Origin of the sequence: Pseudomonas sp. NFR16 (assembly GCF_900108875.1) — a bacterium.
Classification (GTDB): Bacteria; Pseudomonadota; Gammaproteobacteria; order Pseudomonadales; family Pseudomonadaceae; genus Aquipseudomonas.
This window is the reverse complement of record NZ_FNYJ01000002.1, coordinates 784,702-842,372: the sequence shown is the minus strand read 5'-3', so window position 1 is coordinate 842,372 and position 57,671 is coordinate 784,702. Positions and strand designations below refer to the sequence as shown.

The 57,671-nt window shown below is 59.9% G+C and carries 47 protein-coding genes and 1 pseudogene (2 of these 48 only partly in view); 25 read left to right on the top strand and 23 right to left on the bottom strand.

What is annotated here, in order from left to right; all coding sequences use genetic code 11:
• Together BMZ10_RS12505 and BMZ10_RS12500 are read left to right on the top strand one after the other, a co-directional pair.
• On the top strand, window positions 1-933 hold the 3' portion of the coding sequence (locus BMZ10_RS12505) for an alpha-ketoacid dehydrogenase subunit beta (protein ID WP_093462597.1). 66 nt of this gene lie to the left of the window's left edge; the window shows 933 of its 999 coding nt (coding positions 67-999); its start codon lies off the left edge, out of view; the stop codon is at window positions 931-933.
• 18 nt (window positions 934-951) lie between these two features.
• A complete protein-coding gene (locus BMZ10_RS12500) occupies window positions 952-2,058 on the top strand; it encodes a dihydrolipoamide acetyltransferase family protein (RefSeq protein WP_093462188.1) in 1,107 nt (368 codons plus the stop codon).
• A 95-nt stretch (window positions 2,059-2,153) separates the two neighbouring features.
• Here BMZ10_RS12500 and BMZ10_RS12495 read toward each other — a convergent pair whose 3' ends face one another.
• Window positions 2,154-2,429, bottom strand: a complete 276-nt coding sequence (locus BMZ10_RS12495) for a YebG family protein (protein WP_093462185.1) — start codon at window positions 2,427-2,429, stop codon at window positions 2,154-2,156.
• Between the two features lie 393 nt (window positions 2,430-2,822).
• Between BMZ10_RS12495 and BMZ10_RS12490 the strand changes: the two genes are divergently transcribed.
• On the top strand, window positions 2,823-3,311 hold the full coding sequence (locus BMZ10_RS12490) for a phosphate-starvation-inducible protein PsiE (protein ID WP_081565590.1): 489 nt from the start codon (window positions 2,823-2,825) through the stop codon (window positions 3,309-3,311).
• Window positions 3,312-3,408: 97 nt separating this feature from the next.
• Here BMZ10_RS12490 and BMZ10_RS12485 read toward each other — a convergent pair whose 3' ends face one another.
• Both BMZ10_RS12485 and BMZ10_RS12480 read right to left on the bottom strand, forming a co-directional pair.
• The gene (locus BMZ10_RS12485; protein ID WP_093462182.1) at window positions 3,409-3,738 is read right to left on the bottom strand and encodes a DUF3509 domain-containing protein; all 330 of its coding nucleotides are present in this window, start codon (window positions 3,736-3,738) and stop codon (window positions 3,409-3,411) included.
• Between the two features lie 510 nt (window positions 3,739-4,248).
• Window positions 4,249-4,665 (bottom strand): HPF/RaiA family ribosome-associated protein, encoded by a 417-nt coding sequence (locus BMZ10_RS12480; protein WP_093462179.1) that lies wholly within the window; start codon window positions 4,663-4,665, stop codon window positions 4,249-4,251.
• 560 nt (window positions 4,666-5,225) lie between these two features.
• On the opposite strand from BMZ10_RS12480, the gene BMZ10_RS12475 reads away from it, so the two are divergent.
• The 6 genes from BMZ10_RS12475 to BMZ10_RS12450 all read left to right on the top strand — a co-directional run bounded on the left by BMZ10_RS12475 (window position 5,226) and on the right by BMZ10_RS12450 (window position 11,637).
• Entirely contained in the window at window positions 5,226-5,570 is a 345-nt protein-coding gene (locus tag BMZ10_RS12475; RefSeq protein WP_093462176.1) for a DUF3649 domain-containing protein, read from the top strand.
• A complete protein-coding gene (locus BMZ10_RS12470; protein ID WP_093462173.1) occupies window positions 5,567-7,198 on the top strand; it encodes a PepSY-associated TM helix domain-containing protein in 1,632 nt (543 codons plus the stop codon). Before BMZ10_RS12475 ends, BMZ10_RS12470 begins: the two co-directional genes overlap by 4 nt.
• Window positions 7,198-7,530, top strand: coding sequence for a DUF3325 domain-containing protein (locus tag BMZ10_RS12465; RefSeq protein ID WP_093462170.1), 333 nt, complete (start codon window positions 7,198-7,200; stop codon window positions 7,528-7,530). The genes BMZ10_RS12470 and BMZ10_RS12465 overlap by 1 nt, the downstream gene beginning before the upstream one ends.
• Before the next feature lie 7 nt (window positions 7,531-7,537).
• Complete coding sequence (locus tag BMZ10_RS12460) at window positions 7,538-8,143, top strand: RNA polymerase sigma factor (RefSeq protein ID WP_093462167.1); 606 nt, start codon at window positions 7,538-7,540, stop codon at window positions 8,141-8,143.
• On the top strand, window positions 8,143-9,141 hold the full coding sequence (locus tag BMZ10_RS12455; protein WP_093462164.1) for a FecR family protein: 999 nt from the start codon (window positions 8,143-8,145) through the stop codon (window positions 9,139-9,141). The genes BMZ10_RS12460 and BMZ10_RS12455 overlap by 1 nt, the downstream gene beginning before the upstream one ends.
• Before the next feature lie 138 nt (window positions 9,142-9,279).
• Window positions 9,280-11,637, top strand: coding sequence for a TonB-dependent siderophore receptor (locus tag BMZ10_RS12450; protein WP_093462594.1), 2,358 nt, complete (start codon window positions 9,280-9,282; stop codon window positions 11,635-11,637).
• 998 nt (window positions 11,638-12,635) lie between these two features.
• Here the strand turns inward: BMZ10_RS12450 and BMZ10_RS12445 are convergent.
• Window positions 12,636-13,511 carry a helix-turn-helix domain-containing protein gene (locus tag BMZ10_RS12445; protein WP_093462161.1) on the bottom strand — a complete coding sequence of 292 codons (876 nt, stop codon included), beginning with the start codon at window positions 13,509-13,511 and terminating at the stop codon, window positions 12,636-12,638.
• 301 nt (window positions 13,512-13,812) lie between these two features.
• On the opposite strand from BMZ10_RS12445, the gene BMZ10_RS12440 reads away from it, so the two are divergent.
• Entirely contained in the window at window positions 13,813-14,712 is a 900-nt protein-coding gene (locus tag BMZ10_RS12440; RefSeq protein WP_093462158.1) for a DMT family transporter, read from the top strand.
• Window positions 14,713-15,031: 319 nt separating this feature from the next.
• Here BMZ10_RS12440 and BMZ10_RS12435 read toward each other — a convergent pair whose 3' ends face one another.
• Both BMZ10_RS12435 and BMZ10_RS12430 read right to left on the bottom strand, forming a co-directional pair.
• Complete coding sequence (locus BMZ10_RS12435; RefSeq protein WP_093462155.1) at window positions 15,032-16,006, bottom strand: 2-hydroxyacid dehydrogenase; 975 nt, start codon at window positions 16,004-16,006, stop codon at window positions 15,032-15,034.
• 288 nt (window positions 16,007-16,294) lie between these two features.
• A complete protein-coding gene (locus BMZ10_RS12430) occupies window positions 16,295-17,242 on the bottom strand; it encodes a LysR family transcriptional regulator (protein WP_093462153.1) in 948 nt (315 codons plus the stop codon).
• A 182-nt stretch (window positions 17,243-17,424) separates the two neighbouring features.
• Between BMZ10_RS12430 and BMZ10_RS12425 the strand changes: the two genes are divergently transcribed.
• The 4 genes from BMZ10_RS12425 (at window position 17,425) to BMZ10_RS12410 (ending at window position 22,336) form a co-directional block, all read left to right on the top strand.
• A complete protein-coding gene (locus BMZ10_RS12425) occupies window positions 17,425-18,936 on the top strand; it encodes an efflux transporter outer membrane subunit (RefSeq protein WP_093462150.1) in 1,512 nt (503 codons plus the stop codon).
• A gap of 132 nt (window positions 18,937-19,068) precedes the next feature.
• Window positions 19,069-21,267 (top strand): FUSC family protein, encoded by a 2,199-nt coding sequence (locus tag BMZ10_RS12420; protein ID WP_093462147.1) that lies wholly within the window; start codon window positions 19,069-19,071, stop codon window positions 21,265-21,267.
• Window positions 21,257-21,457: a DUF1656 domain-containing protein gene (locus BMZ10_RS12415; RefSeq protein WP_093462144.1), complete on the top strand. Its 201-nt coding sequence runs from the start codon at window positions 21,257-21,259 to the stop codon at window positions 21,455-21,457. Before BMZ10_RS12420 ends, BMZ10_RS12415 begins: the two co-directional genes overlap by 11 nt.
• Before the next feature lie 15 nt (window positions 21,458-21,472).
• Window positions 21,473-22,336, top strand: a complete 864-nt coding sequence (locus BMZ10_RS12410; RefSeq protein WP_093462142.1) for an efflux RND transporter periplasmic adaptor subunit — start codon at window positions 21,473-21,475, stop codon at window positions 22,334-22,336.
• Between the two features lie 60 nt (window positions 22,337-22,396).
• Here the strand turns inward: BMZ10_RS12410 and BMZ10_RS12405 are convergent, their stop codons facing one another.
• Complete coding sequence (locus tag BMZ10_RS12405) at window positions 22,397-23,221, bottom strand: SDR family oxidoreductase (RefSeq protein WP_093462139.1); 825 nt, start codon at window positions 23,219-23,221, stop codon at window positions 22,397-22,399.
• A 26-nt stretch (window positions 23,222-23,247) separates the two neighbouring features.
• Window positions 23,248-23,712, bottom strand: coding sequence for a multidrug transporter (locus BMZ10_RS12400; RefSeq protein WP_093462136.1), 465 nt, complete (start codon window positions 23,710-23,712; stop codon window positions 23,248-23,250).
• 151 nt (window positions 23,713-23,863) lie between these two features.
• Between BMZ10_RS12400 and BMZ10_RS12395 the strand changes: the two genes are divergently transcribed.
• Entirely contained in the window at window positions 23,864-26,728 is a 2,865-nt protein-coding gene (locus BMZ10_RS12395; RefSeq protein ID WP_093462133.1) for an RHS repeat domain-containing protein, read from the top strand.
• Window positions 26,729-26,851: 123 nt separating this feature from the next.
• On the opposite strand, the gene BMZ10_RS12390 is transcribed toward BMZ10_RS12395, so the two are convergent.
• From BMZ10_RS12390 to yaaA, 13 genes are all read right to left on the bottom strand, one after another.
• A complete protein-coding gene (locus BMZ10_RS12390) occupies window positions 26,852-28,306 on the bottom strand; it encodes a mannose-1-phosphate guanylyltransferase/mannose-6-phosphate isomerase (protein ID WP_093462130.1) in 1,455 nt (484 codons plus the stop codon).
• A gap of 283 nt (window positions 28,307-28,589) precedes the next feature.
• Entirely contained in the window at window positions 28,590-29,246 is a 657-nt protein-coding gene (locus tag BMZ10_RS12385; RefSeq protein ID WP_093462591.1) for an alginate O-acetyltransferase AlgF, read from the bottom strand.
• A 38-nt stretch (window positions 29,247-29,284) separates the two neighbouring features.
• The gene (locus BMZ10_RS12380) at window positions 29,285-30,466 is read right to left on the bottom strand and encodes an alginate O-acetyltransferase (protein WP_093462127.1); all 1,182 of its coding nucleotides are present in this window, start codon (window positions 30,464-30,466) and stop codon (window positions 29,285-29,287) included.
• 10 nt (window positions 30,467-30,476) lie between these two features.
• Window positions 30,477-32,057 carry an MBOAT family O-acyltransferase gene (locus BMZ10_RS12375; protein WP_093462124.1) on the bottom strand — a complete coding sequence of 527 codons (1,581 nt, stop codon included), beginning with the start codon at window positions 32,055-32,057 and terminating at the stop codon, window positions 30,477-30,479.
• Between the two features lie 150 nt (window positions 32,058-32,207).
• Window positions 32,208-33,344, bottom strand: a complete 1,137-nt coding sequence (locus BMZ10_RS12370; RefSeq protein WP_093462121.1) for a mannuronate-specific alginate lyase — start codon at window positions 33,342-33,344, stop codon at window positions 32,208-32,210.
• Between the two features lie 7 nt (window positions 33,345-33,351).
• A complete protein-coding gene (locus BMZ10_RS12365) occupies window positions 33,352-34,791 on the bottom strand; it encodes an alginate O-acetyltransferase (protein ID WP_093462118.1) in 1,440 nt (479 codons plus the stop codon).
• Window positions 34,792-34,804: 13 nt separating this feature from the next.
• Window positions 34,805-36,436 carry a mannuronan 5-epimerase AlgG gene (gene algG / locus BMZ10_RS12360; protein WP_093462115.1) on the bottom strand — a complete coding sequence of 544 codons (1,632 nt, stop codon included), beginning with the start codon at window positions 36,434-36,436 and terminating at the stop codon, window positions 34,805-34,807.
• Between the two features lie 153 nt (window positions 36,437-36,589).
• Complete coding sequence (locus BMZ10_RS12355) at window positions 36,590-38,095, bottom strand: alginate export family protein (protein WP_093462112.1); 1,506 nt, start codon at window positions 38,093-38,095, stop codon at window positions 36,590-36,592.
• Window positions 38,092-39,504: an alginate biosynthesis TPR repeat lipoprotein AlgK gene (gene algK / locus BMZ10_RS12350; protein WP_093462109.1), complete on the bottom strand. Its 1,413-nt coding sequence runs from the start codon at window positions 39,502-39,504 to the stop codon at window positions 38,092-38,094. Before algK ends, BMZ10_RS12355 begins: the two co-directional genes overlap by 4 nt.
• A 2-nt stretch (window positions 39,505-39,506) precedes the next feature.
• Window positions 39,507-40,679, bottom strand: coding sequence for a PilZ domain-containing protein (locus BMZ10_RS12345; RefSeq protein ID WP_093462106.1), 1,173 nt, complete (start codon window positions 40,677-40,679; stop codon window positions 39,507-39,509).
• Window positions 40,680-40,733: 54 nt separating this feature from the next.
• Window positions 40,734-42,215 (bottom strand): mannuronan synthase, encoded by a 1,482-nt coding sequence (gene alg8 / locus BMZ10_RS12340; RefSeq protein ID WP_093462103.1) that lies wholly within the window; start codon window positions 42,213-42,215, stop codon window positions 40,734-40,736.
• Between the two features lie 134 nt (window positions 42,216-42,349).
• Entirely contained in the window at window positions 42,350-43,666 is a 1,317-nt protein-coding gene (locus tag BMZ10_RS12335; RefSeq protein ID WP_093462100.1) for a nucleotide sugar dehydrogenase, read from the bottom strand.
• A 951-nt stretch (window positions 43,667-44,617) separates the two neighbouring features.
• The gene (gene yaaA, locus BMZ10_RS12330; protein WP_093462097.1) at window positions 44,618-45,397 is read right to left on the bottom strand and encodes a peroxide stress protein YaaA; all 780 of its coding nucleotides are present in this window, start codon (window positions 45,395-45,397) and stop codon (window positions 44,618-44,620) included.
• Between the two features lie 183 nt (window positions 45,398-45,580).
• Here yaaA and BMZ10_RS12325 point away from each other — a divergent pair.
• From BMZ10_RS12325 to moaE, 5 genes and pseudogenes are all read left to right on the top strand, one after another.
• Window positions 45,581-46,741: pseudogene (locus tag BMZ10_RS12325) on the top strand (polysaccharide deacetylase family protein); the annotation flags it as partial.
• Window positions 46,742-47,146: 405 nt separating this feature from the next.
• Window positions 47,147-48,541 carry a PhoH family protein gene (locus tag BMZ10_RS12320; RefSeq protein WP_093462094.1) on the top strand — a complete coding sequence of 465 codons (1,395 nt, stop codon included), beginning with the start codon at window positions 47,147-47,149 and terminating at the stop codon, window positions 48,539-48,541.
• A gap of 235 nt (window positions 48,542-48,776) precedes the next feature.
• A complete protein-coding gene (gene moaC, locus BMZ10_RS12315) occupies window positions 48,777-49,262 on the top strand; it encodes a cyclic pyranopterin monophosphate synthase MoaC (protein WP_093462091.1) in 486 nt (161 codons plus the stop codon).
• Window positions 49,259-49,510: a MoaD/ThiS family protein gene (locus tag BMZ10_RS12310; protein WP_093462088.1), complete on the top strand. Its 252-nt coding sequence runs from the start codon at window positions 49,259-49,261 to the stop codon at window positions 49,508-49,510. The genes moaC and BMZ10_RS12310 overlap by 4 nt, the downstream gene beginning before the upstream one ends.
• Before the next feature lie 2 nt (window positions 49,511-49,512).
• Window positions 49,513-49,962: a molybdopterin synthase catalytic subunit MoaE gene (moaE, locus tag BMZ10_RS12305; protein WP_093462085.1), complete on the top strand. Its 450-nt coding sequence runs from the start codon at window positions 49,513-49,515 to the stop codon at window positions 49,960-49,962.
• Window positions 49,963-50,098: 136 nt separating this feature from the next.
• Here the strand turns inward: moaE and rhlB are convergent, their stop codons facing one another.
• Both rhlB and BMZ10_RS12295 read right to left on the bottom strand, forming a co-directional pair.
• Window positions 50,099-51,559: an ATP-dependent RNA helicase RhlB gene (rhlB, locus tag BMZ10_RS12300; RefSeq protein WP_177182104.1), complete on the bottom strand. Its 1,461-nt coding sequence runs from the start codon at window positions 51,557-51,559 to the stop codon at window positions 50,099-50,101.
• Between the two features lie 108 nt (window positions 51,560-51,667).
• Window positions 51,668-52,324 (bottom strand): alpha/beta hydrolase, encoded by a 657-nt coding sequence (locus BMZ10_RS12295; RefSeq protein WP_093462082.1) that lies wholly within the window; start codon window positions 52,322-52,324, stop codon window positions 51,668-51,670.
• Window positions 52,325-52,812: 488 nt separating this feature from the next.
• Here BMZ10_RS12295 and BMZ10_RS12290 point away from each other — a divergent pair, with 488 nt between their 5' ends.
• The 5 genes from BMZ10_RS12290 to BMZ10_RS12270 form a co-directional block, all read left to right on the top strand.
• Window positions 52,813-53,844: an amino acid ABC transporter substrate-binding protein gene (locus BMZ10_RS12290; RefSeq protein WP_093462079.1), complete on the top strand. Its 1,032-nt coding sequence runs from the start codon at window positions 52,813-52,815 to the stop codon at window positions 53,842-53,844.
• 65 nt (window positions 53,845-53,909) lie between these two features.
• Entirely contained in the window at window positions 53,910-55,091 is a 1,182-nt protein-coding gene (locus tag BMZ10_RS12285) for an amino acid ABC transporter permease (RefSeq protein WP_093462075.1), read from the top strand.
• A gap of 10 nt (window positions 55,092-55,101) precedes the next feature.
• Window positions 55,102-56,199 carry an amino acid ABC transporter permease gene (locus tag BMZ10_RS12280; RefSeq protein ID WP_093462072.1) on the top strand — a complete coding sequence of 366 codons (1,098 nt, stop codon included), beginning with the start codon at window positions 55,102-55,104 and terminating at the stop codon, window positions 56,197-56,199.
• A 10-nt stretch (window positions 56,200-56,209) separates the two neighbouring features.
• Window positions 56,210-56,974, top strand: coding sequence for an amino acid ABC transporter ATP-binding protein (locus BMZ10_RS12275; protein ID WP_093462069.1), 765 nt, complete (start codon window positions 56,210-56,212; stop codon window positions 56,972-56,974).
• Window positions 56,975-57,332: 358 nt separating this feature from the next.
• On the top strand, window positions 57,333-57,671 hold the 5' portion of the coding sequence (locus BMZ10_RS12270) for a CynX/NimT family MFS transporter (protein ID WP_093462066.1). It continues 969 nt past the right edge of the window; only the first 339 of its 1,308 coding nucleotides appear in the window; it begins with the start codon at window positions 57,333-57,335; the stop codon falls past the right edge of the window.

The following is a 57,671-nucleotide window of genomic DNA, read 5'->3' as shown; positions in this document are numbered from 1 at the left end:
GCCATGGATGAGGACGAGAACGTTGTCGTGCTCGGCGAGGATGTCGGAGTCAACGGCGGCGTGTTCCGTGCCACGCAGGGGCTGCGCGAGCGCTTCGGATTCAAGCGCGTGATCGATTCACCGCTCGCTGAAACCATGCTGGGCGGATTGGCGGTCGGCATGTCGGCACAAGGGCTCAAACCGGTGGTCGAGATCCAATTCATGGGGTTTATCTATGCTGCCATGGAGCATCTTGTGTCCCACGCCGCGCGCATGCGCAATCGCACGCGCGGTCGACTCAATTGCCCGATGGTGATGCGCTCGCCCATGGGTGCGGGCATTCGCGCGCCCGAACATCACAGCGAAAGTACCGAAGCGATGTTCGCCCATGTGCCGGGCTTGCGGGTGGTCATTCCGTCCTCTCCGGCACGAGCCTACGGCCTGCTGCTGGCGGCCATCGACGATCCTGACCCGGTGATTTTCCTGGAGCCGACAAGGCTCTACCGCATGAACCCGCAAACGCTGGTCGACGACGGTAAACGCCTGCCACTGGACACGTGCTTCACCCTGCGGGAAGGCGGCGACATCACGTTGATCAGTTGGGGCGCAAGCGTCCATGAAACCCTGCAGGCCGCCAGCGCCTTGGCTGAGCAAGGCATCGGCGCCGAGGTGATCGATGTGGCATGCGTGAAGCCGCTGGATCTGGACACACTCGAAGCGTCGGTGCGGAAAACCGGGCGCTGCGTGATCGTCCACGAAGCGTCGCGCTCCGGCGGGCTGGGCGCAGACATCGCAGCAGGGCTCTACGAGCGGGTATTTCTCGACCTGCAAGCGCCAATTCAACGGGTCACCGCGCCTGACATTCCGCCGCCGTTGTATCGCCTGGAGCAGCTGTATATCCCCAGCGTCGAGGACATTCTCATGGCATGCGACAGCGCGCTGAACTTCGCCTGACAGCCCAGGAGGCTTGCGATGAAATATTTCAAATTGCCCGATCTGGGCGAAGGTCTTCAGGAAGCGGAAATCGTCGAATGGCACGTCAAGGCAGGAGACACCGTCAAAGCCGATCAATTGGTGGTTTCCGTGGAAACGGCCAAGGCCATAGTCGATATTCCCGCGCCATATGACGGTGTCGTGGCAAAAGTGTACGGCGGTGATGGCGATATCCTTCATGTCGGTGAGCCGTTGATGGCTTTCGAGGGCGAAGGTGATGCGGGCACGGTGGTCGGGCGGCTGGAAGGCGGTGGCAACAGTCATGAAGACGCGTTTTACGTAGGCGCTGCGCCCTCTACCCGTGAGCACATGTCCACCCGCGCGACGCCTGCCGTTCGCCAGCTGGCGCGGCAACTGGGCGTGGACCTTGCCGCATTGAGCGGGTCGGGCAGCGATGGGCTGATTACCCGCGCGGATGTCGAAAGTGCTTCGCAGGCGGAGCGGGACAAATTCGGCGGCGAAAAGCTGCGTGGCGTGCGTCGCAGCATGGCGCTGAACATGGCCAGATCCCACGCGCAGGTCGTGCCGGTCACGATCTTCGGCGATGCCGATCTGCATCGCTGGGGCTCGGCGCGTGATCCATTGATCCGCATTGGCAAGGCGATGGCGGCGGCCTGCAAGGTTGAGCCGGTATTAAACAGTTGGTTCGACGGCAAGTCGCTGTCGATCAAACACCACGACAACCTTGATCTGGGTATCGCCGTGGACACGCCCGATGGCTTGTTCGTGCCGGTGTTGCGCGATGTCGGTAATCGTCAGCCGGCGGATCTGAAGGAGGGCATGAGTAGACTGCGAGCAGACGTCAAGGCTCGTTCGATTCCTGCGAAAGAGATGATGGGGGCGACCATCACGCTGTCGAACTTCGGCACGTTGTTTGGACGCTACGCGAACCCGGTCGTAGTGCCGCCGCAAGTGGCGATCATTGGCGCTGGCGGGATTCGTGAGGAACCGGTGGCCGTGCAAGGGCAGGTTGTCGTGCATCCGGTGCTGCCGTTGTCATTGACCTTCGATCATCGCGCGGTGACCGGCGGTGAAGCGGCGCGATTCTTCAAGGCGCTGGTCGAAGCGCTGGAACAACCGGAGTAAAACTCGACAGAGCGGCGCGTCGGCACTGGGCGGCGTAGATCCGCCAGTGCCGGCTGACCGGATGACCGAGGAAATGGCTGGCGCCTGTTTTCCCGTCAGTCTTCACTTGCTTCGGTTGCCGGCGCTTCACCCAGCTCGCTCAAAGCGCTCGCATTGTTCTTGAATGCCGCTGCAAAAATCGCTCGGTTTTTCGCCATATAGATGCTCGCATCTTCCGCATGCTTCTCAGAAAGCCCCGGCACGTTCTTCATCAGAACGTCGGTCAGCAGCTCTGCAAGCTCCAGCATTTGATCATGGGCATCAGCGAGTTTGCGGTCCACGAACGTAGTCTCCAAATCGCGGGTACTGCGGTAAAGGGTTTCAACAGCCATTTTGGCCTCGTCGTTTGTCCAGTGTTGTAAAAGGAAGCATGTGCTCGGCGCTTCATGCTGGCCAACAGGTACAGCGCAACCGCTGCCATCAAGCCCTTGTATGGCGTGCCAGGCGGGTTTGGCACATCGCGAAAGGCTCTCAGGCTCCGCTACGGACCTGTGCCCTCACGAATTCGGCCTGTCTCGGATACTGTGTTTTTATACAGTGTGCAGCATAAGGCAATCGACGCGGCTTGGGTAGTGGCAATTCATACGTAATTTCCGGTCCATCGATGTGCCTTGCGACATCCGGTCACGTTCTCAACCATAGCCGATGGCCTCTTTAATGCTTGGCAATCTACGCGTCACGCACGCGCGGCATCATCCGTTCCGGATCACTCAAGGAAGTTCATCGTGAAAATCAACTGGGCCGAATCTCTCCGTCAGCACGTACACAGCTGCGCCGAGTCACTGGGCAATCTGTTCGTCGAGACCTTCCATTATCTGGCGTTGTTCGCCATCGGGGCAGTGACTGCCTGGGCGGCGGTCATGGCATTTCTGGGGATGCTGGAAAAAGGCCACATCACAGTCGATGACATCCTGCTGCTGTTCATCTACCTGGAATTGGGTGCGATGGTGGGGATCTATTTCAAGACCAACCACATGCCCGTCCGCTTCCTGATCTATGTCGCGATCACGGCGCTGACTCGGCTGTTGATTTCTGATGTGTCGCACCATGCGCCGCCGGATCTGGGCGTCGTGTACCTGAGCGGGGCAATCCTGCTGCTGGCGTTTGCGATTCTGGTGGTGCGCTATGCGTCGTCGCAATTTCCGTCGGTGAAAGTGCCGGACCCACATGGCAAGACCAAAGGTGCGGTGATCGAGGAAAAGGGCGAGATATGATGCCGTCACGGCGGACAGCGGTCTGAAGTCTGCGAAGCAGGAGGCGGGGCATGAAGACCGCCTCCGTCAGATTCGCATCATGCTGGTGAGACCCGGATCAGATACCCGCATTCAACTGAGGGCGGTTGAGGAAATGATTGCGTGACGGCGGCGGCGCCAGTTGCTTGAGGTCGCCGTCGGTCATGGCAGCCAGGATCTTGATCGCGCTGTGGCCCTGTTCGATCGCGATGCCGAACTGCACGCTCTCGATCAAGCGGCGTAGACGCTTGGGGGAATTTCGTTGTTCGGCGCTGATCAAGCGTTTGGCGACCACACCGGACTCATTCGAGAGCGTCAGCATGATGGTGCCGTCGAGGCCTTGGATACTCAGATTGACCCGGTATTCCGGGTGGAATGCATCAGTGATCTGTTGAAACGGATTGTCCATGGCCTGTTACCTGTTTATCGATCTGCATAAATTGACTGGGGGGCTGTCCCTTTAGTTCTCGAAGCCGATCAACGGTAGAAAATTCCTGCCTTGGCCGTTATCGCTGGAGTAACGGTTTTTTCCAGAAGTAATCCGCTGAAGCGCCCTCGGTTTGAGCGAGTGAGCTGCCCGTCGAGCCCATAGGGCAAGGGTTGCAGTGATGTGTAAGCTCGACGATACGAAGCTTGCATGGTTTGGGCCAGTTACTTGAAACGGCGCAAGGCACGCGTAATGAACCCATTCAGCGTCGACAGTGGGCATCGGGCTGTCGCTTTTAATTAATGATCAAGTAATAGCCCAATGCCTGCTGATAACTTTTCAAGCACCATTTATGCACGGTGCGCCTGTTTTGTGTGCGCGATCGCCGAATTCGACTGGTTATCTTTTTTGTAATAAAAAAGCGGACCTGCTTTCACAGGTCCGCCTTTTCAGTTTGATACCTGATCGTCCGTCGATGGACGGACGATTCGGTCAACCGTGCAATGCCTCGTCTTTCTCCAGAAATTCTTCCTGCAGCAAGGCGTCTGGGTTATCCGACTCTTCGTTGCGCGCAGCGCCTGTGGAAGCACCGCCTCGTTTGCTGCGTAATTTGCCGAACAGATGCTCCAGCGCGTGATCGAGTTTCACTGCTGCGCCGTCCACGGCCTGATCCAGCGAATCGGCCTTGTGGGTCACGGAAATAGGTTGGTGTCCTTTGGGCCGGGCCTCCATCTGACAGCGAATGTCGTGGGGGCCGGGCTTGTCGCCGTTCTCATCGCGGATGTGAACTTCAACGCGAGTGAGATCTTCATCGTAGCGGTCGAGCGTGCTTTCAACGGTGGTTCGTACCCACTCCTCCAGTCGGATGCTGCTTTCGATGTGGTTATCGCTGTTGACCTGGATTTGCATAGTTCTTCCCTTACTTTGGCTTGCTCGGGAGAGTCTCGACGAAGGTGGATTTTCGTCTGCCCTCACTCACAGTGTTGGCGCCTGTGGATGAACAATTCAACCCCCCAAACGAAAGAAATATTTCATTGCAAAAACGACTTTTCAGATGTCGCGCGGAGCTGGCCGCTGTGTAGAGGCTGCTTTCGCGGTGCTCAGGATCGGGGGCATCCATCCTGCGATTTCCCTGAACCTGGCTGCTGACCAGGCACCAATCCGTTTTCGACTTTTAACCACGGATTCAACGTTTATTGGCGGAGATTGCCAACTATCGCGTCAGATAGGTGTAGCAACTTGCCTGTTTGTATCGACGAGTGTCTTGCATCTCCGGTCCACTCGTTTGGATGGGTTGATGGCTGCTGAACGGGACGGGTGTCGCAGAGTCTTTTGCGTATGAGAATATTTATCATTAATATTGCGTTCTTTTCCCGATGTCCGATGATCATGACCTTCTTTCGTCTTGTTTGCGCTTCGCGCTGGCCGATGCCGTTGCGCAGTGACTGTTTCGTGGCAGGCGCTTGTCGATGAGTGCCGGGCAGGCAGGCGCGCCTACCGCAGACGCACGCGCACGCAAGCGGTCGCGGGCCGGCGTGTCGGTGCGCTGGCGAATGTCGGTGGCGTCTCGCGTTGTCGCAGCGTTGATGGGTGGCTACCTGCTGACCGCGCTGGCGAGTATCTGTCTGGCGCGGTTTCTTCCGCTGGTTCGCGCTGAAGCCGTGGTGCTGGCAATGACCGTGTCTTTCCTGGTTTATCTGCCCGCCGTGCTCTGGTGCTTTGCGTGCCGCTCTGCCTGGCGAGCATGGTTTGGCCTGCTGTTGCCGAGCGCCGCGCTGGCAGCGCTGTACGCGGTCTCAAGGTGGCTGTTGTGAAGGAAGGCTTCCGGCAGGCAATGGCCTGGCTGCACACTTGGGCGGGACTGACGTTCGGCTGGTTGCTCTTCGCCATTTTCCTGACCGGCACGCTGTCGTATTTCAAAGAGGAAATCACCCAGTGGACGCAGCCTGAAATCGTGCCTCATCAGGTTTCCGCTGCCGCCAGCGTCGATCGAGCGCAGCAATGGCTGCAACAGAATGCCGGCGATGCGCGTCGCTGGTTCATCAATCTGCCGGACAAGCGCACGCCGGAACTCGCCGTGAGCTGGACCAACGCCAAGGGCCGGTTCGAGCGCAAGTCGCTCGATGCGCTGAGCGGCGTGCCGGTGCAGGCGCGCGAAAGCAGCGGCGGCGAGTTTTTCTATCGCTTCCACTTCCAGCTGCAAATGCCCTATCCGTGGGGGCGCTGGCTGGCCTCGCTGGCGGCGATGGTGATGTTCGTCGCCTTGGTCAGCGGGATCATCACCCACAAGAAAATCTTCAAGGAGTTCTTCACGTTTCGGCCCCGCAAAGGTCAGCGCACCTGGCTTGACGGTCATAATGCGGTTGCGGTGCTGGTGCTGCCTTTTCACCTGATGATCACCTACAGCAGTCTGGTCATCTTCATGACCATGATCATGCCGCTGAGTATTCTCACGACCTACGGCAAGGACACTCAGACGTTCTTCAACGATCTGTTTCCGGCTTTCCGATCCGCGCCTGCAGCGGGGACTCAGGCCACGCTCGCACCGCTGAGCCCGATGCTCGAAGTCGCACGCGAAAAGTGGCCAAACCAGCAGGTGGGGCTGGTGACCGTGAACAATCCGGGGGACGCCGGCGCATCGGTGACCCTCACGGCCAGTGGCGCTGATCACATTGCGCATCAGCCGGGAACAGCATTGACCTTCGACGGCGTGACCGGCGAATTGAATAATGAGACCCGCATGAGCGCTGCTTCGCTGTTGCTGGCGGGCGGGCTTTACGGGCTGCACATGGGGCACTTTGCCGGACCGTTTTTGCGCTGGCTGTATTTCCTCTGTGGCATCGGCGGCACAGCGATGATCGGCACCGGGCTGGTGATCTGGCTGGGCAAACGGCGGCTCAAACACGCAAGGTCTGATGTTATCCCGTTCGAACTGCGATTGGTCGAGATGCTCAACATCGCCAGTATGTCCGGCCTGATGCTGGCGATCGTGAGTTTCTTCTGGGCGAACCGGCTATTGCCGGTGTGGCTTGCCGGGCGCAGCGACTGGGAAGTGAAAACGTTCTTCTGCGTCTGGGGACTGGCGTTGCTGCACGCCCTGGCGCGCGTCTTTTTGCGCGACGGCCGGACGGCATGGCGCGAACAACTGACCCTGGCGGCGCTGCTGTTCTGCAGCCTGCCGGTGCTGGACGCGGTGACCGCCGGCAGCTATCTGCGGATCTCGTTGGAGCAAGGCCGTTGGGTGTTGCCGGGCGTGGACCTGACAGCGCTGGCCACCGGACTGTTCATGGCATGGGGCGCCCTCAGGTTTCGAGGGGACGGCAAGGCCGCGCTCGCTGTCCGGCCCGGCCCGGCGCCCTCCACCGGCGAGCCGTTATCGCCCGACGCACCGGGTGATCGCGTCCTCGCGAACCGCACACCCATCGTGCAGGAGCCGCACTGATGGTGCTGGTGACGCTGCTCTGTTATGTCGGCTTTGCGGCCTTGTCCCTTTCCATGCCGCGCCATTACGCCGACCTGGCAGGCGGTACGCTGTCGACCGCGCGCGGCAGGTCGCTCAAAGTGCTCGGCGGATGCGCGTTGTGGGTGTCTCTCATCGTGGCGCTGGGGCTGCAGAGCACGGGCTTTGCTCTGGTGCATTGGTTCGCCGCGCTGATGGGCAGCGCGGTTTCACTGGTTTTCCTGATGTCCTACTGGCCAAGGCAGGCCTTGTGGCTGGCGGGGATCGTGGCGTTTGTCAGCCCGATCGTTGCCTTCATCCAACTGCTGGCCTGAGTCCATCATGATCGACCTTACCCCGCCGAATCCGGATCCGGCCTCGCCTGACAATGATCAGGACGCGCCGAAGACCGCACGCGCGCATTTTCTCAAAGTGTTTTTGTCCCAGCGCCCGCAGATGGAAGCGCTGGTCAGTCGGCGTGTCGGCTGCCGGGCGACGGCGGCGGATCTGGTACAGGACCTGTTCGTGCGGTTCTGGCGCAGGCCGCTGGTGCAGGTCGAGGAACTCAACACGTATCTGCTGCGATGCGCAGGCAACATCGCCATCGACCATCTGCGCAACGAAGGCACGCGGGCGCGGTTGAGCGAAGAGCTGATGCCGGACGCACAGGAGGCCCGCGCCGACGAGCCGCAGGCAGCGCTGGAAGCCAGCAATGACCTGCGTCATATCGAAGCGGCGCTGCGCGGATTGCCCGAAAGGACCCGGCAGATTTTCCTGCTCAATCGCATTCACGGGCGCAAGTACGGCGAGATCGCTAAAGCCATGGGGCTTTCGCAAAGTGCAGTGGAAAAACATATGATGCGCGCCTTGCAAGCCTGCAAGGCAAGCCTGGATCTGGACGCCGGACGGGCTGCTCCCGCTCGTGCGAAGTCCGAGGACGCACGTTGATGAAAGCGCCTGTGGATTCGATCCGGATGATGACCCCTGAACAACACGCTGCCGCGCTGAACTGGCTGAGTCTGCTGCACGATGAGCCGACGGCTGACGACCAGGCGCGTTTCAGCCGCTGGCTGCAAGCTGATCCGGCCCATGCCGAGGCCTACGCGCAGGCTCAGGTGCTGTGGGAATTGAGCGAAGAACCGGCGGCTCGTGTGGCGGCTGAAGACGCTGTCGCGCTCGATGCGCTGCTCAAGGCCATGGATGATGCGCCGCGCGAACGCACGCTGCCGCGCTGGAGCGCAGCCTTGGCGATGGCGGCGTCTCTGGTGCTCATGGTGGGCGTTGGCCTGGGCTGGAAACCGCAGCGATGGGTCGATGATTTCGGCGCCGATTACGTGTCTGCTCCCGGTCAGGTGCGCACGGTGACGCTGGCGGATCAATCGCAGGTGACGCTGGAGGCCGACAGCGCGATTGCCGTGCATTTCAGCCACGGGGAGCGGCATGTCGAGCTGCGCCGTGGTGCGGCGTTCTTTCAGGTCACGCACACCGGAGAGCCGTTCGTGGTCGAGGGCGGTCAGGGTGAAACCCGAGTGCTCGGCACGCAATTCGAAGTGCGCCTGCAGCCGGTGGGCGCTCAGGTCACGGTGCTGTCAGGGCGGGTGGGTGTGAAAGCGGGCGCGCAGTTGCCGCAGCAGATTCTCACGGCCGGTCAACAGGTCGATTATGACCTTGCCCGCACCAGTGAGCCCCGAGCGGTGGACAGTGAAAATCAGCTGGCGTGGCGTCAGGGCTGGCTCAACTACTACCGCACGCCGCTGGCCGATGTCATCGATGATTTGAGTCGCTATTACCCGGGACGCATCGTCGTGCTCAACGATGAGCTGGCAGCGAAGACAGTCAGCGGCAGTTTCCCCAGCAAAGACCCGCAAGCCGTGCTGGCCGCGCTGAAATCGGTCATCGGTTTCGAGCAGTACGAAGCGTTGGGACGGGTGATCGTGATCCGCTGATCAGCAAGGGTCGGTCCAGTCGGGACGTCTGACAAATCATGCTCGCCCGCCATCAGGCGGCGAACGTGATCGTGGCCGACCACAGGTTCGTGGTGCATTCGGAGGGGCTTCAACTTGAAAGTCTGGCTCGGCATTTCCATGCTGACGGTCGGGAGCGCATGCGTTCAAGCGGCGGAGCCGGCCTACACGTTTTCCATCGCCGCGAAGCCCTTGCCTCAGGCACTCAGCGATTTCAGCCGAGTGACAGGGCAGGGCATCATCTATACGCAGGAAACGCCCTACCGCATCGAAGCGCCAGCACTCAGCGGATCGTTCAGTGCCGAGCAGGCGTTGCGCATCCTGTTGGGCAAGTCCGGCCTGACGTTCCGGCGCGCGACGCCCACGACCTTTACCCTGGAACCTGTTGCCGTCGATGGCGCGATCACCCTCGGCCTGACGCAGATCGATTCGCGGCGTAACGCGACGTCGAGTTATCAGCCGCCCGTCAGCACCTCGGTGATGCGCACGTCAACGCCGCCGTTGGAAAACCCTCAGGCTGTGAGTGTGGTGCCGGCGCAAGTGCTCAGCGATCAGGCGCCGCGTAATCTCGACGACGCGCTGAACAATGTCAGCGGCGTGACCCAGGGCAACACGCTGGGCAGCACTCAGGACACTCTGATGAAGCGCGGATTCGGCGACAATCGCGATGGCTCGATCATGCGCGACGGCATGCCCGTGGTGCAGGGGCGCAGCCTCAACGCAACGGCTGAGCGGATTGAAGTGCTCAAGGGCCCGGCGTCCGTGCTGTACGGGATTCAGGATCCTGGCGGCGTCATCAATGTGGTCAGCAAGCGCCCGCAGTTGCAGCCCTATACCGCCTTGACGGCGCGGGGCTCCAGCTATGGATCGGGCAAGAACGGCAGCGGCGGCACGCTCGACAGTACCGGCGCCTTGGGCGATGCTGACGAGCAAGGGCAGGGCCTGGCCTACCGGATGATCGTCGATCATGAAGATGAAGATTACTGGCGCAATTTCGGCGTTCATCGCGAGACGCTGATCGCGCCTTCGCTGGCCTGGTACGGTGACGACACGCAACTGTTGGCCGCCTACGAGCACCGAGAGTTTCTGTCGCCTTTCGATCGGGGCACGGCCATTGACCCGCGCACCAGCCGACCGCTGGATATTCCGGCCGGACGCCGCCTTGATGAGCCGTTCAACAGCATGGAAGGTCGCTCGGATCTGTATCGGGTCGAGGTCGATCAAGGATTAGACGACAACTGGAAAGCGCATCTGGGATTCAGTTACAACCGCGAAACGTACGATGCCAGCCAGGTCCGCGTCACGGCGGTGAGTCCGGTCGACGGCACACTCACGCGCTCGATGGATGGAACAGGGAATGCCCTGAGCGTCGATCGCTTCACCACCCTCAGCCTTGCCGGCACGACAGATCTGGCGGGCATGCAGCATGAGGTGCTGTTCGGCGTCGACGATGAATACCGCAAGATATATCGCGGCGAACTGATCCGCCAAAAAAGCCGCACGACGTTCAGCTACGCCGATCCGGTCTATGGCCAGGAGGTCGAGGGCACGCAGGTCAGCGCGTCGGACAGCAATCAGAAGGACATCCTGCGCACTGACTCACTGTTCTTTCAGGATTCCGTTCACCTGAGCGACCGCTGGATTTTCGTGGCCGGTGCGCGCTATGAAATGTTCGATCAGCAGGCCGGCAAAGGCACGCCCTTTACCCGCAACACTGACCTCAACGGTGACAAATGGATTCCCCGGGCCGGCCTCGTGTATCGCTACAACGATGAGCTGTCGCTTTATGGCAGCTACACCGAGTCGTTCAAACCCAACTCCAGCATTGCGACGCTCGCAGACAACACGGTGCTGGGCTCGGACACGCCACCGGAGCGAGCGAAGTCGTGGGAGTTGGGCGCGAAATGGGATGTGGACAATCGCATGAGCGCAACGCTGGCGCTGTTCGACATCCGCAAGCGCGATGTGCTGGTGGCCAATTTCGACTCGCAGACGACCCAGACGGTCTACACCACGGCGGGCGAAGTGCATTCGCGGGGGATGGAGCTCGATGTGAGCGGGGAGCTGTCCGATCGCTGGAGCCTGATCGGCGGCTACGCGTTCACTGACGCCTGGGTGGTCGACGATCCGACGCTCAAGGGCAATCGCTTGCAGAACGTGCCGAGACACAGCGGCTCGCTTTCGGCGGTTTACGATTTCGGTCAGGTACTGGGGTCCGATCGATTGCGCGCTGGTGCCGGGGCGCACTGGGTGAGCAAACGCGCCGGCAACCCGGACAACGATTTCAATTTGCCGGGCTACGCCGTTGCCGACGCGTTCGCGACCTATGAAACAAGGCTGGACGGCCAGAAAGTGAAGTTGCAGCTCAATGTGAAGAACCTCTTCGACCGCACCTATTACAGCTCGGCAGTCAGCCGCTACTTCGTCTCGATGGGCGATGCCCGTCAGGTGATCCTCGCGACCACACTGGAATTCTGAGTCGGCAATACAGCGCCGTTTGCCTGACATAACGCGCCAGCCGGTTGTACTGCCGGTGCCCGGCAGTTCGCGAGCACGCTCGCTCCAACAGGATGGGTGTTGGCGCGGGCGGACAGTGAATGACCGCAGCAGCGCGCTTGCCCGCGAAAAGTGGCTCCGGGCTGCTGCATCGCCACAGCCGGCACTGGCCTCTTCCCGGCTAAAGCCGGTCCTACAGGGGCAGCCTGCACCGGCCTTTTCCCGGTTCAAGCCGGTCCTACAGGGGCGCATGCACCGGCCTCTTCCCGGTTCAAGCCGGTCCTACAGGGGCAGCCTGCACTGGCCTTTGCCCGGCTAAAGCCGGTCCTACATGGGCAGCATGCACCGGCCTTTTCCCGGCTAAAGCCGGTCCTACAGGGGCGCATGCACCGGCCTCTTCCCGGTTCAAGCCGGTCCTACAGGGGCAGCCTGCACTGGCCTTTGCCCGGCTAAAGCCGGTCCTACAGGGGCAGCATGCACTGGCCTTTTCCCGGCTGAGGCCGGTCCTACAGGGGCCACCTGCACTGGCCTTTTCCCGGCTAAAGCCGGTCCTACAGGGGCAGCCTGCACTGGCCTTTGCCCGGCTAAAGCCGGTCCTACAGGGGCAGCATGCACTGGCCTTTTCCCGGCTGAGGCCGGTCCTACAGGGGCCACCTGCACTGGCCTTTTCCCGGCTAAAGCCGGTCCTACAGGGGCAGCCTGCACTGGCCTTTGCCCGGCTAAAGCCGGTCCTACAGGGGCGCATGCACCGGCCTCTTCCCGGCTGAAGGCGGTCCTATAGGCGCTGCAAGTTTTTCGTAGGACCGGCTTTAGCCGGGAAGGCGTCGGGCGTTACGCTGTTGATCGAAGGGGGCGTATCCACAGATTCTCGGGTGTTGGCGAGCAAGCACTCCCACAGAATCCGGCGCATTGGCGAGTATTTGATCAGCCAAAAGCAATGCATCACCCAGGGCGCAAGCTCAGGTCTTCTCGGGTTTGGATCAGGACTGGAACGCCATCCGGTATTCACCGGCCGTGGCGCCCATCGCCTGTTTGAACCTGTTGCTGAAATGACTGGCGCTGGCGAATCCGCATTCCACTGCAATTTCGCCAAACGCCATGCGCGTGCTGCGCAGCAGGTCGCGGGCGCGGCTGATTCGGCGGGCAAGCAGATATTGATGAGGCGGCAGGCCAAAGCTCTCGCGGAACATCCGTGCGAAATGGTATTCCGACAGCGAGCACGTGCCCGCCAACTGACCCAGGCTCAGCGGTTCTGCGAGGTTCAGCTCGATGAACTCCACCAGTTGACGGCGCAAATGTGGGGCGAGACCGCCCTTCAGGCGAAGCCCTTCACGCAGCCCCACCTGGCTGAGGATCATGTGGTCGAGCAGTTCATGCGCCAGGCTGCTGGTGAGCAGGCGTTCGCCTGGCTCCTTCCAGTTCATGCCGATCAATCGGTGAAAACGCTCAGCCTGCTGCGGATCGGCCAGAAAGGTCTTTTCCTGCAACGCCAGCTCGCGCGGCTCTCGGTCGAGCAGGGTGACGCAGTTCAGGGAAAACTGCTCGGGACTGATATACAAATGCGCCAGGCGAATCTCCCCGTTCACCACCCAAGACGACTGATGCCCGGCCGGCAGTGTGCAGATTTTGTCGGGGGAACCCTTTTTATCGGGCTGATCGCGGCGAAAGGTCCCCGTGCCGCCGGCGATGTAACAGGACAGCGTGTGATGGCTGGGTGCGTGATAATCCTGCGAGTCATGCCGGTTGTTCCACAAGGCCGCCACTACGCCATCGCCCAGAAACGCGCTCTGCTCCAGCCGCGCATGGGGCGAGCTGTTCAGGGACTGGAAGACTTGGATGGTGTCCAGTGACGACATAGGCATCTCGTGAAATAGAGGTTGGCGGTGTCGGGTCGGCGGAAAATAACCTGTGGGGTAGAGCGTGCTCACGAACGCTCGGGTGAAGCCGCGACCTCGCTATCGGCATGCGTCAGCCTTCGCGCTCCCACAGGCAACTTCGTCACCGGCCGCACAGCGTGGTGTCAACTGCATCGTCCATGTGCCGAATCCTACTCCGCCCATGCGCCGCTGCCATCCTCCCGGCGATCAAATGCGCAAGATTATGCAAATGACGACCAGACGGAGCGCTCAGACTGGCATCTCATTGAGGGAGCCAGTCATGAACATCTCGCTGTATCTGCTGACCGTTTTGATCTGGGGCACCACCTGGATCGCCCTGAAAATGCAATTGGGCGAGGTGGCCATTCCCGTCTCGATCGTCTACCGATTCGGTCTGGCAGCGCTGATCCTGTTCGCAATGCTGCTGATCAGCGGCAAGCTGCAGCGGGTCAATCGGCGTGGACAACTGATTTGCCTGGCCCAGGGGGTGTGTCTGTTCTGCGTGAACTTCATGTGCTTCCTGCATGCCAGCCAGTGGGTACCGAGCGGTTTGGTCGCCGTGGTGTTTTCCACATCGACGCTATGGAACGCGCTCAATGCGCGGGTGTTCTTCAAACAGAAGATTGCACGCAACGTGCTGACCGGCGGAGCGCTGGGACTGCTCGGCCTGGGCTGCCTGTTCTGGCCCGAGCTGTCGGGACACAGTGCCAGTCGCGAAACGTTGATCGGCCTTGGCCTGGCGTTGCTCGGCACGCTGTGCTTCTCGGCAGGCAACATGCTCTCAAGCCTGCAGCAGAAAGCCGGTCTTCGGCCTCTGACCACCAATGCCTACGGCATGTTGTATGGCGCAACGATGCTGTGCCTCTACTGCCTGCTCAGCGGAACGCCGTTCAGTTTTGAATGGAATACGCGTTACGTCGGCTCGCTGCTGTATCTGGTCATCCCGGGTTCGGTGATTGGATTCACGGCTTATCTGACGCTGGTCGGACGCATGGGGCCGGAGCGCGCGGCGTACTGCACGGTGCTGTTTCCGGTGGTGGCACTGAACGTCTCGGCGCTTGCCGAAGGTTACCAATGGACGTTACCCGCGTTGATAGGGCTGGTCCTGGTGATGATGGGCAACGTGTTGGTGTTCAGGAAGCCGAAACCCGCGGTGCCCGTGGCGGCGAAGCTGGCCTGAAAATCGCGTCAGTCATTGTCCTCATCGCGAGCAAGCTACCGCTCCAGGGACTCGCCATTTGCCTGACGTTCCGGCTGTGCACACGTGCTCGGGGCCGCCATGGGACGAGTCTGATTTCTGCCTTCCCAACATGCACCGGCCTCTTCCCGGCTAAAGCCGGTCCTACAGACGTTGCAAGCTTTTCGGAGGACCAACTGAAGCCGGTCCTACAGACGTTGCAAGCTTTTCGGAGGACCGGCTGAAGCCGGTCCTACAGACACTGCAAGCTTTTCGTAGGACCGGCTTTAGCCGGGAAAGCATCCGGTCAGGCGCTTGATCTTCAGCCTTTCCACACCTGTGCGTTCACCAGATCCTGTGGCTTCTCACCGAGCAAGGCCGCACGCAGGTTGGCGTAGGCGCGGTCGGCCATGGCCTGACGGGTTTCGTCAGTGGCTGAGCCGATGTGGGGCAGCGTCACCGCGTTGCTCAGATGGAACAGCGGCGATTCGGCCAGCGGTTCCTTTTCGTAGACATCCAGGCCCGCACCGCGAATGGTGCCGTTCTTCAGTGCCTCGATCAGCGCGGGCTCGTCGACGATCGGCCCGCGGGCGATGTTCACCAGAATGGCGCTCTTTTTCATCAGCGACAGCTCGCGCGTACTGATCAAGTGCTTGGTCTTCTCGCTCAGCGGCACGACCAGGCAGACGAAATCCGACTCGGCCAGCAGTTGATCCAGCGTACGGAATTGCGCGCCCAGCTCCTGCTCAATCGCCGTTTTACGGCTGTTGCCGCTGTACAGGATGGGCATGTTGAAACCCAGACGACCGCGACGAGCGACGGCAGCGCCGATGTTGCCCATGCCGACGATCCCCAATGTCTTCCCGTAAACATCAGTGCCGAAATGCGGCGCTTCGATGCTGCGGGTCCACTTTCCGGCCTTGGTGTAGGCGTCCAGTTCGGCCACGCGACGAGCGCTGCTCATGATCAGCGAGAAGCCCAGGTCCGCGGTGCTTTCGGTCAACACGTCCGGGGTGTTGGTGAGCATGATTCCGCGTTCGGTGAGGTAGGAAACGTCGTAGTTGTCATAGCCAACGGAAATGCTCGACACAACTTCCAGCTGACGGGCACTTTCCAACTGTTCACGCCCCAGCTTGCGACCGGCGCCGATCATGCCGTGGCTGTGTGGCAGGGCTTCGTTGAACTGCTCGTTCAGATCCCCCTTTTTCGGGTCCGGAATGATCACGTTGAAGTCTTGCTGCAAGCGCTCGGCCATTTCCGGGGACACGCGGCTGAAGGCAAGGACAGTCTTTTTCATCGGATAGCTTCTCTCGTGCAGTTCAGATGGGAAGTGCGTAGCACGCTAACATTCTTGTTGTTGGATTGGCGAGATTGGTGAGAAAGATACCCAAAGCGTGTAGGAGCGTGGCTTGTCCCGCGACCGGCTGCGCGGCAGCCGTGAAATCAGCGGCCGCGATACACCTGAAATACCGAGGCGTCAGGGGTTACGACGACTTCGTCGCCGTTCGCGGGACAAGCCACGCTCCTAAATTCGGGTGCGTATCAGGCTTCACACCGCCTTCGGCAAGTGGATGCGTGTCAGGGCTTAGCCCACCTCCGGCAATACATGAGTCTGCAAATCTGCCTCATGCGCCGCCATGATTTCCGGCAGGGACCCGCGCAGGTATTCCACCCAGGTCTTGATCTTCGCATCCAGATACTGACGTGACGGGTAGATCGCGTACAGATTCAGCTCGTGCGAGCGGTATTGCGGCAACACGCGAACGAGCGAGCCGTTGCGCAGACCTTCGATGGCGGAGTAGATCGGCAGAATCCCGATGCCCATGCCGCTGCTGATCGCCGCTTTCATGGCGTCTGCCGAGTTCACAAGGAACGGCGAGCTGGCGATGGTCACGGTTTCCTGACCTTCCGGGCCGTCGAACGCCCATTTTTCCAGTGGAAACACCGGGCTGACCAGACGCAGGCACGCGTGATTGAGCAGGTCCGCGGGCTTGTGCGCCATGCCGAACGCTTTGACGTAGGCGGGCGACGCACAGACGATGCTGTAGGTAATGCCCAGGCGCTGCGACACGAACCCTGAGTCCGGCAACTCGCTGGCCAGCACGATGGACACGTCGTATCCCTCTTCGAGCAAGTCCGGCACGCGGTTGGTCATGGTCAAGTCGAAGGACACGTCAGGATGATTCCGGCGATAGCGGGCAATGGCATCGATCACGTAATGCTGGCCGACGCCTGTCATCGAATGGACCTTCAGCTGTCCGGCCGGACGCGCATGGGCGTCGCTGGCTTCGGCTTCGGCTTCTTCGACGTATCCCAGAATCTGCTCGCAACGCAGCAGGTAACGCTTGCCCGCTTCGGTCAGGGCAATGCGTCGCGTGGTGCGGTTGAGGAGACGGGTTTGCAGGTGAGCTTCGAGATTGGAGACGGCGCGCGAAACGTTGGCGGTGGTGGTGTCCAGCTGAGCCGCAGCAGCGGTAAAGCTGCCCGCCTGTGCCACGCAACTGAAGGCGCGCATGTTTTGCAGAGTGTCCATTGGCCGTTCTCTGGTGAGATAGCAAATTGTGACATGAAGTAACTGATCCATGTCAGCCATACCAAAGGATTATCTTCCGTTCAGTAACAAAGATTCACAGAAGTCCCGGCTTATCGCCGTTCGAGGCGCATCCTAGAATCTCGGCTCGATTCTTCCTCCTCTTCATTCGGGTAATTGCAGCTGTGCCGCGTCGCATTCTCAGAGGGCTCAAGCCCCTCAGTGTCTGGGCTTTAACGTTACTCATCAGCGGCTGCATCGGCACTGGCGGAATCGCCCCAAAGGGCACTTCATTGCCGGCGAACGAGTTGGCGACCGACGACGCGATCAAAGAAGCTGCCAAAGACGCTCACTGGCCCGACGGTCAATGGTGGCGGGCGTATGGCGATGATCAGCTCAATCACTGGATCGAACTGGCCGCGCTGGGCAGCCCGACGCTGGCCATTGCCGCCGCGCGAGTGCGTCAGGCCAAGGCCATGGCCGGTATTGCCGAATCTGCCGAATCGCTGCACATCAATGGCGACAGCACGCTCAAACGTCACAACTGGCCGACCGACCAGTTTTACGGGCCGGGCGAGCTGTCGAACACCAGCACGTGGGACAACAATGCGTCCATCGGGCTGAGTTACTCGCTCGACCTCTGGGGCCGGGAAAGCAACAACACCGAACAGGCGCTGGACATGGCGCACATGAGCGCCGCCGAAGAGCGTCAGGCGCAGCTCGAGCTGCAAGACAACATCGTGCGCGCCTACATTCAGCTGTCGCTCAATTACGCTCAGCGTGACATCGCCGAGGCGACGCTGGCTCAGCAACAGCAGATTCTCGACCTGGCGCAACGGCGTCTGAAGGGCGGCATCGGCACGCATTTCGAGGTCAGTCAGGCCGAGACGCCGCTGCCTGAAACCCATCGGCAGATCGATTCGCTGGACGAGGCGATCGCCCTGAGTCGCAATCAGATCGCCGCACTGGCGGGCAAGGGGCCGGGCGAGGGTGCGAGCCTCAAGCGCCCGACCTTGTCGCTCAATGCCGCGCTGAAGCTGCCGTCGGCGTTGCCGGCCCAATTGCTTGGTCAGCGTCCAGATGTCGTTGCCAGTCGCTGGCGGGTGGCGGCTCAGGCGCGGGGCATCGATGTCGCGCATGCCGGGTTTTATCCTAACGTCGACCTGATGGGCAGCCTGGGTTACATGGCCACCGGCGGCGGCATGCTGGAGTTTCTCACCGGCAAGAAATTCAACTACAGCTTCGGGCCGGCGATCAGCCTGCCGATCTTCGACGGCGGCCGTCTGCGCTCCGAACTGGGCGTGGCGTCGGCCGGCTATGACACCGCTGTGGCGCAGTACAACCAGACCCTGGTGACGGCGCTCAAGAGCATTTCCGATCAGTTGATCCGCCGCGAGTCGATGAACAAGCAACTGGTGTTCGCCGACCAGTCGGTGGCGGCTGCGCAGAAAACCTACGATATCGCGATGGTCGCTTATCAACGCGGTCTGACCGATTACCTCAATGTGCTCAATGCCCAGACGTTGCTGTTTCATCAGCAACAGGTGCAACAGCAGGTGCAGGCTGCGCGTCTTACCGTGCATGCCGAACTGGTGGTCGCGCTGGGCGGTGGCCTGATGGCGGGCAATGATTCGCCGTCCGCCGACAAGACCGTCGCGCCGAAGACGCCGGCGTCATTGACCATGCTTGGGCGGTGAGGCAAGTGAATAGGTGTCGGCCATACCGGCTTTTTCGCGGGCAAGCGCGCTCCTGCAGTGGATCGCGATTTTCTGTAGGCGCGCGCTTGCCCGCGATTGCTATGGACCCTGCCACGCGGGGAGTGATTTGAAATGAATCAAGCCCTGAGCTGGCTCAAATCCCTGGAATGGCGGCGCGAACTCAATGGCTGGGCGCGCAGCGACGGCGTGACGTGGATCTACATCTTCAAGGTGCTGATCGCCGCTTTCCTGACGTACTGGATCGCGATGCGTCTGGAGCTGCCGCAGCCGCGCACGGCCATGATTACTGTGTTCATCGTCATGCAGCCGCAGAGCGGGCATGTATTCGCCAAGAGCTTTTACCGCCTGCTCGGCACGCTGGCAGGTTCGGTGGTGATGGTTACGCTCATGGCGCTGTTTGCCCAGAACAGTGAATTGTTCCTTGGCAGTCTGGCCATCTGGGTCGGCTTTTGCTGCGCCGGTGCTGCGCGGTATCGTAACTTCCGTGCCTACGGTTTCGTGCTGGCCGGCTACACCGCCGCGATGACCGGCCTGCCCGCGCTGGCCCACCCTGAAACTTCGTTCATGGCCGCAGTCTGGCGGTTGCTGGAGATTTCTCTGGGCATCGTCTGTTCGACCCTGGTCACCGCTGCGATCCTGCCGCAAAGCTCGGGCGCCGCCATGCGCAATACCTTGTATCAGCGCTTTGGCACCTTCGCTCAATTCGTCATCAGTGGCCTGCGCGGTGCCAGCGATCCGGCGGCGTTCGAGGCCAGCAACGTGCGCTTCATTGCCGATGCCGTGGGGCTCGAAGGCCTTCGCGCCGTGACGGTTTTCGAAGACCCGCACATGCGTCGGCGCAACGGTCGGCTCAATCGCCTGAACAGCGAATTCATGACCATCACCACCCGTTTCAACGCGCTGCACCAGTTGCTTGAGCGCTTACGCAACCGAGGCGTTACGGCGGCGGTGCAAGCCATTGAACCGGGTCTGCGAGCGCTCACGCAGTTGCTCGAACCCTTCGCCGGACGCCCGCTGACCGACTCAGATGCGGCATTGCTGGCCGATCGTCTGAGCGTCTACAAGGCTGACCTGCCTGACCGCGTGCGCAATCTGCGGGCCGAGTTCGTCAAGACAAACCCCAGCGACGACGACCTTCTGGATTTCCACACCGCCTACGAACTGCTGTATCGCTTCGTCGACGACATGCACGATTACGCCCAGACGCACGCGTCTCTGGCTGACCACAGCCATGCGCGTGAGAAATGGGTCGAGCCCTTCGTCTCCACCACCAACTGGATGGCGTCGGTCGCCTCCGGCGTGCGGGCGACGTTCATCCTGGGCATGATGTCAGTGTATTGGGTGGCGACCGCCTGGCCGAGCGGCGCTTCAATGACACTGGTCTCGGCGGCGACGGTCGCATTGTCGGCGACGACGCCCAATCCGCGACGCATGTCTTTCCAGATGGCGTGCGGCACCTTTCTCGGCGCGCTGCTGGGCTTTTTCATCACCTTTTTCGTCCTGCCCCGCATCGATGGCTTCCCTTTGCTGTGCATGGTGCTGGCGCCGGTTTTCGTGTTCGGCGTGTTCCTCACCACGCGGCCGCAGTGGGTCGGTTACGGTCTGGGCTTGCTGATCTTCTTCAGCATCGGCTCCGCCCCGGACAACCTGACGGTCTACAACCCATATGCCTTCATCAACGATTACATCGCCATGGTTTTGGGCATGTTGCTGTGTGCGGCGGCGGGGGGGATCATTCTGCCGCCCAACAGCCGCTGGCTCTGGCAGCGGCTGGAAGGCGATCTGCGTCAGCAAGTGAGTTTTGCCATCAGTGCGCCGTTGCGCGGCATTCGTTCGAATTTCGAGAGCCGCACCCGCGACCTGATGCATCAGGCGTATGGCCTGGCGGCGGGCAAACCGGAAGTGCAGCGCAATCTGCTGCGCTGGATGTTCGTGGTGCTGGAGATCGGCCACGCAATTATCGAGCTGCGTCGCGAGCAGGATGTCCTGCCCGTGCACCCCAGTTATGCCGAGTCGCAGCCGTGGCGGCAGGCGATCCGGGCCATGGGCCGTTCACTGATTCGTCTGTTCCTTCAGCCGGACCGGCACAACCTGGCGCGCGGCCTGTACGCCGTGGATCACGCAATCTTCTGCGTGCAGAACACCGACGAACCCTTCGCCCCGCATTTCGACACGTCGGCGCTGCGACGAGTCAAGAGCTATCTGCACTTCATCCGCACCTGTCTGCTGGACCCGCAGTCACCGTTGGCGGCCTATGCGCCAGCACAACCGCCCGCTCTGGAGCCTCAAGGACTTCCCCATGCCACGTGAAATTGCCTTTCACGGCGTTTACATGCCGAGCGTGACCGTGATGTTTCTGGTCGCGATGGTGCTTTCCTGGGCGCTGGATCGCTTCATGTCCGGGCTCGATCTGTACCGTTTTTTCTGGCATCCGGCGCTGCTGCGCCTGAGCCTGTTCAGCTGCATTTTCGGCGCGATGGCGCTCACTGTTTACCGTTGAGGCACGTTGGTTGACATGAAAAAGGTCTTTAGTCTGATCGCCACTTTACTGATTCTGGCGCTGGCCATCTGGATCGGTCGGTTGCTGTGGATTCATTACATGGACACGCCCTGGACGCGTGACGGGCGCGTGCGCGCGGATGTGATCAACGTTGCCGCCGACGTCAGCGGCATGGTCATCGACGTCCCGGTCAAGGATAACCAGCCGGTGAAAAAAGGTGACCTGCTGATGCAGATCGACCCTGATCACTACCAGCTGGCGGTCAAGCAGGCTGAAGCGCTGGTGGCCTCGCGCAAAGCAACCTGGGAGATGCGCAAGGTCAACGCCAATCGTCGCAAGGACATGGACGCGCTGGTGATCTCCGCAGAAAACCGCGAAGACGCCTCCAACGTCGCCAACTCGGCACAGGCCGATTACCAGCTGGCCGTCGCACAATTGGAAGCGGCGCAACTGAACCTGCAACGCACCAAAGTTCTGGCGGCGGTGGATGGCTACGTCACCAACCTCAATGTGCATCGCGGCGATTACGCGCGCATCGGCGAGGCGAAAATGGCAGTCGTCGACAAGAACTCGTTCTGGGTCTACGGCTTCTTCGAAGAAACCAAACTGCCGCACGTCAGGATCGGTGACCCGGCCGACATGCAATTGATGAGCGGCGAAGTGATGAAGGGCCACGTCGAAAGCATCGCCCGCGCCATCTACGACCGCGACAACCCTGAAAGCCGCGAGCTGATCGCCGACGTTAACCCGACCTTCAACTGGGTGCGTCTGGCCCAGCGTGTCCCGGTCCGCATTCACCTGGACCACGTGCCGGAAAGCGTCGTGCTGGCGGCGGGCATCACCTGTACCGTGATCGTCAATCCTGAGGTTGAGCAGTAAGCGAGACCGACGCAGTCGATGCTGCGCGTGCCCATGCGGCCTGGCAACCCTGAATGCCGGTCACAGCGGTTGATTGAGCTTGAAGCGCCTGCTCAGGATTCTCTCCAGCAGGGCTGTCGGCAACAGCCGCTCCATGAGGGGCAGGGCGCGGCTGCCGTTGCCGGAGCGCAGCAAGCGCGGTGGTTTGTCTTTCTGAACCGCGTTGAGGACATCGCGGGCAAAGTCCTTGGCCGGGGTCGGATTGCCCTGGGACGCGTTGGCCCTCGCGCGGATGCCTTCGCGCAGCGGCCACCACGGGGAGCTTTCATGGATGACCTGCTCGGCTGCCTGGCTGGCATTGCTCGCAAATCGCGTGTCGATGGCGCCGGGCTGCACCTCCATCACGCGCATGCCGAACGGCGCCAGTTCCATGCGCAGTGCTTCGCTCATCGCATGAACGGCCGCTTTCGAGGCGCAATAAGCGCCGCCGAATGGCGTGACCAACACCCCTGAAACGCTGCCGATGTTCACCACCAGCCCTTTATTTCGACGCAGCAGGGGGAACAGCGCGCGCGTCACGCCGACGATAGAGAACACGTTGGTTTCGAACTGTCTGCGCATACCTTCCACACCGCCGTCGAGAAGCGGTCCGATGCCGCCGTAACCGGCATTGTTGATCAGCACATCGAGTCCCTTACCGTGGCGATCGAGCGCAGCGGCCAGTTTCTCCAGCGCAGCGCTGTCGTTGACGTCCAGCTCCATCGCCTGAAAGCCTGCCGCAGCCAGTGCCTGAACATCCGCAGCCTTGCGCGCGGTGGCCCAGACCTCGTGCCCGGACGCTTTGAATGCGTCTGCCATGGCGCGGCCGATGCCGCTGGAACAACCGGTGATCAGGACGACAGGCATAGGGTTCATTCCTTGAGTCGAGAGGGTCAGTCCGAGAACGTGCCTTGCAGGCGCTCGGCGCGGAAATTCAGCGTCTGCGGCCGGTAACCCGGGCGAAGGGGCGGCAGCGGCAGGCAATCCTGCCATTGATTGCCCGGCAGCAGTTCGCCCGGACCACGATAGCGCGGCGCCGTGTAGGTATCTTCTGCGAGGTTGACCGTGTCGCCGGGCGCGTAGGCCGCCACCTTCCAGCGCAGCTCCGTGAGGGCAACATTGTTACCGTTATCGATCAGAACCAGCAGCGGCCGACCGGTCGGGCACTGCTGCGGTGCGAAATCCAGGCGCAACTGCAGACGCTCCAGACGCTGGGTTTCTCGACTGTCCTGCCACATCACCACCGCCGCGACGATACCCAGGCCGACCGCCGCCGCCAGCGAAACCGGCAGGGCTCTGGCGGGGTAACGCAGCAGAAGGACCAGCCAGGTGAGGATCAGTACGGCGCCGATAAGCATGTCTTCGGACTCGTGAATGCGAATGCTGGCATCGTACCGAAAGGCAGCAGCGAGACCAATGCGCCTTTGCGTGGAGTGTCGGATCAGTGGTCGTGTCTGTGAGGCGTGAAGCACTAGTCTTCAACTATCTGCCGCAAAGGACTGCACGGATATGGCGCCTCTCTCCGCTCTGCACGCCCATACACCCGGGCTGACCGTGGTTGAGCCACGTGGCCTGCCGGTTCGTGCCGTGTCTTTTCATCGACGGCAGATCGATGAACCCTTGTCGGAGCGTATCGATCGTTCGGTCTACGATGGTGCAGGCCGGCGTACCGCTGTGTGGGACCCCAGATTGTGGGCAGCCAACGCGCCGCCGAATGTCGCCAGGGTCTTCTCACTCTCCGGCCAGACGCTGCTGAATGACAGCGTGGACGCCGGCTGGACCGTGCAGCTGCTTGGGGAAAACGGTCTTGCGCGTTGCCGTTGGGATGCGAACGGGCATTCGCAGCGGGTGGATCATGACGAGCTGTCACGGCCCGTGGCGGTCTTTGAAAGCGACGGCACTTACGAGATGTGTGTGGAGCGAATGACCTACGCAGGTCCCGAAGCTCACCCCGCCAATCAAGCCGGGCGGTTGATTCGTCACGATGATCCGGCTGGAACGCTGCTCAATGCCACTTTCGATCTTCGAGGTAATCTGACCCGGCAGATGCGCCGGTTCGTGAGCGGGGAGGACCCCCCCGACTGGCCAGAACCGCCAGAAGCCCGTGACTTGTTTATTGAGCCTGGCGACGGCGCGCAGACCGCCTGGCGATTTGCGCCGACAGGTGAAGTCATCGAGCAGTTCGATGCCGTGGGTAACAGGCGGCTGTCACGTCAAACGGTCGCCGGTCTGCTCAAGCAGTCGAGCGTGCAATTGCCCGGCAAACCGTCACTGACGCTGGTCAGCGATATTCGTTACGACGCACACAGCCGGGTGGTTTCAGAGGCAGCCGGTAATGGCGTCGTCAGTTGGGCACTCTACGCCGAGGACGACGGCCGGCTGTTGCAGCTCAAAGCCTCGCGCCCACATGGCGAGAGGTTGCAGGATCTGCAATACGGCTATGACCCTGTGGGCAACGTGGTCAGTGTCGAAGATGCCTCGGTGGCCGTCACCCACTTCATTAATCGACGCATCGAACCAATCAGCACCTTCACGTACGACACGCTTTATCGACTGATGGACGCGACGGGGTACGAGCTGGCGGCGATCAACCGAGGCCCCGACCTTGCGGGGTTCCAGTGTCCTGTCGACTCGTCCAGACTGACTGATTACCGGCAAACGTTTGAGTACGACGCCGGGGGAAATCTGCTCAAGCTCAGTCATGTGGGCACGCAAAACCATTCACAGAGGTTAATGGCTGCGAAGTGCAGCAACCGCTGCCTGACGTTGCTCAATGACGTGCCGCCCACAGAGGCCGTTATTGCCGAGGCGTTCGACGCCTGCGGAAACATGTTGCAACTCGCGCCCGGGCAGAAACTGGAGTGGGATGTGCGTCACCAATTACGCAAAGTGACGCCAGTGGCGCGCGAATCAGAGCAGGACGACAGCGAGATTTACGTCTACGACTCTGGCGGCCAGCGCGTGCGCAAGCTGCGAACCACACAAGCCCGATCGCTGCAACACAAGGAGGAGGCGCGATACCTGCCGGGCCTTGAGATCCGCACCAACACTGCGCGTGACGAAGAGCTCCACGTGATGACCATCCCGACCGCACGCAATGAAGTACGCATTCTGCACTGGCAGCGCGGCAAACCTGATGTCGTCGAAAACGATCAAGTGCGCTTGCACCTCACAAATCATCTGGGCTCGGCCACGCTGGAACTTGATGGACAAGGTCAACTCATCAGCCAGGAAACGTATTACCCGTTCGGTGGCACGTCCTGGTGGGCCGGTCGCTCGCAGATTGAAACGCATTACAGAACCGTGCGCTATTCGGGAAAGGAACGGGACGCAACCGGGCTCTACTATTACGGCATGCGGTATTACGCGCCGTGGTTGATGAGGTGGCTCAATCCGGATCCGGCAGGATGGATTGATGGCCCCAATCACTACCGGTTCGTACGCAATAATCCGCTGACCTTCAAAGACCCTTCAGGAGCCAGTCCGACGCACGCGTCTTCAAACGCCGAGACCGCCGCGGTGGCCGTGTACGATCAGATGTTCACGGGCTGGATATGGAAAGGTCTCCAGCTCCCCGGCGAGGGAGGTCTGGACACGATACGTCGGTTATCTGAACGAAACATCCGGTCCATGCAGAGCGAGCTCGATAGCGAACGGGAAAAGATTGTCGCTGCCCGCATTGCCAACCTGTCTCCAGAAACCGTCTGGATCACGCACTTCAGCAACAAGGATTTCACGACGGCACAGGGTGTCGACATTCTCTCGTTGCAGGGCGTCCAAAGGCTCTCCACCGGCGGGGAGTTAAAGAACTCTGCACTTGACGTTGATCGGTTCGGGACAACTGATTTTGCATTTTTTTCGCTGGAAGCGGGCGGGAGCGGACCGCGTAAGCCGACGTCCAGATTTGGGGATTACCGTTATCACGCAGCGATGGCGTCACTGGGCAACAAACATGAATTCAGCCACGTCCAGATGCAAGACCTGTTCGAGCTTAAAGAGCGTCAGATCTCGAAAGAGAGAGCGCAAAAGCTTTCCTGGTTAGCCAACGAAGTGGATACCGATCAAAAATTTGAGGACTTTTGGTCGCGCGATGGTCTTGCGCCTAACGAAGAGGTGGATCTGCTTTATCTCGGCAATGACATGTTGAAGGGTATAGGCCTGAGAACTGCGCTGGACTTGCGTGGAATGAGTGACAGAACCCGGACTGCTGTCGTGGAGTGGAGTGCGGGTGACCGATCTGCCGAAAACCTGAGCGAGGTGGTCAACGCGCTGTATCGCCCACAGGTTCTGGTACCGGGAGGGCTCGTCTTGGGCGCAGGAAAGTTCGGCTTGAAGAAAGGCAGGTTCGAACTGAAGACATTGTCGCGGACATGATTTGTCGGGTAAATGCGCAGCGCTCAATACCCGACGGCTGAAAAAAAAGCCCCCACCCACCTTCTGCGGATGGGGATACGCAGAGAGTGGGCGGGGGCCCTACAACGGGGTTTTACGGGTGCATCAACGCGCGATGGTCTGAGTTCTCACGCCGGCTTCGATGCCCGGAGTCGAGCGACCGTAGACGTCTTCGAATCGCTCGATGTCGTCTTCGCCCAGGTAGCTGCCCGATTGCACTTCGATGATTTCCAACGGGATCTTGCCTGGGTTGCGCAGGCGGTGAACCGAGGCGATCGGGATGTAGGTCGACTGGTTTTCAGTCAGCAGGAACACGTTCTCGTCGCAAGTTACCTGAGCGGTACCCGATACCACGATCCAGTGCTCGGCGCGGTGGTGATGCATCTGCAGCGACAGGCTGGCACCCGGCTTGACCGAGATGCGCTTGACCTGGAAGCGACCGCCCATGTCCACGGAGTCGTACGAGCCCCATGGGCGGTAGACTTCGAGGTGGTTCTGGGTTTCGGTGCGGCCTTGCTCATTGAGCGTGTTGACCATCTGCTTGACGCCCTGAACCTTGTCCTTGTGGGCGATCATCATGGCGTCTTTGGTTTCGACGACCACGATGTTGTCCAGGCCGATCACGGTGACCAGTTTGCCGTTGCCCTGAATCATGCAGTTGCGGCTGTCCTGAATGACCACGTCGCCTTTGGTGACGTTGCCGTTTTCGTCCTTGGCGTGGACGTCCCACAGCGACGACCAGCAGCCGACGTCGTTCCAGCCCGCATCCAGTGGCACCACGCAGGCGCGCTGGGTTTTTTCCATGACGGCGTAGTCGATGGAGTTGTCAGGGCAGCAGGCGAAGCTCGCCTGGTCCAGCTCGATGTTGTCGCCATCGTGCTTGCTGCGTTCAAGGGTCAGCAGGCAGTTGTCGTAGATGTCCGGATCGTGCTTTTTCAGCTCTTCCAGATAACGGCTGGCACGGAACAGGAACATGCCGCTGTTCCAGTAGTAGCCGCCCGCTTCGACGAATTCCATGGCGCGTTTTTCGTCTGGTTTCTCGACGAACTGGGCCACGCGGCTGACGCCCTCTGGCAGCAGCGCGTCGGCAGTGGACTTGATGTAGCCATAGCCGGTTTCAGGTTTGGTGGCCGGTACGCCGAACAGCACCATTTCGCCACGTTCGGCAGCGACGGTTGCCAGTGCCAGTGCACGTTGCAGTGCTTTCTGATCGTCGATCACGTGGTCGGCCGGCAGCACCAGCATCAACTCGTCACGACCTTCGTTGGCCAGCATCATGGCCGTGATGGCCACTGCCGGAGCAGTGTTGCGGCCGAACGGTTCCATGATGATGCCTTGCGTATCCAGGCCCAGCGCCGCCAGCTGTTCGCCGACGATGAAACGGTGGTCTTTGTTGCACACCACGATCGGATGCTGCATCCCGTCGAACTGCAGGCGCTCGAGGGTCTGCTGGAAGAGGGTATGTTCGCCGGTCAAAGCCAGGAACTGTTTTGGAAACTGTTTACGCGAAAGAGGCCAGAGTCGGGAACCGCTGCCACCTGACAAGATCACTGGAATCATTTTAATTCTCCAAATAGCAATAGCGTTCGAATGGGCTATACGTCGGTTTTTCTGTCGTTTCGTCTGTCTTGTTCTTGGACCGCTGCGGTCGGCGCCCTCTTGGTGTGCTTGCTCCGCATCACCTGGCGCCGAACGCTGATTTCTGTAGGAGCGGGCTTGCCCGCGATAGGGCCGGTACGTTCAGAACAATGCTGTCGTCTGACACATTGCAATCGCGGGCAGGCGCGCTCATACAGAATCAAAATTCAATCGCGTGCGCCGCGTGAGCAGCGCACGATCTACCTCACTGAGTCGAAGTCGGGCGCTTGACCCAGACTGGCGACAGGTTGCTGCCGGTGCCGGTGACATACAGCACGGCTGCTTCGCCACGCTCCAGCGCCACTGGCTTGAGGTCGCTGACTTTCTTGTCACCGTCGAACAGCGCGAAGCTGACTTTGACCGGGTTGATTTCACGCTCGCCGGTGCCTTTGGCCGAGACAGCCTTGACCACGTCGGTCTTGCCGTCGGCAGTCTTCAGGGTCAGCGACTTGTCGCTCAGGTTCTGCACGCGAACCAGGGACTTCTGCTTGTTCTTGAACGGTGGCTCTTCCACCAGTTGTGGCGCGCCCGACGTGTTGTTCACGATCGTGTAGTAGTGATCGCTCGCCAGTTTCACCGGCAGCGTCTGGCTGCCGATCTTGGCGCTGTAGTCACCCTGCGGCATGAAGCTGAAATCGCTGCTGGCCAGTGGGCCGATTTCGTTCAGGCTGGTGTTGCCGACGCTGGCGCTGATTTCACTGTTGCTGGCGTTGTAGACGCGAACGAAGGTCGACCCTTTTGGCGCGGTCGGGCCGTACAGAGCGGCGTCGCCCCCGGCGAAGGCAGAGAGGGACACGAAGCCCAGGCTTGCGGCCAGAACGCAGGTTTTCAGCAGGCTGGTCTTGGTCGAACGAGTAGGCATGCGAGTTGGGTTCTGCAAGGTCATTTTGAGTAGTCCTCTCAGTTTTGCGCCCGGTTGGGCGACTCGGAGTTGGAATCGTTGGCGTTCTGAGCCAGATTTTGTTGAGGGTCACGAGCCTTCTTGAGTTCGGCGATCCACTGTGGATCGAACTCGGTCAGGTCGTTGTGAGCGGGCAGGTAGCGTTCCGGGAACTCCCAGATCAGCACCTGCGGCGGGCTGCTCTTGAAGGCATCGGTCTGCAAATACTTGAGCATCGGCAGAATCGGGCCATGGCCGTCTTCGGCGTAATTCACGACGTCGCTGTGCAGTGCTTGCTTCAGAGCGCCAGCAAAGTTCCAGTTCGGGTTGGCGCTGTAGCTGGTGCCAACCAGACCGACTGCCACCGAGTTGTCGGCGAACAATGCATCACCGCCGTCACCGTCGGCCTGGGCCGGGTTGGTGGTGCGCTGTTGCAGATCATCCGGCTTGGGCAGCAGGTTTCTGAACAGTGGGTCGAGTGGCAGGAAGTTGGTCAGGTCACCCTTGTAAGGCGCGCTGGACTTCGCTTCGGTGACGAACGTCTGCGGATCCCCGCTCAGAGGCGTCTGGCTGGCGATCGCCGCGCCCAGTTGCTGCGCAACTACTTCTGCGCCCATCGGCGTCCAGTGAGTGTCGGTGCGCAGGAAAACCTGGCCCTTCTCTTTGGCGCTCTGCAGCGGTGCCAGCAGGTCTGGAGCGAAGATCCCGGCCTGATTCACCTGAGCATGGAACTGCTGATACAGGTCGGTGTGCAGCGCGGCCGGCTTGTTGTCGCCCACGTGCTCCGGATAAAGACGCGTCTTGGCTGGAACGATAGCCAGCACCAGCTGAGTGCCCTGCTTTTTCAGCGTGTCGCGTACGCCCTGAATGATCGCCAGGTTGTCAGCTTCGTTCTGCTCGCCATTGGCGACTGCGTCGAATTCTTCGTCGGTGTACAGCCACTGGTCTTTACCGAGGATGACCCCCGGACGACCTTCGTTGAACACCTTGTAATCCAAAGCAGCCCACAGGTTGGTGCCCAGGCGCTTGATCGGGAATTCATCGTCGTAATGGGTTTCCACTGCTTTGGTCCAGTGACCATTGAGAACAGTGGTTTCCTTCGACGTCGAGAAGCCGACGAAGCTGCGCAGCGACCACAGGCCCAGTACCAGCAGAATCGCCAGGAACAGGAAGATGTAGAGGAAACGTAATGAACGGGTCATGTCAGGCTCCTCAGAACTGGAAGTACAGGAACGGCGAGAAACTGGCCGCCGAGAGTTTGAGAATCGAGGCAACGAACATCAGCAGAATCAGGGCGCGCATGACGTAGCGCGACCAATCGGCGGTCCAGTAGGCAGGCTGAACCTGTGCCTCTGTGCCGACGATGTAACCTGGTTGATGGATGCTGCCCGGGTTGTCGCCCGGAACGGCTTTGATCGTGCCTGGCACAGCGGCGGCAGGACCGTCAGCCGGGACTGGCGTGCCAGCGGCGCGGGTGTCCGAGGTCGGTTTGGCTGGTGCGCGGTTCTTATAGAAGTCACGCAGACCAAAGAAGGCGAGGGTGATGTAGGCAACGATCAGGGTTGCAACCTGCAGGCCGGTCAGGCTGGCGCGGTTAAGGTCCGACAATTCCCACTCGCTGAAGCTGAACATGGCACCGTACATACGTGCAGCGACGTGCAGGTTTTCGGCGCGGAAGATCACCCAGCCCATGACGACCAGCAGGAAGGTGAAGGCCCAGCGCAGAACGTTGAACGTGCGCGGAGTAGTGTTCAGGCCCAGTGCTTTTTCAATGGCCAGCCAGACACCGTGCCACGCGCCCCACACGATGTAGGTGATGTTGGCGCCGTGCCACAGACCGCCCAGCAGCATGGTCAGGAACAGGTTGCGATAGGTCGCGACTTTGCCGCCACGGTTGCCGCCCAGAGTGATGTACAGGTAGTCACGCAGCCAGGTGGACAGACTGATGTGCCAGCGACGCCAGAATTCGGTGATCGACTGACTGATGTAAGGCTGTTTGAAGTTTTCCATGAAGCGGAAACCCATCATCAGGCCCAGGCCGATGGCCATGTCGCTGTAGCCGGAGAAGTCGAAGTACAGCTGCGCGGTGTAGGCCAGCGCACCAAGCCACGCATCGCCCGTGGTCGGGTGTTGCAGGGCGAAGCAATGATCGACCACGACTGCAAGGGTGTCGGCAATGAAAACCTTCTTGATGAAACCTTGCATGAACCGCGTCACGCCCTCGGAGAACTTGTCCAGGGTGTGCGTGCGGTTGTTGAACTGGTCGACCAGATCGCGGAAACGCAGCACGGGGCCAGCGATCAGGTGCGGGAAGATGGCCACGAACGCCGCGAAATCGATGAGATTGCGCGTCGCCGGTGTGTCGCCACGGTAGACGTCGATAATGTAGCTGATGGACTCGAAGATGTAGAACGAGATACCGATCGGCAACAGTACGTGGGTCAGGATGAACGGCTCAAGACCGAAAGAGGTCATGATCGCGTTGATGCTGTCCACGCCGAAGTTGGCGTATTTGAAGTAGCCCAGGATGCACAGGTCGACCGCCACGCCCAGCAGCAGCCAGCGCTGTGCGGGTTTGGTCTTCACTCCGGCGGCGCCTACGCGCAGACCGATCCAGTAGTTCCACAGCGTCACACCTGCAAACAGTGCCAGGAAGTCCACTCGCCACCACGCGTAGAACACGTAGCTGGCGATCAGCAGCAGCAGGTTGCGATAGCGTTGCCCGCTCAGATAGTACAAGCCGAGGAAAACCGGCAAGAACAGGAACAGGAACACGTTGGATGAGAAAACCATCCTTATCTCTCCGTTTGTCCAACATCAAGGGCCGAAGCCCCCCCAAACCCCCCATGAAAAACTGGAGGGGTGAAACATGAATCTCACTGCCTGCGCCTACTGGTCTGATCGTTCCCACGCAGAACGTGGGAACGATCAAGGTCGCCGCGTTCAGGAACCGCCTTTCTCACCCTTTTCATGACTCGGGTCATAGGTACGGGTCAGGTCTCCGCCGAGACGGAAGTTCTTGAACGGTTGCATTTTGTGTTTCTGGTCCAGGACGTCCGGGCCGCACTCGTAGAGCGAGCAGTACGGTTCAAGCCAGGCAAATTTCATGTCCGTCTTGAGGTCCGTCATGTCCTGCTTCTCGCCGTCTTTGGCCTGGAATTCGTTGCCGGAATCCTTCACGCCTGCCAGAACCCGGTCACCCAGACGCTTGAGTGCGCCGTTGTTTTCAGGGCGCAGATCGACACCGTTGGCCTGAGCGAAGCTGGCGATCATGGCCAGTGGCGGCAATGCGTAGTTGTGATACGCCAATGCCCGCTGCTTGCGCTTGAGCTCGTTAGGCAGGAAACCCTGGGCGTCGACCTGGCTGGCCGCGATCTTGAACTCCTTCACCGACCAGTCGAACAAGTCCTTGCGGTTGGTCGCCACGGCGGTCGACATCACCGACCAGGCAGCCCAGTAAGAGTGATTGTTGGTCTTGTCCAGCGGCAGATTGTTCCAGTCGCTGACGACTTGATCGGCCAGCTTGCTGAACCAGCCTTCGATGATCTGAGCGTCCTGCTGGCGGGTCGCCAGTGGATGGGACTCGGAGAACTTGAGGCGCAGGTACGATGAGGACATGCTGCCCAGCGCCCATTTGCGCATCGACTTGCCGGTGTGGTTGAAGTCGGTCGACTCCAGCGCATCGGCCTTGGCCCAGGTGGTGAGCATGTTCAGGGCGCAGTCGAGCTGTTCCGGACGGCCATCACGCATGTACTGCATCACCACTTTGCTGGTGTTGCGTTCCATGGTCGTAATGTCCTTGGTGGCATCGCGAAATGCCTGCTCGGAGTCCTTGTTCAGGGTGGCGCGAGCCTTGTCCGAACCCTCGTACTTGCTGCGGAACTGCAGCGCGCCGGTGTAGGGCTGCGGTGTCGCGTCACAGCTGAACTTGCTTTCGCCGCTTTTGAATTTCTCGACGCCTTCGTAATAGCCCTGCGGCGGCACGAGCGTCGACGCAGCGCTGGCGCTGGTGGCGAATGCCGTAGCAGACAGCATCGCCAGAGACAGAAGGGTAGGGAGCATCAGTTTTGGAGTGTGCATAAGAGCCTCATAACCCGGCTTGCGCGGTTTGATGCGCGACATTCGGGAACACGTTGCGTTTGCATACTTTCGCTTCGACCTGCTGGGGCGCAGCGCCCGCTTCCGGACCCTGTACTTCCAGTGCGAGCAATTGCTGGTCAGCCCAGTCCTTGTCATCGCGCAGTTCGAAGGAGAAGCGCCCATCGGTTTCAGATGTTTCAGGTTTTTCGATCTTCAGGTCTTCGTGGCGGCCGTTCATGTACCAGAGGCGCGCCTGAAGGGTTTTCACCGAGGTGTCGGCGAACTTGATGTCGATCTGATTACTGCCGTTGCGCACATCCTTGATGCCGTTTTTGCCGTTGACCAACAGCTCGTTGATCCCTGGTTTAAGCGTGGTGCTGGTTGTCATCAGCGCCGGTTTGCCCTCGCAGCCGTTATCCAGCAGCGACATCATCTGGCGATAGATGGTTTCTTGGTCCAGGCGATACAGCGGCGAGAATTCCCAGATGAGAATCTTCGGCGGGTGTTTCTGGAAGTCGTCGCTGCCCAGGTACTGCAGCATCGAACCTTCGAGGCCGCCGCCAGGGAACGCAACGTTCAGCACGTCAGCACCAATGTATTCCTGCAAAAAGCCGGCGAAGTTGTAGTTCTTGCCGCTGTGACTGGTACCGACCAGGGTGATTTCCGGGTTACCGGAATCGCCGAAGAGGTCGCCGTCGCCCGCTTCGCCTTTAGGTTCGGTCTCGAACTGATCCATGTACTGGATGGCGTAGCTGGTGCCGCACAATTGACCTGCCATATTGTGCAGAGTGCCCTTCTTGCCCATGCGACCTGACAGATGGGTCTCGAATTCGCGCTTTGGAATGTCGGCGAACGCCGGCATTTTTTTCACGGAATCGGCGACAATCTTCGCAGTGCGCTGTGCGCCGTATGGCGTCCAGTGCTGGTCACCGCGGAAGTAGAAATCATGCGCCTGCTGTTCGTTGGTCAGCGGCGACAGGTCCGGCACGGTGTAGCCCATTTTTGCAAAGCGGCCGAGCATGGCCTGGTAGTTACGCAGCGCGGTGTTGTAGTCGAACTTGTCGCGGTCGGCCGGGAACAGTTTGTTGCGGTCGACCAGGCCGCGAGTCGGCTGATACACCACGACCAGCTCTACGCCCTTGCTCTTGAAAGCGTCGTGCAGTTGTTGCATCCGACGATAGCCTTCCGGCGTGGTGTCGAACTCGGTGCGCAGGTCTTCGCGGGTACGGAACAGCCAGTCGCCCTGTGCCTGAACCAGCGTGGTGAAGTTCTGCTGATAACGGGTGACGTAGTTTTTCTCGTCGTGCGCTTCCGGGCACAGGCTGCAGCAGGGCTCGGCGGTAAAGCTTGGGGCAGTCGCGTCAGCGGCATAGGCAGCGTTGCTGGCGGCGAACAGTGCAGCGGTCAGGCCGGAGAGGCTGAGCAATTTGATCAAGTGTGCGTGCATAGAAATGTCTTCCTCAGTCCCGGAGTTGTTTCTGGCTTTCGACCGGGTCGATCAACACGGCTTTTTGTTGGCGCACCAGCAGATCGAGGATTTCGTCCTGACGGTCGCCCAATACGCCGTTGAAGCTGATCCCGCTGGCTTTGGTCGGTGCAAGCATCGACACCTTGTACAGCTCGACGCTAAGCGGTGAGTCGATGGACAGCGGGCCTGAGCCATTGGAGGTCAGTTCGCCGCCGACCATGATCAGCGACACCTCAGCGTCGAACGGATCGAGCTTGATGTCGCGGTCGGTATCGGAGAGGTCTTTGATGTGGCCATAAACGCCCATCAGGCCGTTGCCGATGGCCAGGTTTTCGTAGAGCTTGATGTTGGTGCTGTTACGAACCCGGATGCCGTGACGCTTGTTGGCGAAGACGCGGTTGCCCCACAGCAGGTTGTCGGCACTTTCATACAGCGTGATGCCGTCGGTGTGGTTGCGGTAAATCTCGTTGTAGGCAACCAGGTTGTTGACGCTGTTCCGGTCAAGCACGACGCCCGACAGGTGATTGTCATAGCTTTTGTTATTGATGATGAAACTGTCGTTCACCTCACGGGAGATGATGATCCCGTGTTTTTTCTTGGTGCCGTAGACAGTGTTCTCGGCAATGATCAGACCGTGCGAACGGTCGTGCGGGTCGATGCCGTAAATGATGTTGTCGTGGTAGGTGTTGCTCTTGACCACGAAGTCGCGGGTTTCATAGCAGTAGAAGCCGTACCAGAGGTCCGAGAACTCGGAGTTGACGATCCAGCCGGTCGGATCCGGGCGGTTCATCTGCGCCTTCATGTTCGGCGTGTACTGAGAAATACTGATGCCGTACGACTTGCTGTTGTTGTAACCCAGGCTCGCCACTTTCGTGTTGAACATGTAGGTCTGGGTACCGCCCCAGGCAAGCAGAAACGGACGGAATTCCTTCGGCGCCTTGAACGTCGACGGGCCATTGGCTTTCTCGCTCCAGCCCGTCAACCGGGTGTCGGAGATGAACAGCTTGTTGTCGTTGACCATGAACGAACCGGCTTCCTGCGACAGGCGCAGTTCGGTGGTCTTCTTGTCGATCTCGAAGATACCGGTCTTGCCGACCACGATCGGCAGACGTGCAAGATAGACACCTGGAGAGGTCTCGCTCAGGTACTGCTTAGGCACCTTTTTCGCCAGATCCTGCAGGTTCATGTAGCCGTCTTCGATGAAGATCGCCTGGGGGATGCCATGCTGACGCGCAACCCACTCAGCCATCTTGTTGTCGCCGCCGATGAATTCCTTCAGCGAGTCTTCCTGCATCATTCGTCTGATCGCGACCTTGCCTGGCTTGGTCCGCACGATCTTTTTCTGCATGGCCTGCTGGGTATAACCCGACAGGTCAGGCAGCTTGGGCTTGTCCATCATCAGCGGCTCGGCGGGCGGGCTGCTGATGGTGTACGTCTTGGCCTGATGCAGGCCTTTGACGACTTCTTCCCCGGCCGCCGGCTTGGCGGCGGCCGCTGGCGCTGGCGCAGGGCTGTTGGCCATCGCGCCGGCACTGGCAAGCAGCAGAGCGCTACTGAGCACTGCGCTTTCCAGCAGAGCATGTGGCCAGCCCCGAGGCCGCAAACTGTTTGCTTGACTGTTCATGTCATTGCACTCTCATCAAACGTGACACAACCGGTGTCGAGAACATGGTGAAGCTCCCGTAGCAGCCCGGCTTGCCGGCGGTGACTTCCGCTAGAGCGCTGCAGCCGGCAAGCCGGACTGACAGCGATCTGCGGTACCCGATCCTGCTTTGCATCAGAAACGCCAGATAACGTCGACAATGGCGCGGTGCATGTAATCGTCCACGCCGCTGTGATAGGCATCGCCGGGTTTGAACACGCCTGCACGCAGACGAATCAGCGCGGAAGGCTCGTCAAACGACTGGCTCACCGAAGCAGGCAACAGGCCCTGCTTGAAGTACTTGGTGACCACCAGATCCATTTCCTGACCCAGATCCTTGCGGCCGTCTTCCAGTGGCAGGGAGTCGAAGCTGCTGACGCCGTCGGCATCCACGTTCTCGCGAGCCGGGTTGATCCCTGCGCCCCCGATACCTGAATGACCGTCGACACGGCGGAACTTGTGGTAGATCAGAGAGGCGTCGTACTCGTCCTGCATCTGCCAGGAGGCGAACAGCGTTCCGGATTCCACGTTGGCCATTTCGCCCTGGAAGGCTTCGCCGAAGCGGTGTACGCGCGAGCGGGTACCGGTCCAGTTCGAGCGGTTGCTTTCCAGGCCGTTCTGTTCGTAGTTCTTGCTGGCGCGGGAGTAGGCGCCGCCCACTTGCCACATCGGATCAAGACGCACGCGCAGGCCCAGGTCGGTCGCCCAGCCATTCACGTTTTCGTTGGTCTTCCGGCCTGCAACGTATTCGTCGCGGGCCGCGCTGTACGTGCTGCCCAGACGATCACGGTCGCCGGTCAGCCAGGTCAGGCTGCCCCAGTAGTTGACGGTGTTCAGGTTGCGATAGTTGTAAGCGTCGCTGTTGGCCTGAATGCCCAGCCAGGTAAGGTCGCCGCGGGTGGTCTTGTCGAGATCGTCGATCTCTTCGCCCTGATCCTTGAAGCTGCCGCCGTCATGGCTGTAGTGCGCACGAACGCCGGCCCATTGACCCGGCGTCCACTGGTATTCGACGTCGCCGAACAGATGCTGACGGTCCTTGTCCTGTGCGGACAGTTCTGTCAGGTCGGTGCGGTATTCGCTGAAACGTTGTGCGGCGCCGACTTCCGCCTTGAGCAGCGTGGTGTCAAACACCCAGTTCACGGCTTCGATGTTGGTGTCGTGCCATTGGCCGTCGTCGTTGCGCAGACGCTGGCGACCAACCTTGAGGATCTCGCCAGGGTAGGGCGTGAAACCGCTGTAGCCGATCCAGAATTCGCGCAGTGCCGCATAGCTGTCGTCCACTTCGCGGCTGCTCGACGTCTTGCGAGCGCGCAGAGTGGACTGGCCGTTTTCATCAGTGACCTGCTGATCCAGCGGGTCGGTCTGGATGGTGTCCGTGGCAGTGACCACCTGACCCATCGCGTAACCGCTCCAGTTGCCCCATTGGCCATACATCCATGGGCGCAGGTCCAGACCGACACCGTTGACATCGCCGCCATCACGGGTGCCCAGGTCACGGTCGTCTTCCAGTTGCCCAGTCAGCTTTACTTCAATACCGAAATTCTGGGTATCGGTCAGGGCTGCCAGTGTCGGCGTAGCCCAGACCAGAGTGAAACCCAGACCAAGTCCGGCTGCCATCAAGGGGTTCAACTTAAGCTTCATAGAGGTGCGTCCTCGCCGTCTTTTTCTTCTTGCAGGGTCTGCAAGGCCAGCGCGTTTTGCGCTGTGGTGCCCCGGACCTGCTGTTCTCGCTGGAGAAGACTTTGCGCTTGGGCACGCTTCTCAGGCGGCAATTGATCGTTGAGTTGCTGTGCAAGTTCCGTGGCCTGAGGAGTGCCCTGGGCTTGCGCCAGCTGACCAAAGACCCACGCATTCACCGGGTCGGGCTTGATGCCCTTTCCTTGCGAGAACAATTGCGCGAGGGCGAAGTCGGCGCTGTTCTGGCCACCGCGTGCGGAGGTCAGCAGCTGGTCGACGGCTTTTTGCGGGTCGGGATGGCCGAGATAGCCACGGCGATACAACTGACCCAGGTAGTAATGCGCCGAAATTTGCGTCGGGGCGGCCTTGGTCAGGTGCTCCTCGGCTTTCTTCGCATCAGGCAAAACCAGCTTGCCTTCGTAATACAGTTTGCCCAGCAGCAGCTCGGCGCGCGGTTGATCCGCAGCACGGCCGTTGTCCAGGTATTCCATCATCTTGTTGACGTCACCCAGCTCTGGATAGTCGTAGAGCAGTTGCGCCAGGCTGACCCACGAAGCGGGGTACGCCGGTGCGACTTTCTCCAGCAACTGCTGCGCGGTCTTTTCGTCCGGCTTGCCGATGGTCGAATCGGCCAGCACACGGGCTACGGTGTCGACGCGCATGGCCGGCACGGTGCCTGCCGAATAGCCGCGTTGCATCTGGTCCAGCAACGCCGCCTGTTTGTCCGCTTCGCCACGTTTCTGGTAGACCGTCGCCAGTTCCATGTAGCAGACATCGTTGGCGCGCAGCGCTTCCTTACAGATGCTTTCGACTTCACCCAGATGCTGGTCGTAGGTGCCTTGGGTGCGGAACAGCAGCACCTGGGCAAGACCGGCTTCGGGATAACCCTGCGCACGCCATTCGCTGATCTTCTGCTGCGCGTTCACGTTGGGGAACGTGTGCGGGTATTGCAGATAGAGCATCGCCAGCGGAATCAGCGTGCCGGCCTCGCCATTGGCGAAAGCCTTTTTCAACAGACCTTCGGCTTCGCGTTGTTCGGCCTCGGTGGAGTTGGGTTTGACCGCGAGCAGTTTGCCCAGGCGCGATTGCGCCCGTGGCGACGTTTCAGCGGCAGCGCGGTAAGTTGCCTCGGCCTGCTTGATCAGTTCAGGGTCACGAGTACCGACCTGAATGTCTGCAAGACCTACCTGTGCATCGCTATAACCCAGGTCCGCCAGTTGCCGATAGTTTTGCTCCGCCAGCGCGGTATCGCCGCGTTTCAGGGCTTCATTGGCCAGGCGCTGATCGGGCAGGCCGGCACAGCCGCTCAGACCGATCGCGATTGCAAGGCTCAACAACGTAGGCGCTGACAAGCTTCGTAGTGGGCTAGCCATGTTTAGAAACCTGCGGCCGTGGCTTTGTCGATCAGCCAGTTCAGCGAAGGACCGCGATCGCTGACCACTTCAACCGGGCGACCGGCCAGGGTGCTGCTCAGGGATTCATCAGGCTGGATCTGTACGCGCAGGTCCGAAGACAGGTCAGCAGGGCTCAGAGCAGTGGAGCTGACGATCTTGCCGCTGTGAGTGCCTTCTTCGCCGGCTACCTGGAAGTTGACGCGAGCGCCCGGCTGCACATCGGCAAACTGGCGGTAGGTGAAGCGGGCATCGATGTTGGCGGCGACGTTGCGCGGCACCATCTGGAAGATCACGTCGCCTTTGGCAGCGTATTGGCCATTGGCAACCAGTTGCTTGCCGATGATGCAGTCACACGGGCTGGTGAGGGTACCGGCGAGCTGGCGACCGAAGAGCTCTTCGATTTTCGCCGGCTGCATTTCGTCCGGGTCCAGGTTGCCCTTGAGTACGTCGAGCATGCTGGTGTTGAACGAGGCCAGTGGTGCGCCTTTGGCGACCTGACCGTCCGGTGCCACCAGGCTGGTCACGGTGCCGTCGCGTGGCATGGTCACGTCCATGGTCGGTACGCTGACCAGACCGGAAGTGGAGTGGCTGACGAAGTACATGCCGTAGACGGACTTGGCCACGAAACCGAATGCCGCCAGGCCGACGATGAAGATACCGGCGCTGAAGGTCACCGCGCGCAGGCGACCGAAGGCGCTCATGCCGCTGCCGGTATCCTTGTTCTTGCGAGCCTTGGTGAAGTTGTCGCGCTGCAGGGTGGCCAGCACTTCACCCATGCTGACGATCTCGCCGCTCAGGTGGGAAGTGATGAGGTGGCGCAGGGTCGCGATGTCCTGGGCTTCCAGATGCTGGAACTGGCAGCCGACGCGGCCGGTCGCCGAATCGATCGCGCGAACCTGAAGTTCGACGTCCATCGCCAGACCGAGGTTGTCGATCAGGAATTGCAGACGGCCCTTGATCACTTCACCCACGGAAGGGCGCAGACCCGCTGGTGCAACATAGCTCAAACCGCCAGCGGAGAGGTCTTCGACCCGAACCAGCGGCGCGTTGGGCTGGCCGTTGAGCAGGCGCAGCTTGGCAGGGATTTTGACCCGGGCGTGCTGACGCTGGGCTTCGGATTCATGGACGACGTTCACATTCACGGCTGTATTCATGGCGGTAATTCCTGATTAATCGAGTTGATCCATTAGTGCGGTCAGAGACCCGGGTCAGACCATTGTCAGCAGCACGGCAACAAAGATGCTGCCAGCCGAAAAAGTCATGGTCCGAGACGACCAGGTGTTGAACCAACCCTGGAAGCTGGCCATGTCACGGCTCAGTTTTGTGTCCTGGCGAGTCCAGGACTGGCGGTCGAGGCGGAAGAAAACGTAAATCTTCATCAGCGCACCGACGATCTGGTTGTAATACAGAATCATGGGGTAGGCCGGCCCGATGGCGTGGCCGGAGCACGACAGCAACAGCGTGAGAATCAGACGTGTGATACCGATCCACAGCAGGTACGCCAGCAGGAAACTCACGCCGTATTTGAGGCTGGCGAGAATCGCGACGGTCAGGCCGAGAATCGAAGTCCACATCGATACGCGCTGGTCGAACAGCACAATGCTGGTGAACACACCCAGGCGACGGACACCCAGGCCAAGCGCTCGGGAGTTCTGGCGAAGGTTGTTGCCGTACCAGCGATACATCAGCTTGCGACTGGCTTTGAGGAAGCTCTTCTCAGGCGGGTGCTCGACGGTGTTGATCGCGGCGTCCGGCACGTAGAACGTGTCGTAGCCCAGGCGCATCAGGCTGAACCAGCTGGACTTGTCGTCGCCGGTCAGGAACTTGAAGCGGCCAAGGCGCCAGTGCTGGAGCGAATCGCTCTCCACGTCGGCGATGAAGTCCGGGTCGGTGACCACGGTGGCGCGGAACACAGACATGCGGCCGGTCATGGTCAGCACGCGCTTGGACAGGGCCATCGAGCACATGTTGATATGACGCTGGGCGAAACGCAGCTTGTGCCATTCGCTCATGATGTAGCCGCCGCGTACTTCGCAGAACTCGTTGGTGGTCAGGCCGCCGACGTTGCCGAACAACTGGAACCACGGCACGGTCTTGCGAACCACGCCTTCTGCCAGAACGGTGTCGCCGTCGATCACCGCAACCACTGCACGGTCATCCGGCATGTGACGCGAGATCGCGCGGAAACCGAAGGCCAGACCGTCACGCTTGCCGGTACCGGCGATGCGCACGAAGTCCAGTTTCACATGCTCGGGCGGGTTGTACTTGGCCCACAGTGCCTTGACCAGCAGTTCGTCCGACATCTCGACCAGCGAGCAGACAACCGTGGTCGGGTAGCCACAATTGATCGCTTCCTGAATCACCGAGCTGTACACCTGAGCGGTTGTCAGCGCATCGATACGGAAACTGGTGACCATCAGAAACACGTGGGATGGATCGGCCGCCTCGCCCAGCTTGCGCACTTTACGGCGCAGGTGCGGGTAGACGATGTAAAGAAAAATCATGCCGCGCACGAAGTGCGTTGCGCCCATCGAGTAACGCCATATACCGACGATACCGACCAGGAAAATAAAGTCTTTCGACTGAGAGTCGAATAGCGACTTGGGCAGCGCCATTGCAATGGCTGCCAGCAAACTCAGATAAAACAGCCAACCTGCGGCTTGAAGCAAGCCGTGCTTGAGCCTTTGCATAGTTCGTATCCCTTGAAGTCAGTTGCAACCAAGCCGCAGGCCCCAAACCTCAAGCTGCAAGCGGATGACCGCTTGCAGCGCTGAGCATGAAACTTGAAACCTGCAGCTTGTGGCTTGGCGCTTGCCGCCGCCTCTTACCAGCAAATGCCTTCGGTCTGACCGTCTTCAGTGGTGGTGCCTTTCATGAAGCCCACCAGGTCGACCACGCGTTTGCCAGCTGGCGCTTCGTTGGCCAGTGCACGGAAACGCTCGTCACGGTTGCCGAGGATGATTACATCCGAGTTGTTGATCACGGCGTCGAAGTCCGAGTTGAGCAGGGACGAAACGTGCGGGATCTTGGACTCGATATAGTCCTTGTTGGCGCCGTGGACGCGGGCGTATTCGACGTTGCTGTCGAAGATGCTCAGGTCGTAACCTTTACCGATCAGCATTTCTGCCAGCTCGACCAGCGGGCTCTCGCGCAGGTCGTCGGTACCGGCCTTGAAGCTCAGACCCAGCAAGGCAACCTTGCGGGTGTCGCTGGAGGTGACGATGTCGAATGCGTTCTGAACCTGGGAAACGTTACTGCGCATCAGCGAGTTGAGCAGTGGCGCTTCGACGTCCAGCGAGCTTGCGCGGTAGGTCAGGGCGCGAACGTCTTTAGGCAGGCAGGAACCGCCGAAGGCGAAGCCTGGGCGCATGTAGTACTGCGACAGGTTCAGGGCCTTGTCCTGGCAGACAACGTCCATCACTTCGCGGCCGTCGACGCCGACTGCCTTGGCGATGTTGCCGATTTCGTTGGCGAAGGTGACCTTGGTGGCGTGCCAGACGTTGCAGGTGTACTTGATCATCTCGGCGACAGCGATGTCCTTGCGGATGATCGGAGCGTCGAGTTCTTCGTACAGGGATTGCAGAACGTCACCGGACGCTTTGTCGAATTCGCCGATCACGGTCATTGGAGGATGATCGTAGTCTTTGATCGCGGTGCTTTCGCGCAGGAATTCAGGGTTGACCGCGACGCCGAAGTCGACGCCGGCTTTCTTGCCCGAGCAGTCTTCCAGGATCGGGATGACCACGTTGGCGACAGTGCCCGGCAGCACGGTGCTGCGCACGACGATGGTGTGGCGGGAAGTCTTGTCACGCAGGACGAAGCCGATTTCGCGGCAGACAGACTCGATGAAATCCAGCTCCAGATCGCCGTTTTTCTTGCTGGGCGTACCCACGCAGATCATCGACAGGTCAGTGGCACGAATCGCCTCGGAAAAGTCGGTGGTGCCGCGCAGTTTGCCAGTCTTGATGCCGTTCTCCAGGAGTTCACCCAGACCCGGCTCCACGATTGGAGATTTGCCCTGGTTGATCAGATCGATCTTGGCGGCGGAGATATCCACGCCAACAACATCATGACCACGCGCCGAGAGGCAACCAGCACATACTGCACCGACATAGCCCAAACCAAAGATGCTGATATGCATCGTAATCTCCTCGATTTTTACGCCATTTAGTTGGCTGGATATAAATACTGTCTAACAACTTTTTCGCGCACTCGTCCGCACGGCAAAGAATGTCGTGACACAAGCACAGGCAGAATTTAAATAGGGGCGGCCTGATTCCGTAGGCGGGCCCGAATGTTACAGATTACTAGCGTCGAATAACCTATATATAAATATGTAAGTTTTCGATCTGAGATGTGGCATAGCACTCCATCGAACGGTTGCGAGTCGCTGTCGCGCCTCTGGCTCAAGGCTTTTGGCCATGGTCAGTCGTATCCTGCCCGGCAGTAACTGCAGGCACCCGATTGGTGCTTGCTCGGTTTACTTCAACTAGTTTGGTGCGTTCTCTCCTTGCACGTACCACATTGACCGGTTGGTCTAACTACGTTGATAAGCAACTTCCAGATCTGTCCTACTGCCATGTAAGAGATGTCTCACAAGGTGGACTAGAATTGTTACGGGATGTAGGAGCGTGAGCATTCCCCATAAGTTCCTGGCCGCTCGTCCTCTTTTTGAGATTTTTCGAAATACATCAGCAATCCTGCATAGCGGCACTATGATGTCATGCTCAGGTCCGGCCCTTAGTTACAGGGGGTTTGCGGGGGGTGAATGTAACACTGCCACTCGCGTGGAGCAGCAATGTGCTACCAGTCAAAAATGTTGTTAAATTTTTGAGAAAAATTTTGGGAACTTATTTTCGCCTGAATATTGGCGTCAAAAGCCTGTTTTCGCGGCCGTTCGTCAGTCAAATGGGCGTTTAGGGAACTTCAAAACCACCCTTTTGAGGGTGTAAATGTTCCGCCAAACGGAATGATCCGACGCTCTGTCAGCGCGCACAGCCTGTCATCGGAAGAATTGGGTTCAAGATCGGCGCCTAAATGCGCCGTTTGGGACGATCAGGAGAGCACCGGATCGGCGCGCTCCTGTCGGTTGTCAGGCGTGTTGCTCGTCGCGCAGGAACACCAGTTTGTCCGCTTCGGACAGCTCTTTGCTGTATCGATAGCCCTGAACATCGAATTGTTTCAGGTCGTCCGGCTTGTCGATTTGCTCCGAAATCACGAAGCGGCTCATCATGCCCCGCGCTTTTTTCGCGTAGAAACTGATGATTTTGTACTGCCCGTTTTTCTGGTCACGGAACTCGGTGTCGATCACGCGGGCGTTAAGAGCTGCGCGTTTGACCGCTGAAAAATACTCGTTTGAAGCCAGATTGAGCAGCACGTCATCGCCCTGGTCGGCCAGTGCTTCATTAAGCCATTCGCTGATCCGGTTTCCCCAGAATGCGTAAAGATCCTTGCCGCGCGCGTTCGCGAGCTTGGTGCCCATCTCCAGACGGTACGGCTGCATCAGGTCGAGCGGGCGCAGCAGGCCATATAGCCCCGACAGCATGCGCAGGTGTTGCTGGGCATAATCGAGATCAGTCTGGCTGAGGGTCTCGGCGGCCAGACCGGTGTAAACGTCGCCCTTAAACGCCAGCAGCGCCTGCTTGGCATTTTCTGGCGTGAAGGCGGGCGTCCAGCTGCCGAAGCGCGCGGCGTTCAGGCCCGCCAGTTTGTCAGACAGATCCATGAGTTCGCTGATCTGCGACGGGGTCAGCTCGCGTAGTTGGGTGATCAGCTCCTGAGAGTGATCCAGGTACTGCGGCTGGGTAAATTTCGAGGTGGTCGGCGGTGTTTCGAAATCGAGGGTTTTCGCTGGGGATATCACCATCAGCATGCGTTCGTCTCCTTTGATCGTGATCGCGATTCTAGGGGTTGTGCCCGGATGACTCCAGCTATGGTGATGATAGGTGCGGAACAGATCAGATCGTGTGACCTGCAACCTGCAAGGGCGTCAGCCAATCCGCTATAGTGCTTCGCCGGTTTCGGCCTCTTGTTCAAGGATTGGGAGCACGTCGTTTTGCGCATGCTGTTATTGATTGGCGCCTGCCTGGTAGGACTCAACGCACAGGCGGCGACTGGCGACATCGCGACACTGGATCGCAGCGTATGGCCTGAAGCGCTTGAAACACCGCAACTGTTCGATGTTGCCTCCCGAGCGCAAATTTTAAGCTTCGCCCATCAATTGCTGGAAAGCGAAAACCTCAGCGATGCTCAGCTCGCGGGGCGGTTGGGTCTGCGGCAAGTCAATTCGCCGACCATCAATCTGATTCGCACCCGTCTGTGGTCGCGCCTGTTCGAAAACTGGAAGGCAGCGGAGAAGTCGTGCGACGCCGACGCCTCTTTCTGCGTGCTGGTGGATGACGTGCCGATGCTGCGTCAGCGCGCGGCGGAATATAAAGTTGCCGACGATTCGTTCTACGCCGGTTGGGCGGCGCCGGCCGATGCCTTCAGCCAGCGTTACCTGAACGAATTGCTGCGCATGGCGGCGTTGTTTCCACAGACCAGCAGCGAGATCGAGCGCTACAACTCCGATGAGTTGAGTGGCGAGGAGATGCCTGATCGAACCTTCCTGCTCAACTTCGAGAGCGGTCCGACGGTGGCTGACGGCGCGACCGACTGGCTGGCGGACTTCATGCGTCAGCAGAAAATCAACGCTACGTTCTTCGTCCTGGGCAAGAGCCTGCAGAGCCGTCTGGACGCGTCGTCGCCCCAGGCGTTGCAGAATGTCTACCGGCAACAATGCGTGGGACTGCAAGGCTGGGAGTACCGCTCACACGCGCACTGGGTCGACTGGCAGGATTCCATCGAGCGTACGGCGGCGCTGGCGCAGCAGGTGCTGCCGGACAACTTTGTGCCGCTGTTCCGCCCGCCCTACGGTCATCGCCGCGCCGACAGCGGGGCGTTCTTTCGCGATCAACAGATTCGCGTGTCGTTGTGGAATATCGATTCTCAGGACAGCTCGGGCCGTCTCAGCGCCGAACAGACTGCCAATCGCGTGTTGACCCTGATGTTGCTGTGGCGGCGAGGCAATATCGTCTTCCACGACAGCACCGACAAGGCGCAGCAAGCCGTGCCCTGGCTGATGGCCAACACCGCCCAAAGCGGCGTGTTGTGGGAGGACTGTCATATTTACCCACAGCAACTGACGGACGAAGAAGATACGTCGCAAGACGAGTCCACCGACCCGGACGATGCGACCACAGACGAACAACCCGCAGAATCGGCGGATCAGGCTGCAGAGCCCGTGGATCAAGGGGAGTAGAGGTTCTGAAGAAGAGGGCGGTGGGAATTTTCCGAGGATTTCTTCCCGACCGGACTTCCGACTGTAAACGCGTGTGACCCATCCGCCAAGGGCTATTCGTCACGCCGTGAAATAAACTTGGAAAAGCCATCAAAACGCTTTTTTATGTCATCGGTTTTGCGGTATTACGACAACAGACCGCCGAACCCTGCAACACAGGTGGCGTCACCCAGACCCCACTTTGCGCAATTCTCTCCTGCCTTAAGGAGAGAGCCTCGGCGGCCTTTTCAGCGCAGCATCGCTGTGTGCTGCGTTACCTGGCTACTACAAAGGTGAGCGAGTATGGATGACCACGGACGCACCCCTTCCTCTAACCAGCCAATCCTCTATGTGCTCGATACCAATGTATTGATTCACGATCCAAATGCGCTTCTGAATTTCGAAGAACACCACGTTGCACTCCCCATGACGGTCCTGGAAGAACTGGACAAGCTCAAGGCGGGCAAGCACTCGGTCGCCGCCGAATGTCGGCAGGCGATCCGGTTGATAGACAAGACGCTCGGCGAAGCGACCCCGGAGGAGGTCGAGCAAGGCGTACCGATCGATCGCGGTACAGGTGTTTTCAAGGGTTACCTGTCCATTCTCATGACCAAGCGGCAAGAGCCCAATAGCCTGCTGCCCGACAACCTCAACGACAACATCATCATCAACCAGTTGATCGACCTGCATGCGCGTAAAAAGGACGTGCGTATCGTGCTGGTCACCAAAGACATCAACATGCGCCTGAAGGCGCGCGCCTGCGGCATCGAGGCAGAGGACTACAGCACCGACCAGCTGGTTGATGATGTGTCGATGCTGTCTCGCGGTTATCACACCATGACCGGTTCTTTCTGGGACCGCGTCAGCAAGGTGGACACCCGCCAGGATCATGGTCGCACCTGGCACAAAGTGCAGATGACCGAGCAGATTCCGGCGGTTCACATCAACGAGTTCATCATTGACGAGCAAGGTTTCGTCGGTTGGGTAAAAGGCGTCAAGGCCGATGAAATCCTGCTGCTGGACATGCATCAGGAGCCGCTGCTGCATCAGGAAGCCTGGGGGCTGAAACCTCGCGATATCTATCAGGGTCTGGCGTTGTTCGCCTTGCTCGACCCCGATATCCATCTGGTCAATCTGTCCGGTGCCGCAGGTTCGGGCAAAACCATTCTGGCGCTGGCTGCGGCCATCGAGCAGACCATGGTCAGCAAGCGTTATCGCCGCATCATCGCAACCCGCAGCGTGCAGGGGCTGGACCAGGAGATCGGCTTTCTGCCGGGCACCGAGGCGGAAAAAATGGAGCCTTGGCTCGGCGCCATCACCGACAACCTGGAAGCGTTGCACATGGATGATGAAAACACCCATGGCAGCGTCGATTACATCCTCAGCAAGGTGCCGCTGCAGTTCAAATCCCTTAACTACATTCGAGGCCGCAGTTTCCAGCAAAGCCTGATTTTGATCGACGAATGCCAGAACCTGACGCCGCACCAGATGAAAACGATCATCACCCGTGCCGGCGCAGGCTCCAAAGTGGTCTGCCTGGGCAACCTCGCGCAGATCGACACCCCTTATCTGTCGGCCACCAGTTCCGGCCTGACTTACCTGACGGAGCGCTTCAAGGACTTCCCCAACGGCGTACACATCACCCTGCAAGGCGTGCCGCGCTCGATCCTGGCTGAATACGCGGAGAGCCATCTTTAAACTGTTTCGTGAATCAGTGGGCGCCGACGTTCCGGCGCCCCTTTATTTCGCGGACCACTCCAGTTACGAGCCCCTGGATGGACATCCCATGTAGGAGCGTGGCTTGTCCCGCGATTGCGAGTTAGATCATCTACATCATCGTTAGCTGACCCACCCCAATCGCGGGACAAGCCACGCTCCTACAGTTTCCGCGTCGCAGGGTTTACAATCGCGACTCCTGTCCAGGAGTCATCCCGTGCTTACCCATCTCGATTCCCAAGGTCGCGCCAATATGGTCGACGTCACTGAAAAAGCCGTGACGTCCCGTGAGGCGGTGGCCGAAGCGCGTGTGCGCATGCTGCCCGAAACCCTGCAAATGATCGTTTCAGGCGGTCACCCGAAAGGTGATGTGTTCGCCGTTGCGCGCATCGCCGGGATTCAGGCTGCGAAGAAAACCAGCGACCTCATTCCGTTGTGCCACCCGCTGATGCTGACCAGCGTCAAAGTCGAACTCAACGCTGACGGCCAGGACGCGGTCCACATCGTGGCGCGCTGCAAGCTTTCCGGGCAGACCGGCGTGGAAATGGAAGCCCTGACCGCTGCCAGTGTCGCCGCCTTGACGATCTACGACATGTGCAAGGCGGTCGATCGTGGCATGGTCATCGAGCAGGTGCGGCTACTGGAAAAACTTGGCGGCAAGAGCGGGCACTTCATGGCCGATGAAAAGGCGGAGGCGCAATGACCATTCACGTTCAGGTTCAATTCTTCGCGCGTTTCCGCGAGACGCTGGGGACCGAAAGCGAGCAGCTGGAAGGCAGCTTTGCCAATGTCGGCGCGATTCGTGAGCACCTGCTCGCCCGCGGCGGGGTGTGGGACGTGCTGGCTGAACAGAACATCATGTGCGCGCGCAATCAGGAACTCTGCTCGCTGATCGAACCGGTCGAGCAGGGTGACGAAGTGGCGTTCTTCCCGACTGTCACGGGAGGCTGAGCATGACCGTCCGCGTGCAGGCCGCGCCGTTCGATCCAGGCGCTGAAGTCAATGCGATGCACGACGCCAACGTCGGCGTGGGCGCCGTGGTGAGCTTCGTTGGCTACGTCCGTGATTTCAACGACGGGCGAGAAGTGGCCGGAATGTTTCTCGAGCACTACCCCGGCATGACCGAAAAAGCGCTGGGCAAGATCGTCGATGAAGCGCGGCTGCGCTGGCCGCTGCTCCGGATCGAGGTGCTGCATCGCATCGGCGAGCTGGCGCCCGGTGAGCCGATCGTCTTCGTCGGCGTCGCCAGCGCTCATCGTCAGGCCGCGTTCGAAGCCTGCGACTTCGTCATGGATTACCTGAAAACCCGCGCGCCGTTCTGGAAGAAGGAAAACACCTCGCAAGGCCCACGCTGGGTAGAAGGGCGTGACAGCGATCATCAGGCGGCGGATCGCTGGAAATGAAGCCGACGCCCTTGAGGCGGCTACAAAACAACGTGGGAGCGAGCTTGCTTGCGAATACGTCGGATCTGTCACCCTTCTGGGGACTGGCCTGAACATTCGCGAGCAAGCTCGCTCCCACAGATTTTTTTTGTACCGCTTATTCCGCGGCAGGCTGAGCGCGTGGCTTGCGCACCACCGCCCGCAACAATTCGGTCGGCGGCATTTCGCAGCTGATCTTGCGGCCCAGTTTCTCTTCGATCGACGGCAGTTGGTAAGAATCGTCTTCCCCGGCGAAGCTGATTGACACGCCGTCGGCGCCCGCGCGGCCGGTACGACCGATGCGGTGGACGTAGTCGTCTGGCACTTCGGGCAAGGTAAAGTTGATCACGTGGCTGATGCCGTCGATGTGAATCCCGCGTCCAGCGACGTCGGTAGCCACCAGCACGCGGATTTTGCCTTCACGGAAACCTTCCAGCGTCTTGATCCGCTTGTGTTGAGGCACATCGCCCGACAGCTGCGCGGCGTTGACGCCATCACGCACCAGTCGCTCTTCGATTCGACGGACTTCGTCCTTGCGGTTGGCGAACACCATCACGCGTTCCCAGCCGTTATCGTTGATCAGGTTGAACAGCAACTTGTACTTGTCAGCTGCAGCGACGGCGTAGATATGCTGCTCGACGTTATCGCTTGCGACGTTCTCAGCCTCGATCTCGACGATGGCAGGATCGGTGGTCCACTGCTTCGCCAGGTTCATCACGTCTTCCGTGAAGGTTGCGGAAAACAGCAAGGTCTGACGCTCGCCCTTGTGCGGCGTCTGGCGAATGATCTGACGGACCTGCGGAATGAATCCCATGTCCAGCATGCGATCCGCTTCGTCGAGCACCATGACTTCGACCATGTCCAGGTGCACTTCACCACGCTGGTTGAAGTCCAGCAGACGGCCCGGTGTCGCCACCAGAATGTCGCAATGACGGGCTTCGAGCTGTTTGAGCTGCTTGTCGAAGTCCATGCCGCCGACAAACGTCATCACGTTCAGATTGGTGTATTTGGTCAGGGCCGCTGCGTCCTTGGCGATCTGCACCACCAGTTCGCGCGTCGGCGCGATGATCAACGCACGCGGCTCACCCATGTAACGCTCTTTGGGAGGCGGCGTCTGGGTCAGCTGGGTGATGATCGAAATCAGAAAGGCGGCGGTTTTGCCGGTGCCGGTCTGAGCGCGGCCGATCGCGTCCTTGCCCTTGAGTGTGAAGCCCAGGACGCCTGCCTGAATCGGCGTGCAGTAAGGGAAACCCAGGTCGTGGATGGCATGCATCAATTCTGGCGCGAGCGGGAAATCGTGAAAGCGCGTCTTGCCTTCCTGTGGCTCGACTTTGAAGTCGTCGAGACTCCAGGCAGGAACGACAGGCTTGGGCGCTCGTTCGCGACGTGGCCGCTCCGTTTTTGACCGCGTGTGCGCAGGCTTGCTGGCGGCTTCAGGCTCAGCTTTGGACACGACAGGCGTGGCGGTTTCCCGGTGCGTCGTTTCGGTCGGGGTTCTGGAAGCGGGGAGGGGTGCTGGTGCGAGCTGCTCAGCCTCGCTCTTACCGAACATCTTTTTAAGTGCTTTGAGCACGGTCATCTCATCGATTGATTAAGGAATGTACGCCGGGCAGTGTAAAGCAAGAACCCGGCGCGGCGTAGTGCCATACCAAATCCGCAAGACAATTGGAAGGATCACCTGTCTCTTCTAACGCAGCCGATCCCCGAGCCAGACACCTATGTCGGAAATTTCCTGCGGTAACACTTCGTGCCCCATTGGGTATTCCTGCCATGTCGCGGTGACGCCATGGGCTTTGAGCTGCTCGTAAGCGGTTCTGCCCATCGGGTTGTGGACGACTTCGTCATGACTGCCATGCAAGCAATACACCGGAATGCGTTGCTGGCTGGCGGACAGGTTCATTTCATCGCTGAAGGTCGGCGCGTAGGTCGACAATGCCAGTACCCCGCCCAGCGGGCCTTGCCAGCGCAGGAAAGCCGTGTGAAGCACCACCGCGCCGCCCTGCGAAAAGCCCGCGAGGAAGATGCGCGCCGGGTCGATGCCGCCATCACGTTGCCCCTCGATCAGGCTGAGAATGCGCTGCGCCGAGCCTTCCAGCTGTTCGCGGTCGATCGCGCGGGCCGGACTCATAGCCTTGATGTCGTACCAGCTGGGCATCTCGTAGCCGCCGTTGACTGTCACTGGACGGGTCGGCGCCTGCGGCAGCACGAACCGCGTGGTCTTGAGCGATTCCTGCAACGCTTCGGCGACCGGCAGGAAGTCAAAGCGATCCGCGCCCAGGCCGTGCAGCCAGATAACGCAGGAATCGGCAGGCTGTTCAGGCTCGATGATCAACGGTTCGCTCATGTGTGCTCCATTTGTGTGCGGCGGCTCTGGCGCGATGCTTTAACGCGGTGCGCGAGCGTTGGCGGATATGAAAGAAGATGTCGCAAGGTTACAAGTTTTGCGCTTGACCTGTCGCTAATTCGACTTTGCCAGCATGGTGGTACGGGCTTTGCTACAAAACCCCCGGAGTGAAGGCGCTCACCACTGCGGTAACACTGATGCGGCTTTTCAGAGTCAGTCTATCGTTACGTCGCAGGCAACAAGGAGTCCATCGAGCGGGATTCCAGGCACGATCCGCTTTGAACCTCGTGGTTCAAGGACATCATGGGGCTTCAGTCCGTTTGACCCGATCGATTCCGAAGTCTGCACTGGGCAGGCAGCCCTGCATGACCGGAATCGGGTCTTACGTCGCATGACCCAAAAACAAGCCAGCACGGGTCATTAATGCCTCACAAGGGTGCGACGGGACTAAAAGCTCCTACACAACAAAGAGCAAACTGGAGGTTTGAATGAAGATGTTGAAATCCACCCTGGCTGTAGTGGCCGCCGCGGCAGCACTTGGTATGACCGGTTTCGCTCAGGCGGGCGCCAAACTGGACGCCATCCAGAAGAAAGGCTTCATCCAGTGCGGCGTCAGTGACGGTCTGCCAGGTTTCTCGGTCCCTGATAAAAGCGGCACCATCCAGGGTATCGATGCGGACTTCTGCCGTGCAGTTGCGGCTGCTGTCTTTGGCGACGCCAAGAAAGTCAAATTCAGCCAGCTGAACGCCAAAGAGCGTTTCACCGCGCTGCAGTCCGGCGAAATCGACATCCTGTCGCGTAACACCACCTGGACCAGCTCCCGCGACGCGAGCATGGGTCTGGAGTTCCCGGGCTTCGTGACTTACTACGACGGCGTTGGCTTCCTGGCCAACAGCAAGCTGGGCGTGAAGAGCGCCAAGGAACTGGACGGCGCGACCATCTGTATCCAGGCCGGTACCACCACCGAGCTGAACGTGTCGGACTACTTCCGCGCGAACAACCTGAAATACACCCCGATCACCTTCGACACCTCCGACGAAAGCGCCAAGTCGCTGGAATCCGGCCGTTGCGACGTGCTGACCTCCGACAAGTCGCAGCTGTACGCACAGCGCTCCAAGCTGGCTTCGCCGAAAGACTACGTCGTTTTGCCTGAAACCATTTCCAAGGAGCCTCTGGCACCGGTCGTGGCCCGTGGTGATGACGAGTGGACGTCCATCGTTCGCTGGGTCGGTTATGCCCTGCTGAACACTGAAGAAGCCGGCATCACTTCCAAGAACGTTGAAGCCGAAGCCAAATCCACCAAGAACCCTGACGTCGCTCGTCTGCTGGGTGCTGACGGTGAATACGGTCCTCAGTTGAAACTGCCGAAGGACTGGGTCGTCAAGATCGTTGCTCAAGTCGGCAACTACGGCGAAATCTTCGAGAAGAACCTGGGCAAATCCACTGCTCTGGAAATCGAACGCGGTCAGAACGCTTTGTGGAACGCCGGCGGTATTCAATACGCGCCACCAGTGCGTTGATTGACCTGTGCCCGGCTGCGTGAACCGCAGCCGGGCACTTCGTTGCATTTCATCCGGGGCACTCCATGCAAAATCAAATCAGCGCACCAAAGCAGAGGCTATCCCTCAGCGATCCCAAAGTGCGTGCGTGGCTATTTCAGATAATCACGGTTATCGCTGTAGTCGCGATGGGTTGGTATCTGTTCGATAACACGCAAACCAACCTGCAACACCGGGGCATCACCTCAGGTTTCGGTTTCCTTGAAAACAGTGCCGGCTTCGGCATCGCGCAACACCTGATTCCTTTCAAGGAATCCGACAGCTACGCGCGTGTTTTCCTTATCGGTTTGCTCAACACGCTGCTGGTGACTTTCATCGGCGTGATTCTCGCGACCCTGCTGGGTTTTATCGTCGGCGTGGCGCGTTTGTCCAACAACTGGATCGTCAACAAGCTGGCAACTGTCTACGTCGAAGTGTTCCGTAACATTCCGCCGCTGCTGCAGATCCTGTTCTGGTATTTCGCCGTGTTCCTGACCCTGCCTGGCCCGCGCGCGGCACATGGTTTCCTGGGCTCGTTCTTCGTCAGCAGCCGGGGTCTGAACATGCCTGCGGCGATCACCAATGACGCCACATGGCCGTTCGTGATCAGCATCGTGCTGGCCATCGTCGCGATCGTCGTCATGACCAAATGGGCGAACAAGCGCTTCGAAGCCACCGGCGAGCCTTTTCACAAGTTCTGGGCGGGCCTTGCCCTGTTCATCGTGATCCCGGCGCTGTGTGCATTGATCTTCGGTGCGCCCGTGCATTGGGAACTGCCGGAACTCAAAGGCTTCAACTTCGTCGGCGGCTGGGTGCTGATCCCCGAACTGCTGGCGCTGACCCTGGCCCTGACCGTTTATACGGCGGCATTCATTGCCGAAATCGTGCGTTCGGGCATCAAGTCGGTCAGCCACGGCCAGACCGAAGCTGCGCGCTCGCTGGGTCTGCGTCCCGGCCCGACGCTGCGCAAGGTCATCATTCCGCAGGCCATGCGAGTGATCATCCCGCCGCTGACCAGCCAATACCTCAACCTGGCGAAGAACTCCTCGCTGGCGGCCGGTATCGGTTACCCGGAAATGGTTTCGCTGTTCGCCGGTACCGTGTTGAACCAGACCGGGCAGGCCATCGAAGTCATCGCTATCACCATGAGCGTATACCTGGCGATCAGCATCAGCATTTCTCTGCTGATGAACTGGTACAACAAGCGCATTGCGCTGATCGAGCGGTGAGGAAACGCGCATGACATCCCATACTTTCAAACCCGACATGCCGCCGCCGAGTAAAGTATTCGGCCCGATGGCATGGATCCGCCAGAACCTGTTCTCGAACTGGATCAACACCCTGTTGACCCTGTTCGCGATCTATCTGATCTGGCTGATCGTTCCGCCGCTGTTGAGCTGGACCATTTTCGACGCCAACTGGGTCGGCACCACCCGCGCCGACTGCACCAAGGCGGGCGCCTGCTGGGTGTTCATCGAACAGCGCTTCGGCCAGTTCATGTATGGCTACTATCCGCAGGAACTGCGCTGGAGGGTCGATCTGACCGTCTGGCTGGCGATCATCGGCGCTGCGCCGCTGTTCATCAAAGCCGTGCCACGCAAAGCCATTTATGGACTGAGTTTCCTGGTGATCTACCCGATCGTCGCGTTTTTCCTGCTGCACGGCGGCATCTTCGGTCTGACCGAGGTGGCTACCAGCCAGTGGGGCGGCCTGATGTTGACGCTGGTCATCGCCACGGTCGGTATCGCCGGCGCATTGCCGCTGGGCGTGATCCTGGCATTGGGGCGTCGCTCTGACCTGCCGGCCATTCGCGTGCTGTGCGTGACCTTCATTGAGTTCTGGCGTGGCGTTCCGCTGATCACCGTGCTGTTCATGTCGTCGGTGATGCTGCCGCTGTTTCTGCCAGAAGGCATGAACTTCGACAAACTGCTGCGCGCCCTGATCGGCGTGATCATGTTCCAGTCGGCCTATGTGGCCGAAGTGGTGCGCGGCGGCATGCAGGCTATCCCGAAAGGGCAGTACGAAGCCGCCGCCGCAATGGGTCTGGGTTACTGGCGCCGCATGGGCCTGGTGATTCTGCCGCAAGCCCTGAAGCTGGTCATTCCTGGTCTGGTCAACACCGTGATTGCGTTGTTCAAGGACACCAGCCTTGTGATCATCATCGGCCTGTTCGACCTGCTCAACAGCGTCAAACAAGCAGCCGCCGACCCGAACTGGCTCGGCATGGCGACCGAGGGCTACGTGTTTGCAGCCCTGGTGTTCTGGATCTTCTGTTTCGGCATGTCCCGCTACTCCATTCATCTGGAGCGTAAGTTGGACACAGGCCACAAGCGTTAGGAGTTTTGTGATGAGTGAAGTTATCAGTAAGCCTCTGGGCGCCGAAGGCATGATCCGTATGGAAGGCGTACACAAGTGGTACGGCCAGTTCCACGTGTTGAAAGACATCAACCTAAACGTGCGTCAGGGCGAGCGTATCGTCCTGTGCGGCCCGTCGGGTTCGGGCAAGTCGACCACCATTCGCTGCCTTAACCGTCTGGAAGAGCACCAGCAAGGCCGCATCATCGTCGACGGCACCGAGCTGACGTCCGACCTGAAGCAGATCGAGACCATCCGCCGCGAAGTCGGCATGGTGTTCCAGCACTTCAACCTGTTCCCGCATCTGACCATCCTGCAGAACTGCACGCTGGCGCCGATGTGGGTGCGCAAGATGCCCAAGCGCAAGGCTGAAGAAATTGCGATGCATTACCTGGAGCGCGTGCGCATTCCGGAGCAGGCACACAAATTCCCGGGTCAGCTTTCCGGTGGTCAGCAACAGCGTGTCGCCATCGCGCGCGCACTGTGCATGAAGCCGAAAATCATGCTGTTCGACGAGCCGACCTCGGCGCTCGACCCAGAGATGGTGAAAGAAGTGCTCGACACCATGGTGGGTCTGGCCGAAGAAGGCATGACCATGCTCTGCGTGACGCACGAGATGGGCTTTGCCCGTACCGTCGCCAACCGCGTGATCTTCATGGACAAGGGCGAAATCGTCGAACAGGCCGCACCGAACGACTTCTTCGACAACCCGCAAAGCGACCGCACCAAACTGTTCCTCAGCCAGATCCTGCACTGAGTCGACAGCCGCAGCACTAAAAAACCCGGGCCTGATGCCCGGGTTTTTTTACGGATGGCGCAAGGCACCGGCCTCTTCCCGGCTGAAGCCGGTCCTACAGATGCCGCAGCTTTTCGTAGGACCGGCTTTAGCCGGGAAGAGGCTGGTCCTACAGATGCCGCACGCTTTTCGTAGGACCGGCTTTAGCCGGGAAGGCGTAGGGTGTCACGCTGTAGATCGAAGGGCGTCAGGGACAGCTGGCTCACTGCCTCAGATTCTGTACCCAATTTTCGCCAAACTTGTGTTCTTTAGCGATCTCCAACAGGATTACGTCTTTGCGCTATGCGCTGTTACACAATCCTGCCCCCACGAGAATCCCATGACGACCAAGGCGCCTGCGGCGAGCGACACGCTATCCCTTACCCGAAAACATCATGAAACCGTTGAGCTGCTGATCGATGCAGAAGCGGATGACGATCAGGTTCAGCACGAAAAACCGGTGGTGAAGCGACCCTGGTTGTTGCTGCTCGGCCTGGTGCTGGTCGCGCTGAACCTGCGCCCTGCGCTGTCGAGCATGGCGCCGCTGCTCAGCGCTGTGTCGGAAAGTCTGGGCTTGTCTGCTGCCAGGGCAGGGCTGCTGACCACGCTGCCCGTTCTGTGCCTGGGCCTGTTCGCGCCCCTTGCGCCGATCCTTGCCCGCCGTTTCGGCAGCGAACGG

Bases quoted from the DNA above. Each gene is read 5' to 3' on its own strand.
- BMZ10_RS12500 (WP_093462188.1), top strand. From the start codon at position 952: ATGAAATATTTCAAATTGCCCGATCTGGGCGAAGGTCTTCAGGAAGCG.
- BMZ10_RS12495 (WP_093462185.1), bottom strand. From the start codon at position 2,429: ATGGCTGTTGAAACCCTTTACCGCAGTACCCGCGATTTGGAGACTACG.
- BMZ10_RS12485 (WP_093462182.1), bottom strand. From the start codon at position 3,738: ATGGACAATCCGTTTCAACAGATCACTGATGCATTCCACCCGGAATAC.
- BMZ10_RS12480 (WP_093462179.1), bottom strand. From the start codon at position 4,665: ATGCAAATCCAGGTCAACAGCGATAACCACATCGAAAGCAGCATCCGA.
- BMZ10_RS12475 (WP_093462176.1), top strand. From the start codon at position 5,226: ATGAGTGCCGGGCAGGCAGGCGCGCCTACCGCAGACGCACGCGCACGC.
- BMZ10_RS12465 (WP_093462170.1), top strand. From the start codon at position 7,198: ATGGTGCTGGTGACGCTGCTCTGTTATGTCGGCTTTGCGGCCTTGTCC.
- BMZ10_RS12460 (WP_093462167.1), top strand. From the start codon at position 7,538: ATGATCGACCTTACCCCGCCGAATCCGGATCCGGCCTCGCCTGACAAT.
- BMZ10_RS12455 (WP_093462164.1), top strand. From the start codon at position 8,143: ATGAAAGCGCCTGTGGATTCGATCCGGATGATGACCCCTGAACAACAC.
- BMZ10_RS12450 (WP_093462594.1), top strand. From the start codon at position 9,280: ATGCTGACGGTCGGGAGCGCATGCGTTCAAGCGGCGGAGCCGGCCTAC.
- BMZ10_RS12445 (WP_093462161.1), bottom strand. From the start codon at position 13,511: ATGTCGTCACTGGACACCATCCAAGTCTTCCAGTCCCTGAACAGCTCG.
- BMZ10_RS12440 (WP_093462158.1), top strand. From the start codon at position 13,813: ATGAACATCTCGCTGTATCTGCTGACCGTTTTGATCTGGGGCACCACC.
- BMZ10_RS12435 (WP_093462155.1), bottom strand. From the start codon at position 16,006: ATGAAAAAGACTGTCCTTGCCTTCAGCCGCGTGTCCCCGGAAATGGCC.
- BMZ10_RS12430 (WP_093462153.1), bottom strand. From the start codon at position 17,242: ATGGACACTCTGCAAAACATGCGCGCCTTCAGTTGCGTGGCACAGGCG.
- BMZ10_RS12420 (WP_093462147.1), top strand. From the start codon at position 19,069: ATGAATCAAGCCCTGAGCTGGCTCAAATCCCTGGAATGGCGGCGCGAA.
- BMZ10_RS12415 (WP_093462144.1), top strand. From the start codon at position 21,257: ATGCCACGTGAAATTGCCTTTCACGGCGTTTACATGCCGAGCGTGACC.
- BMZ10_RS12410 (WP_093462142.1), top strand. From the start codon at position 21,473: ATGAAAAAGGTCTTTAGTCTGATCGCCACTTTACTGATTCTGGCGCTG.
- BMZ10_RS12405 (WP_093462139.1), bottom strand. From the start codon at position 23,221: ATGCCTGTCGTCCTGATCACCGGTTGTTCCAGCGGCATCGGCCGCGCC.
- BMZ10_RS12400 (WP_093462136.1), bottom strand. From the start codon at position 23,712: ATGCTTATCGGCGCCGTACTGATCCTCACCTGGCTGGTCCTTCTGCTG.
- BMZ10_RS12395 (WP_093462133.1), top strand. From the start codon at position 23,864: ATGGCGCCTCTCTCCGCTCTGCACGCCCATACACCCGGGCTGACCGTG.
- BMZ10_RS12390 (WP_093462130.1), bottom strand. From the start codon at position 28,306: ATGATTCCAGTGATCTTGTCAGGTGGCAGCGGTTCCCGACTCTGGCCT.
- BMZ10_RS12385 (WP_093462591.1), bottom strand. From the start codon at position 29,246: ATGCCTACTCGTTCGACCAAGACCAGCCTGCTGAAAACCTGCGTTCTG.
- BMZ10_RS12380 (WP_093462127.1), bottom strand. From the start codon at position 30,466: ATGACCCGTTCATTACGTTTCCTCTACATCTTCCTGTTCCTGGCGATT.
- BMZ10_RS12375 (WP_093462124.1), bottom strand. From the start codon at position 32,057: ATGGTTTTCTCATCCAACGTGTTCCTGTTCCTGTTCTTGCCGGTTTTC.
- BMZ10_RS12370 (WP_093462121.1), bottom strand. From the start codon at position 33,344: ATGCACACTCCAAAACTGATGCTCCCTACCCTTCTGTCTCTGGCGATG.
- BMZ10_RS12365 (WP_093462118.1), bottom strand. From the start codon at position 34,791: ATGCACGCACACTTGATCAAATTGCTCAGCCTCTCCGGCCTGACCGCT.
- algG (WP_093462115.1), bottom strand. From the start codon at position 36,436: ATGAACAGTCAAGCAAACAGTTTGCGGCCTCGGGGCTGGCCACATGCT.
- BMZ10_RS12355 (WP_093462112.1), bottom strand. From the start codon at position 38,095: ATGAAGCTTAAGTTGAACCCCTTGATGGCAGCCGGACTTGGTCTGGGT.
- algK (WP_093462109.1), bottom strand. From the start codon at position 39,504: ATGGCTAGCCCACTACGAAGCTTGTCAGCGCCTACGTTGTTGAGCCTT.
- BMZ10_RS12345 (WP_093462106.1), bottom strand. From the start codon at position 40,679: ATGAATACAGCCGTGAATGTGAACGTCGTCCATGAATCCGAAGCCCAG.
- alg8 (WP_093462103.1), bottom strand. From the start codon at position 42,215: ATGCAAAGGCTCAAGCACGGCTTGCTTCAAGCCGCAGGTTGGCTGTTT.
- BMZ10_RS12335 (WP_093462100.1), bottom strand. From the start codon at position 43,666: ATGCATATCAGCATCTTTGGTTTGGGCTATGTCGGTGCAGTATGTGCT.
- yaaA (WP_093462097.1), bottom strand. From the start codon at position 45,397: ATGCTGATGGTGATATCCCCAGCGAAAACCCTCGATTTCGAAACACCG.
- BMZ10_RS12320 (WP_093462094.1), top strand. From the start codon at position 47,147: ATGGATGACCACGGACGCACCCCTTCCTCTAACCAGCCAATCCTCTAT.
- BMZ10_RS12310 (WP_093462088.1), top strand. From the start codon at position 49,259: ATGACCATTCACGTTCAGGTTCAATTCTTCGCGCGTTTCCGCGAGACG.
- moaE (WP_093462085.1), top strand. From the start codon at position 49,513: ATGACCGTCCGCGTGCAGGCCGCGCCGTTCGATCCAGGCGCTGAAGTC.
- rhlB (WP_177182104.1), bottom strand. From the start codon at position 51,559: ATGACCGTGCTCAAAGCACTTAAAAAGATGTTCGGTAAGAGCGAGGCT.
- BMZ10_RS12295 (WP_093462082.1), bottom strand. From the start codon at position 52,324: ATGAGCGAACCGTTGATCATCGAGCCTGAACAGCCTGCCGATTCCTGC.
- BMZ10_RS12290 (WP_093462079.1), top strand. From the start codon at position 52,813: ATGAAGATGTTGAAATCCACCCTGGCTGTAGTGGCCGCCGCGGCAGCA.
- BMZ10_RS12285 (WP_093462075.1), top strand. From the start codon at position 53,910: ATGCAAAATCAAATCAGCGCACCAAAGCAGAGGCTATCCCTCAGCGAT.
- BMZ10_RS12280 (WP_093462072.1), top strand. From the start codon at position 55,102: ATGACATCCCATACTTTCAAACCCGACATGCCGCCGCCGAGTAAAGTA.
- BMZ10_RS12275 (WP_093462069.1), top strand. From the start codon at position 56,210: ATGAGTGAAGTTATCAGTAAGCCTCTGGGCGCCGAAGGCATGATCCGT.